46 protein-coding genes and 1 tRNA gene are annotated in these 43,531 nt (G+C 72.8%); 24 read left to right on the top strand and 23 right to left on the bottom strand.

Translation table 11 applies throughout. The features are described from left to right. Positions 1-608, bottom strand: a 608-nt coding sequence (locus VFJ21_13525; protein ID HET7408138.1) for a TetR/AcrR family transcriptional regulator, incomplete at its 3' end; no start/stop codon positions are given. A gap of 58 nt (positions 609-666) precedes the next feature. Here VFJ21_13525 and VFJ21_13520 point away from each other — a divergent pair. Genes VFJ21_13520 through VFJ21_13505 form a run of 4 tightly spaced genes read left to right on the top strand, consistent with a single transcriptional unit; the run spans position 667 to position 2,491 of the window. Next, entirely contained in the window at positions 667-1,080 is a 414-nt protein-coding gene (locus VFJ21_13520) for a nuclear transport factor 2 family protein (protein ID HET7408137.1), read from the top strand. A 40-nt stretch (positions 1,081-1,120) separates the two neighbouring features. Beyond that, positions 1,121-1,531 carry a VOC family protein gene (locus VFJ21_13515; protein HET7408136.1) on the top strand — a complete coding sequence of 137 codons (411 nt, stop codon included), beginning with the start codon at positions 1,121-1,123 and terminating at the stop codon, positions 1,529-1,531. A gap of 1 nt (position 1,532) precedes the next feature. Then, on the top strand, positions 1,533-1,973 hold the full coding sequence (locus VFJ21_13510; GenBank protein HET7408135.1) for a VOC family protein: 441 nt from the start codon (positions 1,533-1,535) through the stop codon (positions 1,971-1,973). Next, positions 1,922-2,491: a phosphotransferase gene (locus tag VFJ21_13505; GenBank protein ID HET7408134.1), complete on the top strand. Its 570-nt coding sequence runs from the start codon at positions 1,922-1,924 to the stop codon at positions 2,489-2,491. The genes VFJ21_13510 and VFJ21_13505 overlap by 52 nt, the downstream gene beginning before the upstream one ends. 82 nt (positions 2,492-2,573) lie before the next feature. Here VFJ21_13505 and VFJ21_13500 read toward each other — a convergent pair whose 3' ends face one another. After that, the gene (locus VFJ21_13500; protein HET7408133.1) at positions 2,574-2,786 is read right to left on the bottom strand and encodes a DUF732 domain-containing protein; all 213 of its coding nucleotides are present in this window, start codon (positions 2,784-2,786) and stop codon (positions 2,574-2,576) included. A 294-nt stretch (positions 2,787-3,080) separates the two neighbouring features. On the opposite strand from VFJ21_13500, the gene VFJ21_13495 reads away from it, so the two are divergent. Further along, the gene (locus VFJ21_13495; protein ID HET7408132.1) at positions 3,081-3,896 is read left to right on the top strand and encodes a dienelactone hydrolase family protein; all 816 of its coding nucleotides are present in this window, start codon (positions 3,081-3,083) and stop codon (positions 3,894-3,896) included. Here the strand turns inward: VFJ21_13495 and VFJ21_13490 are convergent. The 4 genes from VFJ21_13490 to VFJ21_13475 form a co-directional block, all read right to left on the bottom strand. After that, positions 3,887-4,060 (bottom strand): hypothetical protein, encoded by a 174-nt coding sequence (locus tag VFJ21_13490; GenBank protein ID HET7408131.1) that lies wholly within the window; start codon positions 4,058-4,060, stop codon positions 3,887-3,889. The two genes, VFJ21_13495 and VFJ21_13490, sit on opposite strands and share 10 nt — an antisense overlap. A gap of 234 nt (positions 4,061-4,294) precedes the next feature. Continuing rightward, the gene (locus VFJ21_13485; protein HET7408130.1) at positions 4,295-5,080 is read right to left on the bottom strand and encodes a class I SAM-dependent methyltransferase; all 786 of its coding nucleotides are present in this window, start codon (positions 5,078-5,080) and stop codon (positions 4,295-4,297) included. A gap of 9 nt (positions 5,081-5,089) precedes the next feature. Next, positions 5,090-7,240, bottom strand: coding sequence for an MMPL family transporter (locus VFJ21_13480; protein ID HET7408129.1), 2,151 nt, complete (start codon positions 7,238-7,240; stop codon positions 5,090-5,092). Between the two features lies 1 nt (position 7,241). Next, positions 7,242-7,889: a hypothetical protein gene (locus tag VFJ21_13475; GenBank protein HET7408128.1), complete on the bottom strand. Its 648-nt coding sequence runs from the start codon at positions 7,887-7,889 to the stop codon at positions 7,242-7,244. A gap of 167 nt (positions 7,890-8,056) precedes the next feature. Here VFJ21_13475 and VFJ21_13470 point away from each other — a divergent pair, with 167 nt between their 5' ends. Continuing rightward, entirely contained in the window at positions 8,057-10,246 is a 2,190-nt protein-coding gene (locus VFJ21_13470) for an ATP-binding protein (protein HET7408127.1), read from the top strand. On the opposite strand, the gene VFJ21_13465 is transcribed toward VFJ21_13470, so the two are convergent. Further along, complete coding sequence (locus tag VFJ21_13465) at positions 10,216-10,905, bottom strand: response regulator transcription factor (GenBank protein ID HET7408126.1); 690 nt, start codon at positions 10,903-10,905, stop codon at positions 10,216-10,218. The two genes, VFJ21_13470 and VFJ21_13465, sit on opposite strands and share 31 nt — an antisense overlap. A 162-nt stretch (positions 10,906-11,067) precedes the next feature. On the opposite strand from VFJ21_13465, the gene VFJ21_13460 reads away from it, so the two are divergent. Beyond that, a complete protein-coding gene (locus tag VFJ21_13460) occupies positions 11,068-11,877 on the top strand; it encodes an alpha/beta fold hydrolase (GenBank protein ID HET7408125.1) in 810 nt (269 codons plus the stop codon). 131 nt (positions 11,878-12,008) lie between these two features. Here VFJ21_13460 and VFJ21_13455 read toward each other — a convergent pair whose 3' ends face one another. Genes VFJ21_13455 through VFJ21_13425 form a run of 7 tightly spaced genes read right to left on the bottom strand, consistent with a single transcriptional unit; the run spans position 12,009 to position 19,140 of the window. Next, positions 12,009-12,704 carry a hypothetical protein gene (locus VFJ21_13455; protein ID HET7408124.1) on the bottom strand — a complete coding sequence of 232 codons (696 nt, stop codon included), beginning with the start codon at positions 12,702-12,704 and terminating at the stop codon, positions 12,009-12,011. Positions 12,705-12,744: 40 nt separating this feature from the next. Then, on the bottom strand, positions 12,745-14,175 hold the full coding sequence (locus tag VFJ21_13450; protein ID HET7408123.1) for an HlyD family efflux transporter periplasmic adaptor subunit: 1,431 nt from the start codon (positions 14,173-14,175) through the stop codon (positions 12,745-12,747). Positions 14,176-14,178: 3 nt separating this feature from the next. After that, the gene (locus tag VFJ21_13445; GenBank protein HET7408122.1) at positions 14,179-14,907 is read right to left on the bottom strand and encodes a hypothetical protein; all 729 of its coding nucleotides are present in this window, start codon (positions 14,905-14,907) and stop codon (positions 14,179-14,181) included. 14 nt (positions 14,908-14,921) lie between these two features. Further along, the gene (locus VFJ21_13440) at positions 14,922-16,142 is read right to left on the bottom strand and encodes an ABC transporter permease (GenBank protein HET7408121.1); all 1,221 of its coding nucleotides are present in this window, start codon (positions 16,140-16,142) and stop codon (positions 14,922-14,924) included. After that, positions 16,139-16,864, bottom strand: coding sequence for an ABC transporter ATP-binding protein (locus VFJ21_13435; protein ID HET7408120.1), 726 nt, complete (start codon positions 16,862-16,864; stop codon positions 16,139-16,141). The genes VFJ21_13440 and VFJ21_13435 overlap by 4 nt, the downstream gene beginning before the upstream one ends. 4 nt (positions 16,865-16,868) lie before the next feature. Beyond that, positions 16,869-18,095 carry an efflux RND transporter periplasmic adaptor subunit gene (locus VFJ21_13430; GenBank protein HET7408119.1) on the bottom strand — a complete coding sequence of 409 codons (1,227 nt, stop codon included), beginning with the start codon at positions 18,093-18,095 and terminating at the stop codon, positions 16,869-16,871. Between the two features lie 49 nt (positions 18,096-18,144). Beyond that, complete coding sequence (locus VFJ21_13425) at positions 18,145-19,140, bottom strand: sigma-70 family RNA polymerase sigma factor (protein HET7408118.1); 996 nt, start codon at positions 19,138-19,140, stop codon at positions 18,145-18,147. Positions 19,141-19,260: 120 nt separating this feature from the next. On the opposite strand from VFJ21_13425, the gene VFJ21_13420 reads away from it, so the two are divergent. Both VFJ21_13420 and VFJ21_13415 read left to right on the top strand, forming a co-directional pair. After that, positions 19,261-19,818: a hypothetical protein gene (locus VFJ21_13420; GenBank protein HET7408117.1), complete on the top strand. Its 558-nt coding sequence runs from the start codon at positions 19,261-19,263 to the stop codon at positions 19,816-19,818. An 11-nt stretch (positions 19,819-19,829) separates the two neighbouring features. Next, positions 19,830-20,549, top strand: a complete 720-nt coding sequence (locus tag VFJ21_13415) for a L,D-transpeptidase (GenBank protein HET7408116.1) — start codon at positions 19,830-19,832, stop codon at positions 20,547-20,549. Between the two features lie 16 nt (positions 20,550-20,565). Here the strand turns inward: VFJ21_13415 and VFJ21_13410 are convergent, their stop codons facing one another. Next, the gene (locus VFJ21_13410) at positions 20,566-21,735 is read right to left on the bottom strand and encodes an amidohydrolase family protein (protein HET7408115.1); all 1,170 of its coding nucleotides are present in this window, start codon (positions 21,733-21,735) and stop codon (positions 20,566-20,568) included. 82 nt (positions 21,736-21,817) lie between these two features. Here VFJ21_13410 and VFJ21_13405 point away from each other — a divergent pair, with 82 nt between their 5' ends. Genes VFJ21_13405 through VFJ21_13395 form a run of 3 tightly spaced genes read left to right on the top strand, consistent with a single transcriptional unit; the run spans position 21,818 to position 24,157 of the window. Beyond that, positions 21,818-22,744, top strand: a complete 927-nt coding sequence (locus tag VFJ21_13405) for an MBL fold metallo-hydrolase (GenBank protein ID HET7408114.1) — start codon at positions 21,818-21,820, stop codon at positions 22,742-22,744. A gap of 55 nt (positions 22,745-22,799) precedes the next feature. Beyond that, positions 22,800-23,999 (top strand): MFS transporter, encoded by a 1,200-nt coding sequence (locus VFJ21_13400; GenBank protein HET7408113.1) that lies wholly within the window; start codon positions 22,800-22,802, stop codon positions 23,997-23,999. Continuing rightward, the gene (locus VFJ21_13395; protein HET7408112.1) at positions 23,996-24,157 is read left to right on the top strand and encodes a hypothetical protein; all 162 of its coding nucleotides are present in this window, start codon (positions 23,996-23,998) and stop codon (positions 24,155-24,157) included. Before VFJ21_13400 ends, VFJ21_13395 begins: the two co-directional genes overlap by 4 nt. Before the next feature lie 10 nt (positions 24,158-24,167). Here VFJ21_13395 and VFJ21_13390 read toward each other — a convergent pair whose 3' ends face one another. The 3 genes from VFJ21_13390 to VFJ21_13380 form a co-directional block, all read right to left on the bottom strand. Continuing rightward, positions 24,168-25,607, bottom strand: a complete 1,440-nt coding sequence (locus tag VFJ21_13390) for an AarF/ABC1/UbiB kinase family protein (protein ID HET7408111.1) — start codon at positions 25,605-25,607, stop codon at positions 24,168-24,170. A gap of 7 nt (positions 25,608-25,614) precedes the next feature. Next, a complete protein-coding gene (locus VFJ21_13385) occupies positions 25,615-26,742 on the bottom strand; it encodes a ThiF family adenylyltransferase (protein HET7408110.1) in 1,128 nt (375 codons plus the stop codon). A 188-nt stretch (positions 26,743-26,930) separates the two neighbouring features. Next, positions 26,931-27,083 (bottom strand): DUF5679 domain-containing protein, encoded by a 153-nt coding sequence (locus tag VFJ21_13380; GenBank protein ID HET7408109.1) that lies wholly within the window; start codon positions 27,081-27,083, stop codon positions 26,931-26,933. Positions 27,084-27,596: 513 nt separating this feature from the next. Here VFJ21_13380 and VFJ21_13375 point away from each other — a divergent pair. Both VFJ21_13375 and VFJ21_13370 read left to right on the top strand, forming a co-directional pair. Beyond that, positions 27,597-28,148 (top strand): M48 family metallopeptidase, encoded by a 552-nt coding sequence (locus VFJ21_13375; protein HET7408108.1) that lies wholly within the window; start codon positions 27,597-27,599, stop codon positions 28,146-28,148. Next, a complete protein-coding gene (locus VFJ21_13370; GenBank protein HET7408107.1) occupies positions 28,145-28,771 on the top strand; it encodes a hypothetical protein in 627 nt (208 codons plus the stop codon). The genes VFJ21_13375 and VFJ21_13370 overlap by 4 nt, the downstream gene beginning before the upstream one ends. Positions 28,772-28,790: 19 nt before the next feature. Here the strand turns inward: VFJ21_13370 and VFJ21_13365 are convergent, their stop codons facing one another. After that, entirely contained in the window at positions 28,791-30,098 is a 1,308-nt protein-coding gene (locus tag VFJ21_13365; protein ID HET7408106.1) for a zinc-dependent metalloprotease, read from the bottom strand. 33 nt (positions 30,099-30,131) lie between these two features. On the opposite strand from VFJ21_13365, the gene VFJ21_13360 reads away from it, so the two are divergent. Continuing rightward, entirely contained in the window at positions 30,132-30,554 is a 423-nt protein-coding gene (locus tag VFJ21_13360) for a molybdenum cofactor biosynthesis protein MoaE (protein ID HET7408105.1), read from the top strand. Positions 30,555-30,609: 55 nt separating this feature from the next. Next, a complete protein-coding gene (locus VFJ21_13355) occupies positions 30,610-30,813 on the top strand; it encodes a hypothetical protein (protein HET7408104.1) in 204 nt (67 codons plus the stop codon). A 39-nt stretch (positions 30,814-30,852) separates the two neighbouring features. Here VFJ21_13355 and VFJ21_13350 read toward each other — a convergent pair whose 3' ends face one another. Next, on the bottom strand, positions 30,853-31,053 hold the full coding sequence (locus VFJ21_13350; GenBank protein HET7408103.1) for a hypothetical protein: 201 nt from the start codon (positions 31,051-31,053) through the stop codon (positions 30,853-30,855). Further along, entirely contained in the window at positions 31,050-32,270 is a 1,221-nt protein-coding gene (locus VFJ21_13345; GenBank protein HET7408102.1) for an RNA polymerase sigma factor, read from the bottom strand. The genes VFJ21_13350 and VFJ21_13345 overlap by 4 nt, the downstream gene beginning before the upstream one ends. Before the next feature lie 218 nt (positions 32,271-32,488). Here VFJ21_13345 and VFJ21_13340 point away from each other — a divergent pair, with 218 nt between their 5' ends. The 6 genes from VFJ21_13340 (at position 32,489) to VFJ21_13315 (ending at position 41,693) form a co-directional block, all read left to right on the top strand. Continuing rightward, on the top strand, positions 32,489-32,878 hold the full coding sequence (locus VFJ21_13340; protein HET7408101.1) for a hypothetical protein: 390 nt from the start codon (positions 32,489-32,491) through the stop codon (positions 32,876-32,878). Positions 32,879-32,940: 62 nt separating this feature from the next. Next, a complete protein-coding gene (locus tag VFJ21_13335) occupies positions 32,941-33,993 on the top strand; it encodes a PDZ domain-containing protein (GenBank protein ID HET7408100.1) in 1,053 nt (350 codons plus the stop codon). Between the two features lie 63 nt (positions 33,994-34,056). After that, entirely contained in the window at positions 34,057-36,822 is a 2,766-nt protein-coding gene (locus VFJ21_13330) for an ATP-binding protein (protein HET7408099.1), read from the top strand. Continuing rightward, positions 36,819-38,795 carry a hydantoinase/oxoprolinase family protein gene (locus tag VFJ21_13325; GenBank protein HET7408098.1) on the top strand — a complete coding sequence of 659 codons (1,977 nt, stop codon included), beginning with the start codon at positions 36,819-36,821 and terminating at the stop codon, positions 38,793-38,795. Before VFJ21_13330 ends, VFJ21_13325 begins: the two co-directional genes overlap by 4 nt. Further along, positions 38,792-40,300, top strand: coding sequence for a hydantoinase B/oxoprolinase family protein (locus VFJ21_13320; GenBank protein HET7408097.1), 1,509 nt, complete (start codon positions 38,792-38,794; stop codon positions 40,298-40,300). Before VFJ21_13325 ends, VFJ21_13320 begins: the two co-directional genes overlap by 4 nt. A gap of 130 nt (positions 40,301-40,430) precedes the next feature. Continuing rightward, complete coding sequence (locus VFJ21_13315) at positions 40,431-41,693, top strand: MFS transporter (GenBank protein ID HET7408096.1); 1,263 nt, start codon at positions 40,431-40,433, stop codon at positions 41,691-41,693. Positions 41,694-41,729: 36 nt separating this feature from the next. Here VFJ21_13315 and VFJ21_13310 read toward each other — a convergent pair whose 3' ends face one another. Beyond that, complete coding sequence (locus VFJ21_13310) at positions 41,730-41,930, bottom strand: zinc ribbon domain-containing protein (protein HET7408095.1); 201 nt, start codon at positions 41,928-41,930, stop codon at positions 41,730-41,732. A gap of 10 nt (positions 41,931-41,940) precedes the next feature. After that, positions 41,941-42,906 (bottom strand): nucleoside hydrolase, encoded by a 966-nt coding sequence (locus VFJ21_13305; protein HET7408094.1) that lies wholly within the window; start codon positions 42,904-42,906, stop codon positions 41,941-41,943. An 84-nt stretch (positions 42,907-42,990) separates the two neighbouring features. On the opposite strand from VFJ21_13305, the gene VFJ21_13300 reads away from it, so the two are divergent. Continuing rightward, a tRNA-Met gene (locus tag VFJ21_13300) sits at positions 42,991-43,064 on the top strand. 212 nt (positions 43,065-43,276) lie between these two features. Next, a partial coding sequence (locus VFJ21_13295; protein ID HET7408093.1) for a hypothetical protein occupies positions 43,277-43,531 on the top strand: 255 nt, incomplete at its 3' end.

The raw sequence follows: 43,531 nt of genomic DNA, 5'->3' as shown, positions 1-43,531 counted from the left end.
GCCGCGTCGAGCAGCGTCTGCTTGGCTTCGGGGACGTCGAGCCCGATCGCGTCGATCAGGGAGATCATGGGTTCGGCGCCGACGAGCAGCCCGAGCGCGTGGGCGAGGCGGTCCATGGCAGTGTCGGGAAGCTGGTCCGCGAGTGGCGCGATGGCCTGCCGGATCTGGTCTTTGCGCCGTCCTTGGCGGACCGGTACCCGCTCCTCGTCGGGTGCGGCCTGTTGGCGAAACCACTGGTCGAGCGCGTTCTTGGCGATTCTGCGGTAGGGCAGCTGATCGTCGAGCATCAGAAAGCCGGTGCTGCGGATGAGCGCTTCCAGCCGTGCTTGCGGGTCGGTGCCGGCGGTTTCCACCTGCCGTGCTGACTGTTCCACCGTCTGCTCGTAGGTGGAGGTCGATGCCTCCCACCACAGGTCTTCGGCGGAGGAGAAGTAGCGGTAGGCGGTGGCGACGGAGACCAGCGCTCGTTCGGCGGCTGCCGGTATCGATGGTGGAGTGCCTTCGCGGACCAGCTCCACGGCAGCTTGCAGCAGGGCCGTGCGGGTGCGCGTCTTCTGGTTCAGCCGGCCCGACTCAGTGAGACTCCGGCCTTGACGTGAGACAGCCATCTCATGATGATAGCGCTATCGCGGGCAGTGAACGCTCGCATCGGTGAAGGGACATGCGATGGAGCGGGCCGAAATGATCGCCCTGGTGGAGCGGCACCTCAAGGCCGAAGGTGCCGGTGACGTCGACGGCGCTGTCGCCGTGTACACCGAGGACATCGAGCACGACGACATCGGGATGCCGGGTGGGCCCGTGACGGGCAAGGCCGCGGCGCGAGAGTTCTACCAGCACCTCACGGCGAACTTCCGCACCGAAGGCGAGGAAGCACGGCACCGGTACTTCGACGGCGACACGATGATCCTCGAGCAGCGCATGACCGGAACGGTGATCGGCGAGATGCTCGGCATCCCCGGCAACGGCCGGCGCGTCAGCTTCGGCATCCTGCACGTCTTCGACTTCCGCGACGGGCTGATCAGCCGGGAGCAGGTCTGGCTCGACAGCGGCTCCATCGTCGCCCAGCTCACCGCGCCCTGACATGACCCAGCCAGTGAGCCCCGACCAAGGAGGCCAACCGATGAACGCACTCGACTGGACCGGATTCCATCACCTCAGCATCAACGTGCACGACGTCGCGAAATCCGAGCAGTGGTACGTCGGCGTGCTGGGATTCACCAGGCTGACCAGCTACGCCACCGATCGGTTCGAACGCGTCATCCTTCGCCACGACAGCGGGGCGATGCTCGGCCTCAGCCGGCACAGGGCTGTCGAGGCCGACGAGGAGTTCGACGAGCGCCGGCCTGGCCTCGACCACCTCGCGCTGCACGTCACCGACCGCGCCAACCTCGAGGGCTGGGCGCGGCACTTCGATCGGCTCGGTGTCGAGCACTCCGGGATCCAGCCGGGAGCGGTCCACGGCTCGGCGCTGTTGGCCTTCCGTGACCCCGACAACATTCAGCTCGAGCTGATCAGTCTGCCGGCGGCCTGACGTGACGCTGCAGGTACAGCAGCTCGGGCACGTCGTGCTCAAGGTGCGCGACCGGGAGACCGCCGAACGCTTTTACTGCGACGTTCTCGGGCTGCCGGTCGTGGCCCGCCTCGAAACCCCGCCGATGACGTTCTTCACCCTCGGTAACCACCACGACTTCGCGATCGTCGAAGTCGGCGATGGACCACCCCCCTCAGCCGACTCGCCCGGCCTGTTCCACGTCGCCTTCCGCATCGGCGACTCAACCGCAGACCTGCGCGATGCGAAGGAAAGCCTCGACCGAGCCGGGGCACCGATTCTCGGCATCGCCGACCACACTGTGGCCCATAGCATCTACACCAGCGACCCAGACGGCAACAGTATCGAGCTCTACGCCGACGTCTCCGACATCTGGCGCACCGACCCTCACGCCGTCGCGACCATGCGGCCACTCCAGCTCTGACAGATGAGACGCTGCCCCAGGTGGCGGAATGGCTGCGCGACTACCACCGTGCGGTGGCTGACTTCGTTCCTCCGTCCGATGCCACTTGGCGCATGGGAGGGCAGTGCGCGCCGGGACAGATCATCTGTCACAACGACGCGACGCCGTATAACGCAGCCTGGAACGGCGGCCGGCTGGCGGGGTTCTTCGACTGGGACTTCGCCGGCCCAGGGGCTCCGGAATGGGACCTGGCCTTTACGGCCTGCGCGTGGGTGCCACTTCACGCCCGACATGTCGCAGCAGCCGAGGGATTCAGTGCCTTCGGTGATCGCCGCCGCCGGCTAGCGCTGCTGCTTGGGAAGTACGGCTGGGAGGGCCAGGTCGCCGACCTGCTAGCTGTCCTCGATCGACGACTTGAAGCGCATTGCGAGAACGTTCTTCAACTCGCCCGCGGCGGCGATCCGATGTTTCAGAAGCTGGTCGACAACGGCGCCGTCCGTGACGTGCTCACCGCCCGTGCCGAGCTCGCAGATTTCTAGGATCGTCTAGGTCAAAACGGCGACGTGAGGGTGCCGCTCTCGATCGATTTCGCCGCCGGCCGAGACCGCGCGAGAACGGCACCTACTGGCTGGCCTGGTTGGGGCAGAACTCCTGGATCGCCAGGAAGTAGGCGGCGGTGCCCGTCACGGCGCTGCCCAGACGCGCGTCGGCGAGAACGACTTGCTGTTTGTGGGGCTCTCCGACGGACAGGGTGCGGCATATCGTCTTGCCGAGCGCGATCAACTGATGGTCTGTGAGATGAGTCGCGTGGACCTTCTTCTCGACCGTGCGCATGGACGAGAGGCACTCCGTGGACTTCGGCGAGGCGGAGCACGCCGTAGGCGTTATGGCCAGGGCCAGGAGAAGCGGTGCCCCGCGCACGATCCCATGCACGGCCAGAACCGTAGCGCCGAACTCAAGCCGCTGGCCCTGCGCGATGAGTGAGAGCGGCACATCAGTACTGGTAGCGCGCCCGAGGCTCACTACTTCGCCGCCGTCTACGAGGTAGACGAGGCGCTGTTTCCTGCAGGGCGTCGTACTCCTCCCGCGAAAGCAGCACTAGCGCCATGATGGCCCCGGGAGGTCGGTATGGAGGAGCCCAACGCACTGGACGACTTCGACCTGTTCACGTTCGTACACGACGGGCGGACGCACCCGGTGTACCGGCAGGGCTCAGGTCCGGCTGTCGTCGTCATCCACGAGATGCCGGGCCTCCATCCAGGGGTGGTGGAGTTCGCTCGGCGACTGATCGGTGCTGGTTACACGACCTATCTGCCGTCGCTGTTTGGTCAGCCGGGCGAGCCGTTCTCTGGTAGCGCGATTCGACGGTCGGTGGCGCGCGTGTGCGTCTCCCGAGAGTTCACCGTGCTCGCGGACCGGACGAGCCGGGTGGCGAGCTGGCTGCGCGGGCTTGCTGCCCGCGCGTTCATGGAGTGCGGCGGCGTGGGTGTCGGAGTCGTCGGTATGTGCTTCACCGGCGGCTTCGCTCTGGCCACCGCAGTCGACCCGTCCGTGCAGGCGGCAGTGATGAGCCAACCCGCGCTGCCCGCGCCAATCGGCCACCGCCGCCGGGCCGCGATTGGTCTGGATGAAGACGACCTACATCGCGTTCAGCAGCGGACGCGGGAAGGACTCTGCGTACTGGGACTTCGGTTCACGAACGACAAGGGGTGCCCGGCAGAGCGATTCGAGGCCCTGCGCGCGGCCTTCGGTGATGCCTTCGAGGGCATCGAGATCGACTCATCGCCGGGCAACAGATATGGCATCGCGCAGAGCGCGCACTCTGTGCTCACCGTCGACCTCGTCGATGAGCCCGAGCACCCCACCCGTGCGGCACTGGACCGCGTCCTCACATTCCTAGCTGCGCAACTGATGCCATCCGCTGACAACGGCACCTACCGGTGACTCGGTCTGCCGCCGACTTGCTGCAGGACTACAACGGCGATGCCGATGGCGATGATGGCGATCCAAAGCGCTGAAACGCCGACAACGTCGGCGATGAGCATGGCCGCTCCGAACAGCATGAGGACGACCGCGAGAGCGAGCAGTGGTGTCTTCATCGGACGCATCCCTTCCTCCTCACTCGAGCCTCACCTCTTGGCCGCCCATCGGCCAGTGCCGAACGTCACCACTTCAAGCGGGTAGCGGTTCCCTACTTGCTGTCCCGAGGGACCCTTCCGCCAGCCTTCGAGTCAGCGAACGCCTCGAAGTTGATCTGATGCGCTCCGAGCGATCGGCACAGGCGCCGTTCGAAGGATCTCGTCGCGGGCGAAGGCGACGCACTCGGCACCTTCACGCTGTCGTCAGCGCTTGGTCGCCCGCACCAGTACTCCCCGTTTGGTTAGCCAAAGAGGCAGTGCCGTATGTTCCGCGCGTTCGAGCGGGATGTAGTTGTGCCTGCAGTAGGCGCGCACCTCTTCGCGGGTTACGAGTGGGAAGAACGGCCCGTCCCACCGCTCAGCGTCCAAGTCATCGAAGACCCCGCCGATGATTGCGGCTGCTTCTTCGGCGTCGAACGGAGACGGCGGATACCCCTCCGGCACGAGCTCGGGATCGCTGTTGCGGGCTGCTGTGCAGGCGTAGTAGCGACCCCCCGGACGCAGCACTCGAGCTGCTTCGCGAACCGCCTCAACCGGGTCCTCCAGGTGGTACAGGCACCACAGGTGTGTCACCTCGGCGAACGTCTCGTCCGCAAAGGGCAGCCGGAGTAGGTCCGCTCGTACGACCGGCCGATGTGGGCATTGAGCGAGCTGCGCCGGCGACAGATCGAGACCCACCCATCGCACCGTTGGTGCCAAGCGCGCTGCCAGCCGCCCTTCCCCGCAGCCGGCATCGAGCACCGGCCCAAGCAGCTCTGGCGCCACTATGTCGTGCACGTCGCGCGGCGCGATCCAAGCCCGTCGCCGCGCGGGATCCGCGTCGTAGTCCTGAGGAACTGTCGGCACCACGCCAGGCTGGCACCGGACGGCCGCGTCGGCCACCCAGTTGCGCCGCCCCTTGACGCGGGTCCAGCCGGGAGGAGTTTCCGGTGACGGCGCGCCCGAAAACGCCGGCTGCGAGCGGCGAGTTGTCCAGCGGCGCCAGAACACAGTGGCTCGTTAACGATCAAGCACCTGCCTCGACGTACCCCTCACGCCGCGGCCGCTGGGCGCTGAATCGTCATGCAGTCGTAACCGGCGCGCGACGCGTTCGGGAAGCCACCAGTTCCAGTGGCCGAACAGCGCGACCAGCGCCGGCACGACGAGGCTGCGGACGACGAGGGCGTCCAGCAGGATGCCGGCGCCGAGGCCGGTGGCGAGGATCTTGATGTCGGTCTGCGGGCCGGTTGACATCGCGAGGAACGCGAGGGCGAGGATCGCTGCGGCGCTGGTGACGATGCGTCCGGTGCGGGCGAGCCCCTCCACCACCGCACGCTCGGTGGAGCCGGTGCGGTCGTACTCCTCACGGATGCGCGCGAGGATGAACACCTCGTAGTCCATCGACAGACCGAACAGGAACGCGAAGACGAAGACGGGGACCCAGAACGTCACCGCTCCTGTCGCGTCGACGCCCCACACCGCGCTGCTTCCCCAGCCCCACTGCCAGACCATCACCAGCACGCCGTACGCGCCGGCCACCGACAGCAGGTTGAGCAACACCGCCTTCACGGCAAGGGCGACCGACCGCAGCGCGCGGGTGAGCAGCAGGAACGTCAGCACGGCGATCGTCGCGAGCATGAGCGGGAAGTTGCCGTAGATCGCATGCACGGCGTCGACCGTCGATGGGCCGACCCCCGCGACGCCGATGACGGCCGGGTCGTCGCGTACCGCGTCGCGGACGGCGGTGACCGTGGCCTTGCCGGCGTGCTGGCCGGCCTCCGCGGCCGGCAGCACGTCGACGAGGGCCGTCCCCGCGCGGCGGGCCGTCGCGGGCGCGACCACGGCGTGTACGCCGCTCACGCTGCGCAGCCGGGTCTCGACCGGCGCGGGGTCACCGTGCACGAGCACCTCTAGGGGCGTGAGGACCCCGCTCGGGACGCCACCGTGGGTGAGCGTGTCGAGTGCGGTCCGCGCCGGGCCCTGCTTGCTCAGGGTCGCGGTGCGCGGCTCACCGAGCCGGATCGCCAGCAGCGGCGTCGCGAGTGCTGCGAGGACGGCGAGCCCGAGCAGGGCGGCGACGATCTTGTGCCGGTAGACGGCGGCTGCCCACCGGGACCAGGTGGTGCTGACCGCGTCTTCCCGCCGTTCGTGTGGCCACTCGAGCCGGTCGCCGACGCGCGCGAGGAGCACGGGGAGGAGGGTCACCGCCACCGCAACGGAGACGAGCGGGATGAGCATGCCGGCGTAACCGATGGAGCGCAGGAACGGCACGTTCAGCGCGACGAGGGAGAGCAGCCCCGCGGCCACGGTCAGTCCGGAAAACACAACGGCGCGGCCGGCGGCGACCGTCGCGGCGAGGGCGGCAGCGCGGGCGTCGAGCCCGGCCGCCCGTTCCTCGCGCCAGCGGGTGAGTACGAGCAGCGAGTAGTCGATCGCGACGCCGAGGCCGATCAGGGCGACGAGGTACTCGACGATGAAGCTGACATCGGTCAGGGCGGTGAGTCCGCCGAGCAGCAGGAACGTCGTGAGGATCGAGATCGCGGCGACGAGCAGCGGCAGCGCGACGAGGAGGCTGGCGAAGACGACCACGAGCACGACGAGCGCGCCGAGGCCACCGATCATGCTCTCGGCGGCCACGCCGGCGCTCTTCTTCGGTGGCGCGGCGTTGGTGAGCTCGCGCATGCCGGTGACGTGCACCGTCCACCCCTCGGGCGCGGCCCGGCGGACCGCGGCGGCCAGCGTGTGGTCGAGCTTGGACTGGCCGTTCTGCTTGCTGTTGCGGGGGGTGAAGACGAGCGCGAAGGTGCTGCGCCGGTCACGGGTGAGGAACGTGCGGTCGTGGGTGTTCGCGTAGTCGACGACGCGTACGTCGGCATGGCGGCTCGCGGCGGCCAGAATGCCCGCCGCGAGCGCCAGCTGCTGGGGGTCGGCGAGGGTCTTCCCCGCCGGCGCGGTCACGACCGGGACGATCGGCTCCTGCTGGCCACCGTTGCCGAAGAGCCGTAAGACGTGCTGGTCGGCCTCGTAGCTGGGCTGAGCCGGCATGGCGTAGGTGTCGGTGAACCGGCCGATCGTGTGCGAGGCGGTGGCCGCGCCGCCGAGTGCCAGCAGCAGCCAGCCGAGGACGACGAGCCTCGGGTGCCGCAGGACGGCGCTGGCGAGTCGGTGCATGTCAGGCGACGGCGACCGACTGCGGCGAGGCGTGCCAGACGTCGGACGAGCGCAGCGACCGCACGACCAGCCCGAGCAGCACGGCCATGGCGGCGAAGGCGACGGCGACGAGCGGCCGCGCGCCCGACCCGAAGCCGACGCCTTGCGCGAACGCGCACACCGTGAGGGTCGGCGCGATCCAGCGGGGCGCGCCACCGCGGACGGCAGCGAACGCGAGCAGCGCGACGCCGAGGTCGAAGAGCAGGGCGAGCGGGTCCACGGAAGCGGCGGCGCTGGAACTGATCCGGTCGAGCGCCGTCGTCGCGTGGTTCGGGTCGAGCGAGCTCACGATGGAGGGGGCGCTGTCGGCCACGCCGTCCTCGAACAGGATCACCAGCCCGCCGGCTACGCCGGCGATGCCGCCGGCCACGGCCAGCCGGGGGGAGTGCGGAACAAGGGTGATCGCCAGCCAGACCAGTCCGGCGATCATGATCGGGATCGACAGCGTTTGCAGGGTGAGGCCGGTGACCATCGCGCCGTGCTGCGCCGTCAGTGCCTTGACCAGGTCGCTGCCGCCGTCGGACAGGGTGGGCAGCACGAGCATCGAGACGAGGCCGAGGACAGGTCCGGCCACGAGAGCGACGGCCCCGGCGCGGGCGGGTTTGGACATGAGGTCTCCTTGTCGGTCAGTGCGGTTGCGGTGAGAGCCGGTGCCAGGGTCGTGGCGCGAGGCAATCCGGCCAAGCCGGGTAGCCTCCGGCTCGGTTCGGGTTAGCCTCCGCAGCAGTGGGGGCCATCCGCATTGACCAGCGAGCGGGCGCCGCTGACGATCAGCCGATGTTGCGGGTCGGGCGGCGTGCGCGCCTTGCTGCACCCGTGCTGGCCGTCGCCACGTTGCTGGCGGCGGCGCTCGCCCTGCAGCTGCTGGCCGGCGGGATCCGCGCGCGCAGCCTCGGGCCGGTCGTGCTGGCGATGTCGGTCGGTGCACTCGGCGGCCTGATCCGGCTGCACCGGCCGGCGCAGCGCATCGGCCCGCTGCTGACGGTCACCGGCCTCGGTTTCGGCCTGGGCAGTCTGGCCGCGAGCGCACTCGACTACGGCGCCGCGCACCCGATCCCGCACCTCGCGGCGCAGGCTGCGTTCGCGGTCGTGGCGTTCTCCCGCGTGCTCGTCGCGGCGTGGGTGCTGTTCATCCTGTGGTTCCCGGAGGGGCGCATCGGCAGCCGGCGGTGGCGCGCGGTCTTCGTCGCGTCGCTCGCGTTCTGCGTCGCGGTCAGCGCCGTCGTGTGGCTGGTCGGGCCGGCGGACCGGGTGTTCGACTTCTACAAGGGGACGGCGGTGCCGCCTGGGGCGGGCGGCCCGTTCGCGGGTGCGTGGCCGGGGGCTGCCAGCGCCTCCGATCTGGTGCTGCTGCTGCCACTGGTCGCGCTCGGCGACCTGGTGCAGCGCTTCCGGCGCGGGGACGCCGTGCTGCGCGAGCAGGTCCGGTGGCTGCTCTACGCGTCAGCGACCACGATCGTCATGCAGATCGTCGGCGCCACGCTGGTGACCCGGGGCAGCGCGTTCGGCAATCTCGGCCTCGCGTTCAGCATCGCTACCCAGCCGCTGCCGATGATCGGCGCGACCGTCGCGATGCTGCGCTACCGGCTGTGGGACATCGACCTCGTCGTTTCGCGCACGCTCGTGTACGCCGTGCTGTGGGCCGCCTTGTCCGCGCTGCTGCTGGTCCCGGCGCTGGCGGCGGGGCTGCTCGTGGGTGGCCGTGACGCCGCGACTGCGGTCGCGATCGCGCTGCTCGTGACGGTCGTGTTCCACCCCGCTCGCCGGCGACTGGAGGCGACCGCCGAGCGGCTGGTCTATCGGCACCGGACGCGGCCCTACGTGCTGCTGTCCGGCGTGTGGGAGACGCTGCGCGCCGCCGACCTCGACCGGCTCGGCCCTCTTGTCTGCGAGGGAATTCGCCGCGGCCTGCAGGTGGAGTGGGCCGGGTTGTGGCTGCTCGCGACCTCACCGGTGGCTACGACGTTGCGTCCTCTCGGCCTCAGCGGCGCCACACCGACGGAGGCAGTCGCCCTCTCCGACCCGACGGTTGCGACGCTGCACGACGCGCACACCGCCGTCCTCGATGGGCCGCCGATGCGTGAGCTCGACCCGCTGTGGCCGGCCCCACCGGAGGCGGTCGTTCCGCTCGTTGCGGGTGAGGATCTCGTGGGGCTGCTGGCCTGTGGCGGGCGTCGTGGTGACCGGCTGCGCGCCGGGGACTTCGAGTTGCTGGAGATGCTCGGTCGGGAGTGCGCGATGCGGCTGCGCAACCTGCGCCTGGAGGCGCAGCTGCGCGAGCGGCTCGCCCAGATCGAGGAGCAGGCGGTGGAGCTGGCGCGCTCCCGGCAGCGGCTGGTCAGCGCGCAAGACGAGGAACGCCGTCGCATCGAGCGCAACCTGCACGACGGTGTCCAGCAGCAACTGGTCGCGCTGGTGGCCCGGCTGCACCGGGCGGCCGGTGAAGGCGCGCCGCAGCTCGCGGCTCTGGCGGCGGAGGCCGAGGACGCGGTGTTCGCCCTGCAGGAGCTAGGCCGCGGCATCTACCCGAGCGTGTTGAGCGATCAGGGGCTGGCGGCGGCGCTGCGGACGCAGGCCGCGCGAATGCCGGTCACTGTCTGCATCGAGGTCGACGACGCGCTGCTCGGCCGGCGGCTGGACCGGGAGGCCGAGGCCGCGCTGTACTTTGTCGCGCTCGAGGGACTCACGAACGCCTACAAGCACGCCGACGGCGCGTCGATCGCGGTGTGGCTGCACGCCGAGGGCGAGACCGTGTCGCTGGAGGTCGTCGACGCGGGCCCGGGCTTCGCCGCACGTGGCGGCGGCGGCAGCGGCCTGCAGAACATGCGCGACCGGATGGCGGCCGTCGGCGGCACGCTCGCCGTGCACAGCACGGTGGGGCAGGGCACGCGGGTGAGCGCGGCGATCCCGCTCGGGTCGGATCCGCGGCGGCCGGCTCAGCCGGTGCCGGCCGACTCCCGCAGGTAGATCAGCACCGCGGCGACCCGCCGGTTCAGCTCCGGCTCGGGGCCGACGCCCAGCTTCCCGAACACCGTCGCGATGCGCTTCTCCACCGCGCCGACCGACAGGTAGAGCTCGTCGGCGATCGCCTGGTTGGACCGCCCCGCCGCCATCAGCTCGAGGACCTGCAGCTCGCTCGGCGTGAGCGTCGCGAGCCGGGACCCGGGTTTGCGTGCCCGTCGCTGCAGGAGCGTCTCTACGATCCTCGGGTCCAGCGCTGAACCGCCGGCCGCGACCTCGCGGAGCGCGCGGAGCAGCTGGTCGGCGTCGCCGACTCGCACCTTGTGCAGGTAGCCGTAACCGTCGACGCCGTTCTTCAGCAGTGCCCACACGTATTCCTCGTCGTCGTGCTGGGACAGCACCACAATCCCGGTCTCCGGTCGCTCACGCTTGATCACGTGAGCGGCCTCGATGCCCTCCATCGAGTACGTCGGCGGCATCTTCACGTCCATCAGCACGGCGTCTGGGTGCAGCTGCCGTGCTGCCGCGAGCACCTCCTCGTAGTTCCCGGCCACACCGACGACCTCCACCCCGGCCTGCTCCTCGAGGAGGCGCCGGGTGCCCTCGCGGGCGATGTAGGCGTCCTCGGCGATCAGGACCCGTAGTGGCGCTGCTGCGCTGTCCATGCCAGGAATCCTGGCGCAGACGGGCGGAAGGCGTGCTCGCTGCGTGGCGGGGATGGCTGTCATGCCGTCGGCGTACCCGTCAGCCTCCCGAACGCGGACCGCGCCGCTGGGCGATCCACTCGTCGCGTCCCGGACCACGGTGCTTTGCGATAGGAAGCCCTCATGCCCAGCGACATTCCCTGGTCGATCGGTAGCTGCGACAGCGACGGCGAGTCCATCTACTACGAGGTTTCCGGACCGCCTGACGCCGATGTCCTGGTGCTGGGCCACGGAGCGGGCGGCAACCGCACGGTGTGGTTCCAGCAGGTGCCGCACTTCGCCCGCACCTACCGCGTCGTGACGTGGGACCAGCGCGGGTTCGGCGCGTCCACGAACAGGAACGACGATGCGAACCCCCGGTCGGCGGCACGCGACCTCGTCCGCATCCTCGACGCGGTCGGGGCGCCACGGGCGCATGTGGTCGGCCAGTCGATGGGTGGCTGGGCCGCCATGGGGGCCACACTGGCTGCCCCGGAAAGAGTGCGCAGTCTGGTCATCGCGGACAGCCTGGCCGGCATCTCCGTGCGCGAGTGGCTCGAGCGCGTCGGGCTGCCGCGCCGGCCGCAGCCGGTCGTCGGATACCACCCGGCGCTGAGTGATCGGTTCGCCGAGCAGCATCCGGACCGCGCGTTTCTCTACCAGCAGATCGGCCGGTCCGGCCTGGCCGCGGACGAGCAGCCGCCGGCCAGCGCGACGCTGGGACTGAGCGAGGTGCTCTTCACCGACGAGCAGGTCGCGGCGATCGGCTGCCCGGTGCTGTTCGTCGTCGGCGCGGACGACGACATCTTCCCCCCGGACTGGATCGAACGGACGTCGGCAAAGGTGCCCGGCGCGCGGGTGGAGGTCATCGCCGACGCGGGCCATTCGCCGTACTTCGAGCAACCCGAGCGCTGGAATGCCGTCGTCGGCGACTTCCTCCAGCGCGCTTCCTAACCGGGTTCGCGGCAGACGGCGAGCCGGGGCGGGCGCCCACGCCGGTCCAGGCGACACCTCACGGGCTTCGGCTGGCGACGCCGGCGGACACGCCGAAGACCCCCGATCGCGTCGAGGGTGAAGCACCAGCCTCAGTGCAGGACGTTGACCGCGCGCGCGACGACCAGCGCGACGACGCAGACCGCCACGGCCGACTGGGCGAGCATCAGCAGCTTCGCGGTGCGGGTCAGCGGCATCGTGTCGGTCGGGCTGAAGGCCACGACGTTCGTGTAGCTCACGTAGAGGTAGTCGGTGAACATCGGCTTCCAGTCGGCCTCGGCGAGCTCCGCGGTGGCCATCTGCGGGAACAGGAAGTCCGGTGCGTCGTGGCCGCCGGCCGCGCGCTCGAACGGGCCGCCCTGGTCTATTTCCCAATACCACAAGGCAAAAGCGATGACGTTGGTGAGGTAGATCGCGGCGCCGCTGCCGAGCAGCCCCTTCGCGTCCCCACCCACCCGGCCGTTGAGGATCTGCTCGATCAGCAGCGCTGCCGAGATCATGTTCGCCAGCGTGACGAGCGCCGTGAGGCCGATGCTCGCGTGCCGGGCGAGGGGGTGGCGCCGGTCGAGGTAGACCGGGTTCAGCGAGGTGAGCAACGCCAGCAGGGCGAGCTCGAGCGCGGGCAGCAGGTAGTGCGGCTTCAGCGCGAGCTTGTCCGGCAGCAGGATCTGCAGGGCGACCGCGGCCAGCACTGCGAGCATGACCGGCAGCCGGTTCTCACCCCGGCTGATCCGGCGCCACGACGGCCTGCTCTCGACCGATGTCGTCGCTTCGTCCCCGCCCCGCACGCCCTTCAGTAAACCGAGGATGCGCGCGAAAACCGTGGATTCACGCGCGTACGCCGGTCACCACTTGGTCCCCCGGAGACAGCCCACCGGTCACCTCCGTCAGCGAGGAGTCCGACAGCCCGACCGTGACGGGACGGGTGACGGGACTGCCGTTGTCGAGCACGCGTACGACGTAGCCCGCGTCACCGCTCTGGATCGCGCTCGTCGGGACGGTGAGCACCTGGTCGCGGGTCGCAGCCGTCCACGTGGCCGAGACCGACATGCCCGGCAGCAGCGCCGGGGGCGGGTCGACGATCGACACCGTCACCGGGTAGCTCACTACTGAACTGGCGAGCCCGGAGCCGGTCTGCGGCTCCAGCGGAGGGGCGACGACGGTCCCGCTGCCCGACAGGCCGAGAGCGCTGAACGTCAGCTGCACGTTCTGCCCGGCTTGCACGTACGGCGCGTCCTGCTCCTGCACGAGCACCTGCACGGCGAGCCCCGTGGTGCGCAGCTCCACGGCCGGCGTGCCCGGGAGCGCGCCGACGACGAGGTCGACCGCGGTGATGACGCCCGGTTGCGGCGCGAGCAGCTTGGTGCCGGCCAGTGTCGCTTGCGCCGCTGTCAGCTGCTCCTGCGCGTCGTTGATCGAGGTCGCGCCGCCGCCACCGCCCCCCGTTCCGCCGCTCGACCCGGTGCTACGGGCGGCGGAGGTCGAGCTGCCGGACGTCTGGGTGGACCGGCCGCCGCTCGTGGTTGTGCAGGTCTTGGTCGTGGTGACGCCGTCCGTCGGGTGCCGCGATGGCGCGGACGGACTTGAACCGGTCGACGGCCCGCTCGTGGCCGTCGGCCCCGTCGGCGCGGTCGTCGGCGTAGGCGTCGTCGACTCCGTGGGGCCGGGCGTCGGTCGCGGCGAGTGGCTCGCGACCGGCTGCCCGCTGGTGCTGCCTGCCGACGTGCCGGTGCGGCCGGTCGCCGGTGCCGGCTCGACGTTCGTGGTGGTCGTCGTACAGGACGTCCTCGGCGCGGACCCGGCGGGCGGCGATCCGGACGGTGCGGAACCGCCTGCTGATCCGCCGGCGGTGGCGTCGGCCGGCGCGGTGCCCGTGCCAGCGGCCGACGTCGTCGACGCCTGAGCGGTCGCCAGGGTCAGCTCTGCCTGCGCGGTGGCGACCTGCAGCGTCGCGGCCGTGTCGTCGACGGTGGCCAGCAGCTGGCCCTTCGCGACGGTCTGACCGGGATGCACGTCGACCGCGGTCACCCGCTGGCCCGTCGTGCCGAAGGCCAGGTCGACGGTCGCCTGCGCCGCGACGCTTCCGGTCGCCGAGATCCGATCGGTCACTGCGCCGGTCGTTACGGCGACGGTCTCGTAACGCACCGGGGTGGCGGCACTGCTGCCGCGGGCGCTCGCGATCAGCGCCGCGACCAGTGCGGCGACGAGCAGCACCCCGGCCTGAGCCGCCGTGACACGCCTGCTCGCCGCCGCCGTCATTGGTCAGCCGTTCTGGCCGCCTGCTGCCGGCGGCAGCAGGAAGATCGACGTGGCGGTGCGGTTGCCGCTGCTGTCCTGGCTGGTGCTGACGATGACGTCCATGCCGGAGCCCAGGTCCTTGAGCGAGCCGGCGGTCGTCTTGGTGACCGTGGCCGATGCCGGCAGGGCCACGGTGACGCTGCCACCCCGGGTCTGCAGCGTCATGCTCGTCGACGTCAGCGACGTGATCGTGCCGTTGACCGCGCCCGGTCCGAACAGTCGGCCGAGCCCGCCGGCCCGACCGGCGAAGCCGCCGCCCCCGCCCACCGCAGTGCCGCCGGTGCCCCCTGCGGCGCCGGAGCCGGAGCCGAAGCCGCCGCCGTTCTGGCCCGCCTGGCAGAGGCGGGCGACGATGAACGACGCGCCGCCTCCGCGCAAGCCGCCGGGGCCCGCGGCCGTCGTGGCCTGGGTCGACGTCGTGCTCGGCGTCCCGCACGGCAGCTTGCCGGCCTGGGCGTCCTGCACCGCGGCGGCCAGCGTGGCCGGGCCGCCGCTCGCGGTCACGTGACCGAGCGCGAAGCCGGCGCCCAGGAGCACGAGTCCGGCGACCGCGCCTCCGGCGTACAGCTTCGAGCGCGCGGAACCGGCGGGGTCGCGCGGTGGCTTGCCGGGATTGGCGATGAGGTCGGACAGGTCGGGCAGCTGCGGACCTGCGGCTGCGGCCGGCGCGCCGGAGTCGGGTGGCATGGTCATGGCGGAACTCCTGGCTACTCGTAACGAAGGGCTTCGACGGGATCCAGCCGGGCCGCCTGCCGGGCGGGCCAGTAGCCCGCGACGACGCCGACGACCAGCGCGGAGACGAATGCCAACCCGATGCCGTCGAGCGACGGCGTGGCGGTGACGTTGACGGCGTGGCCGACCGGCCCGGTCGCGACGACGCCGACGACGACACCGACCAGGGCGCCGCCGAGGCTGACGATGACGGCCTCGGCGAGGAACTGCCGGCCGATGTCGCGGCGCCTGGCCCCGATGGCCTTGCGGGTACCGATCTCGCGGACCCGTTCGCGGACGGACACCAGCATCGTGTTGGCGATGCCGATGCCGCCGATGACCATGGCGATGACCGCTATGCCGATGAGGAAGTGCTGCAGCGTCGACGACTGCGCGTCGGCGACTGCGAGCAGCTGGTCCTGGCTGGCCAGCGTGAAGTCGTCGCTCGCGCTGGGGGCGAGCTGGTGCCGCGTGCGCAGCGCTGCCGTGATGGCGCTGGAGACGTAGCTCAGCCGGCTCGGGTCGGTGACGGAGACGCCGATCGCGCGCAACGAGGCGGCACCGGTGAACCGCGACTGCACCGCGGTCACCGGCGTGAAGATGAAGTCGTCCGGGTCGGTGAAGCCGTTGCCACCGCCCTTGGGCTGGGTCACGCCGATGACGCGGAACGGGATGCCGTCGATGTCGATCGTCGAGCCGACGATCTCGTCAGGTGTGCTGCCGAGCGTGGTGACGGTCGACGGCCCGAGGACCGCGACGCGCAGTCCCTTCGTGACGTCGATGGCGGTCAGGAACGTGCCGGCCTGCACGGCGTAGTTGCGCACCTTCGCCTCGGCCGCCGTGGTGCCGGTCATCGAGGTCGTCGTGTTGCTGCGACCGTCGACGACCAGCACGTCGCCCACCTGCATCTCGGGCGCGACCGCGGCGACCCCGGGCAGCCTGGCGAGCGCATCGGCGTCGTCCACCGTCAATGTCGATGCCGAGCCGGCGGCGCCGCGAACCCCTCCGCTGAACGACGCACCGGCCGAGACGTTCAGCAGGTTCGTGCCGAGGCTCGCGATGCGGCTCGTCAGCTGCTGCTTCGTGCCCTGCCCGACGGCGAGCAGGGCGACCAGCGCCCCGACGCCGATGATGACGCCGAGGGCGGTGAGTGCCGTGCGGAGCCGGTTGCTGCGCAGCCGGCGCAGCGCCAGCCGCAACGCCTCCAGATAGCTCACCGCAGTGCCCCGGCGAGGTCCTCGGCGACGACTCGCCCGTCCGCGATGTGCAGCACCCGCTGCGCCTGCGCGGCGATGTCGGCGTCGTGCGTGATCGTGATGACGGTCAGCCCGCGGGCGTGCAGCTCGTGCAGCACGTGGAGGATCTCGCGGCTGGCCGACGAGTCGAGGTTGCCGGTGGGCTCGTCCGCGAGCAGCAGCGGGGGATCGGTGACGAGTGCGCGCGCGATCGCCACCCGCTGGCGCTGGCCGCCCGAAAGCTGCGACGGGTCGTGCCGCATTCGGTCGCCGAGGCCGACGCGCTGCAGCGCCGCCGCCGCGCGCTCGAGTCGCTCCCGCCGCTTGACGCCGGCGTAGACCAGAGGAGCGGCGACGTTGTCGAGCGCCGACTCACCCGCCACCAGGTTGAAGCTCTGGAAGACGAACCCGATCGCCCGGTTGCGCAGCCGTGCCTGGTTGTCGTCGGACAGCGTCGACGTCGGTACGCCGAGGAATGAGTAGGAGCCCCCCGACGGTCGGTCGAGCAGGCCGAGGATGTGCAGCAGCGTCGACTTGCCGGAGCCGGAAGGGCCCATGATTGCGACGTTCTCCCCGACGCCCACGGCGAAAGTCACCCCGCGCAGTGCCCAGACCTCGTTGGCGCCCAGCCGGTAGACCCGGGTCACGTCGCGGATGTCGAGCAGCACGCGGGCCTGCTCCGGACCGGTCACCCGGTCAGCCACCGGGTCAGCCACCGGTGCCGCCGGCACCACCCGCGCCGCCGGTGCCCCCGCCGCCCCCGCCGCGGAAGCCTCCGAAGCCCCCACCGCCCGTCCCGCCCAGCCGCGCGCGGAAGCCGCCGCCCGTTCCGCCGAGACCGCCGCCGATGCCGCTGCCCGGCGTGACCGTCGTCGTGCTCGTCGGGTTGACCACGCCGGTGACGACCACGTCCCCGGCGGCCAGACCCGAGATCACCTCGGTCATCCCGTTGGTCGACAACCCGATCTCGACCGGCCGGCTGTCGGGCCGCCCGTCGGCCATGACCTGCACGGTCGGCGCGTCGGTGCTGCCCTGGATCGCCGACGTCGGCACCTCGAGCACGTTGTCGCGCTCGCTGATGACGATGCTGATCTGCGCGCTCATGCCGGGGAGCAGGTGTGCCGGCGGCTGCGGCAGGTTCACCGTGACCGGGAACGTCACCGCGCCCGACCCGGACCCGGTCGTCGACGTGGTCGCCGCGCTCGGCAGTGCGCCCACGGTCCCGGTCGTCGACGTCGCCAGCGCGGGGAACGTGACCGTCGCCTTCTGCCCGGGCTGCAGGTCGACGATGTCGTCCTCGGAGACGGCCGCGACCACGCCGAGAGCGCCCGAGCTCATCGTGATGGCCGGCGACGTCGGCGGCAGCCCGGCGGTCAGGTTGACGGCGGTGATCGTGCCGTCGACCGGGGCCTTGAGCACGGTCGCGTCGACGGCGGACCGGGCGGACTGCACCTGCTGCTCGGCCTGCGCGACCGAGGCGGCGTCGGCGTCCGCGGTCGCGCCGCTCGTGCCGGCCGGCTCGGCTGCGACACGGGCCTGCGCGGCTGCCAGCTGTGCCTGGGCGCTGGCCAGCTGCGCCTGCGCCGCGCTGTCGTCGAGCCGTGCCAGCGTCACGCCGGCGGAGACCTGCTCACCGGCGGTAGCCGTCACCGAGGTGACCGTGGTGGCGCCGCTGCTGACGTTTCGCCCCGACGCGCCGCTGCCGCTACCGCCGCTCCCCGATCCCGAGGACAGGCTCGCGCCGGAGAAGTCCAGCGACAGCGTCGTCGCCGGCTGCACGGTGCCGACCGCCGCCACGGTCTGCGCGACGGTGCCGCGAGCAACCATGGCGGTGAGGTACTTCGTCGTCGAGGCGCTGCCCCCCTGCACCGACCAGACGACACCCCCGGCGATGAGCAGGATCGCGAGCGCGCCCGTGATGAGCCACCTGCGCACGCGACGACAGTGTCGCGGCTTCCTGAAGTGTTCCTGAACGTGTCGCGCGTCAGCGGTACGCCGAACCGCCCGCGTCGCCACCCGGGCAGAGCAGCCAGCCGCGGCAGTCCGTCTGCCCGTGATGCCGTTGCGTGGGCGGGGTCGGCAGCACGTTCCTAAGGTCGCCGTTGCTCGCGGGGGGCTGGGGCTGGTGGTCTTCGCGGTCGGACGGACGCCACCACCAGTTGGACCCGTTCATGCTCGTAGCGGTCGCGTCGGTCGGGACGTCGGTCGGCGCGACGAGTGGCGCGGCGGGGCCTTTGGCCGGCGGGCTCGGGACTGCCGCGGCGGCGGTAGACCCCGGGTTCGACGCGGCAGGCATTGACGCGGTGGTAAGCGGTCGGGACTGCACCGGTGCCGCGGAAGTCGGCGCGGCCGCCTGACCGACGATGACGACGGTCATCCCGGTCGCGGCTGCCAGCGCCATCGCGGTGCTGCTGACTGCGGCGTGCGCGCCGAACGCCTTGCGCGCCAGGGCGACCGGCAGCAGCACGCCGGACAGGGTTTCCCGCCAGCGTCGGGTCAGTTTCGAGCGCGCCCGGCCGAGCGCGTTCTCCACCGTCTTTTCCGCCAGGCCGAGACGTTGGGCGGTCTGCCGGGTGGTCTCCCCGGCTGCTCGTGCGAGCAGCACGCTGCGCTCGGTCGACGGGAGGTCGTCGACCTGCCGCGCGAGCCAGCCGGCCTCCGCGCGGTCGCACACGTCGTCCTCCGGCGAGCCGGCCTGCGCGAACATCCGGGCGGCCGCTGCGAGCTCGGCCCGCAGTCGGGCCTGCTCGCGCCGGTGCAGGTCGACGGTGACGCGGGCCGTCGTCGTCATCAGCAGCCGGCCCGCACGGTCGAGGTCGAGCGTCGGGAACGTCGCGGCGCGGACCAGCGCGTCGTGCGCGCAGTCCTCGGCGTCGTCGGGCTGCCTGCAGCGCGCCGCGGCGACCCGCACGGCGGCGTCGCGCTCGGCCAGCAACGCCGCCCAGGTGCGGTCGCTGTTGCGCTCGTCGACAGCGGTCACGGTCGCCTCCCGCCCGCATTGTGGGCCTTTGCGGCGGATCAGTCTCGGGGGGTTGGGAGGTGCTCGTCCGTAGAGGAGGTGAGTCGGTGTCCGTGGGCGGCGCCGCTCCGAGGAGGCAGCATGAGCACCGGCTCCCGTGGCCTACGCCGAGCCGTGAGTGCGGCCGCAGCAGTCGTCGCGGTCACCGCGGGGCTGGGCGCCGCACCCGCGCTGTCCTGGGGCGGTCACGGCGACTCGTCGTGGCACCAGTCGTGGCACGACCGGCAGCAGCCGGCCGACGACGCGGCGGCCGCCGCACCTGCTGACGGCGCTCCTGCCGCGCAGACCCCTGCCGCGCCGGCAGGTGCGGCGGCGCCGAACGCCGTCGCGGCGAGCACCTGCACCACCGACAGCGGTCTGCCCGCACCCGTCGCCGGGACCGCCGTCGACACGGTGACCACGGTCCAGAGCACCGCGAGCAGCACCGCCGGTCAGGCGCCGCCCGCCGACGTCGCCGGCACGTTGGGCAGCCAGCTCGGCTGCACCTCGTCCACGCCGTCGGCCGACGACAGCTCCACCGGGGGCTCGTCGTCGAGCAGCGATGCGACCACGACGACGGCGGACCAGACGTCGGTCGACAGCGCACCTGCGGCAACCCCCGCGACCCCGGTGTCGGGGGACCCGAACTTCGCCGGCTAGGCGTAGGCGGCGTGCGGCTACCTCGCCGGGTGCTGGCCGTGCTGGTGGCGGCGGCGTGCGCCGCCGCCACTGGTGGGTGTGCCACGTCGACGATCACGACGGTCGCCGCCGGCCCGGTGGCCCCGGCCACGACCACGTCGTACATCGCGACGCCCCGCAGCGGCGGGATGCCGATCTACGGGGCGCCGGGAGCCGCGCGGCCCGCGATCACGTTGAGCCCGCGCACGGCCTACGGCTCCGAGCGGGTCGTGCTGGTGCTCGGCGCGCAGCACGGCTGGCTGCACGTGCTGCTGCCGATCCGGCCGCTGGGCAGCAACGGATGGGTGCCGATGTCGCAGGTGTCGCTGACCCGCACCGACTTTCGTGTCGACGTCGCCCTGTCGCAGCACCAGCTCACGGTCTACCGGGGGGCGCAGGCCGTGCTCACCGCCATCACCGCGACCGGCACGTCCGCCGACCCGACACCGACCGGCCTGCTCTACGTCACCGACGTTGTGCGTACCGCTCACCCCGACGGGCCCTACGGGCCGTTCGCGCTCGGGCTGTCCGGCTACTCACCGACGCTGACGTCGTTCGACGGCGGTGACGCCGAGATCGGCATCCACGGCACCGACCAGCCGCAGCTGCTCGGTCAGTCGGTGTCGCACGGCTGCGTGCGAGTTTCCAACCAGGTGGCGACCGAGTTGGCGTCTGCGCTGCCGCTGGGCACGCCGGTCACCGTGCACGCCTGAGTCGGCGCGCCGGGGATCAGCCGACCGGCTGTGGCACCCGGTCGAGCGCAGGCCCCATGAGGTCGGCGAAGTTGTCGCAGAAGAACGCCTGCTTCTCCTCGGCGCTGCGGCCGGCGAGGCTCGCCTCGAACCGCTTCATCGGGTTGCGCCCACCCTCGACGTGCGGGTAGTCGGAGGAGAACATCGCGACCTGCGGACCGCACTGCTCGACGATCCACCCGGCCGGCTCGTGCGGGTAAGGCGTCGCGCGCACCTGTCGTTGCACGAACTCCGATGGCTTCAGGCTGAGGTTCTGCAGGCGCTCCTCGTTGCGCCGGAACGCCTCGGCCGCCGAGTCCATGGAGTGCATCCAGCCCGGCACCCAGCTCGCCCCGAGCTCGATCAGGCCCCACTTCAGCCGCGGGAACCGGTCGAGGACGCCGTCGAAGATCAGCGTGCCGAGCGTCTGCATCGGTGCGTAGGGGATCGCCAGGTAGGACACCGACGTGAAGTTCGTGTCGCCGCCGTGGAAGTCGGGCACCGGCGGCAGGCCGTTGGCCTTGTAGACCGGGCTCATCGGCTTCTCGCCGCCGACGTGGAACAGGATCGGTACGCCGGCCTCCTCGGCCTGCGCCCACACCCGGTCGAAGCCGATGTGGCTGGGGGAGTGGTGCCGGGGCGGGTCGGAGGCGATCATCAGCGCGGCCGCGCCCATCGCGATCGCGTCGGCGGCGCAGTCGGCCGCCCGCTCGATGTCGGTGAACGGCACGAAGCAGACGGGCAGCAGCCGCGGGTCGACCGTGCAGAAGTCGACGATCCCGCGGTTGTGGCCGGTGGCCAGACCGTAGGCCAGGTCGGCATCCTCGCCGACCGCGAACGACCGCAGCGGCCCCAGGTAGGTCGTCGTGAACACCAGCTGGCTGGCGAACCCGAGGTGGTCCAGCGCCGCCGGCCGGTCCTCGCGCAGGATCGCGCCGAGCGCGACGTGGTTCTTGCGCAGCAGGATCTCCTCGGCGTCGTGCTGCCGCCACTCCGGGTCGCGCTGCTTCACCAGCGCCTTCTCGGTCAGCGGGTCGCCGCGGTCGGAGTGCAGCGCCTCGCGCAGCCGGTCGCGGATGCCCGGGTCGGCGTAGTGCTCGGCGTAGCCCTGCGGCTCGAAGATGTGCGAGTCGGCGTCGTGCACTGTCCGGTCTTCGACGTACGCCATGACGTCCTCCTCGATGCGGCTGGCCCGATCACACCATGCGCGGACGTTTCTCCATAGGGCCCTGGTGGCTAGCGTGTGGCCGGTGACGGAGGGAGACGCGTTGCCGCCGCCGGAGACCGTCGAGGTCGCCGACGGCGTCTACGCCTACCTGCAGCCCGACGGCAGCTGGTGGATCAACAACGCGGGTTTCGTCGTCGGGACCGACGCGGTGACGTCGATCGACGCGACGTCGACCGAGAGGCGCACCCGCGCCCTGCTCGGCGCCATCGCCGGGGTGACGTCGCAACCGGTCACGACGCTGGTCAACACCCACCACCACGGCGACCACACCAACGGCAACTGCCTGTTCGCCGACGCGACGATCGTCGGCCACCGCAACTGCCGCACCGGCGTGCTCGCCCAGCACATCGGCGGGCTGGAGCCGGTCTTCGGGCCGGTCGACTGGGGCGACCTGCGCATCACCGCGCCGTCGGTCGTCTTCGACGACCGGCTGACCGTGTTCGCCGGCGACCGGGAGATCCAGCTGCACTACATCGGCACGCCCGCGCACACCACCGGCGACGTGGTCGCGTGGCTGCCGGCGGAGCGGGTGCTGTTCGCCGGTGACCTGCTGTTCGACGGCGGCACGCCGTTCCTGCTCATGGGATCGGTCCGCGGGGCGCTGGTGGCTCTGCAGCGGCTGCGCGACTACGACACCGCCGCCATCGTCCCGGGCCATGGCCCCGTGTGCGGCGCCTCGACGATCGACCTGGTCGAGGCCTACGTGCAGTTCGTCCTCGACCTGGCCGGGGAGGCGCACGCCGCGGGCCTGTCGCCGCTCGACGCCGCCCGCGAGGTCGACCTCGGGCCCTACGCCGAGCTGCACGACCGCGAGCGCATCGTCGGCAACCTGCACCGCGCCTACGCCGAGCTGGAGGGCGAGCCGCTCGGCTCACCGATCGACATCGCGGCGGCGTTCGGCGACATGATCACCTACAACGGCGGCCGGCCGCTGCGCTGCCTCGCCTGAGCCGGTCATCCCACGCCGGCTCGCTCGCGGCCGCGTGACGGCTACGGTGCAACCCATGGTCGGGGCGGAGAGGTGGGAGGTGCGGCTGGAGGGCCCGCGGGCCTGGACCGCGGTCGCCACGGCGTTCGCCTCGATGTTCACGGTCTTCGGCGTGGCTTACAGCTTCGGGGCGTTCCTGACCCCGATGCAGCAGGACTTCGGCAGCGGGCACAGCGCGACGTCGGCGGTGTTCGGCATCACGGCATTCCTATACTTCGAGTTCGGCGCGCTCTCGGGTGCCGCGGTCGACCGGTTCGGACCACGGCCGGTGCTGCTCGTCGGCGCGGTCGCAATGGGCGCCGGCATGGTGGTGACGGCGGCCGTCCACCACCTGTGGCTCGTCTACATCACCTACGGCGTCGGCGTCGGCGTCGGGGTGGCCTGCGGCTACGTGCCGATGGTCGCGGTCGTCGGCAACTGGTTCGACCGCCGCCGCAGCACCGCCGTCGGCATCGCGGTCGCCGGCATCGGCGTCGGCACGCTGGTCGGCGCGCCCCTGGCCGCGGCGCTCATCGATTCCTTCGGATGGCGTACGACGGAGGTCGCGCTCGGCCTGGCCGGTGCGGCCGTCCTCGTCGTGTGCGCCCTGCTGACGAGCCGCCCGCCGCTGCACGCGACGGAGGTCGAGTCGGTGCCGCTGCGCGAGACGATCCGGTCGGCGAACTTCCGCTGGCTCTACATCTCCGGGTTCTTCGGTTCGCTGGCGCTGTTCGTGCCGTTCGTCTACCTGCCGCCGTTCGCCCGCGACCACGGCGCCGGCAAGGTGGCCGCGGCCGCGCTGGTCGGGTTCATCGGCGCGGCCAGCGTGGTGGGCCGCCTCGGACTCGGGGCGCTGGCCGACCGGTGGGGGCACGTGCGCACCTACCGGGGCTGCGTCGCGGCGATGGCGTGCAGCTACGCGATCTGGCTGGTGGTCACCAGCTACGGCCTGCTGGTCGTCTTCGCGATCGTCCTGGGTGTCGGCTACGGCGGCTTCATCGCGCTGTCGCCGTCGGTGGCCGCGACGCTCTTCGGCACCCGTGGACTCGGCGGCACCCTCGGCGCGCTCTACACCAGCGCCGGCATCGGCGCCCTGGTCGGCCCGCCGGCCGCCGGTTACCTGATCGACCACCTGGGCGGCTACCGGACCGCGCTCGTCGCGACGCTCGCCGTCGCCATCGCGGCGTACCTGCTGCTGCTGCCGCTGCGCACGCGACCGGCGGTGGTCACGTCGTGAGCGACGCCGTCTGCGCGATCTGCGGCCGCCGCGAGGACGAGCCGCCGCCGACCTGGACCGTGCAGACCGAGCGCGGCCGTCGCCAGTGGATCTGCGACACGTGCACCCGCGAGCACCTGCGCAGCATCGAGGCGCGCCTCGACAGCGAGTGGTGGTAGGCGCGCCGGGTCAGGCCTTCGGTGTGCGCCGGGTGCGCTTGGGCTTCGGTGGCGCGACGTCGGGCTCGACGACGGCGGTCTCGTCGGGGGTCGGCAGGTTCGCGGGTGGCTGGACCTTCGGCTTGCGCTTGCGGGTCGGCTTGTCGGTGAAGCCAGGCAGCCAGCGCTCCATCTCGGCGCGGAACGGTCCCTGCGCGCCCAGCTGGCAGAGGATGCCGATGCCGCCGATCGTCACGCGGTGGATGAGCATGTAGGTCGGCGGCAGGTTGAGCTTGCGGCCGAGCTGTGCCGCCGGCGAGCGCGGGTCGGCGATGCGTGCGCCCTCCTTGCGCAGCCAGGCCCGGCTGAACTGGAAGTTGGCGGCGCGGACCGGCTCGAGCATCGGCTCCAGGTAGTCGTAGACGCCCTGCGGGTCGATGTCGACGCCGGGCCGCACGAAGCCCTCCTCGACGAACCCGTCGTAGACCGCCTGCGCGTCACCGGACAGCGCCAGCCGGATCAGCCGGCCGATCGGCTCGGGGATGCCGTCGGGCAGCCGGTTGACGGCGCCGAAGTCCATGACGCCGAACCGGCCGTCGTGCAGCATCCGGAAGTTGCCGGGGTGCGGGTCGGCGTGCAGGAGCCCGCACCGCTCCGGCCCGGAGAACAGGAACCGCACGTAGAGCAGGCCGGCCCGGTCGCGCTCCTCCTGCGTGCCGTTGGCGATGATCTTGGAAAGCGGCGTGCCGTTGATCCACTCGGTGACCAGCACCTGGTCGGCGTGGTGGACGACGGCGGGCACGAAGATGTCGGGGTCGCCGTCGTAGGCCGCGGCGTAGGCCGACTGCGCGCTGGCCTCCAGGTCGTAGTCGAGCTCCTCGGCGACACGGGCCTTGACCTCGCGGATCAGCGGCTTGATGTCGAGCCCGGGGGAGATCATGGAGAACAGCCGGGCCATCCGCGCGAGCTGGTCGAGGTCGCTCATCAGCGCCTTGCCGGCGCCGGGGTACTGCACCTTGACGGCGACGTCGCGCCCGTCGTGCCAGACCGCCTGATGCACCTGACCGATCGACGCGGCCGCGGCCGGGGTGTCGTCGAACTCCATGAACAGCTCGCGCCAGTCCTCGCCGAGCTGCTGGACCAGCACGCGGTGCACGGCGGCGGGCGGCAGCGGCGGGGCGGCCTCCTGGAGCTTGGTGAGCGCGGCGCGGTAGGGCCCGGCGACCTCCTCCGGCAGCGCGGCCTCGAGCACGGACATCGCCTGCCCGAACTTCATGGCGCCGCCCTTGAGCTCGCCGAGCACCCGGAAGATCTGCTCGGCGGTGCGGGCCTGCAGCTCGCTCGCGACCACCTCCGCGGGCCGGCCGCCGATGCGCTTGCCGAGCCCGACGGTCGCGCGCCCAGCCACCCCGAGCGGCAGGCTGGCGAGCTTGGCGCTGCGGGTGATGGCCTTGCGCGGGAGTTCGCTCACGTCTTCATCATGGCCTGCCGGGGTCGCCGATATCCGCCCGGCTACGGAAAATGGCGTACGACGCGGCGCCCGCGAGCTCCTCGTCGGCCGCGCCTCCGGCGCCGCATGGGCAGTCCGGATGGGGCCGCCAGGATCGCCTGCGCAGCCGCCAGTCGGGCGGCGAGAGCTCGAGCGTGGCGTCGGTGAGCCGGCCCGCAGCGTCGGGTGCGTCGGGTGCTTGGAGCGTGGCGAGCGCCTCGAGGGCGGCGGCGGCCCCGATCGCCGCCGCGATCCCGGCCACCGCGGCCTCGCCGCCGTCGGCCGGCTGGGCCTGCAGCTGTGCGGCGAGCCGCGGCCAGGCCGGGTCGCGGTCGGCCCGGATCAGGTCGTGGCAGCGCGCACAGGACGTCACGGCCGGCAGGACGAGCGGCCCGACGACCGCCGTCGCGCCGCGGACCCCGACGAACAGGTGTGGCAGCCGGTCGCGCACCAGCAGGTCGGTGAGCTCCCGGTCGGGGACCGTGACCACGACGAGGTCGCAGGAGGCCGGCACCGTCGCGCTGTCGCCGACCCGCGTGGCGGGGCTGGACTCGCGGATCGCGTCGCCTGCGGCGATCGCGCGCGGCCGCCCGATGGCGGTCGGTGGGAGCCCCCCTGCCGCCAGGTCGGCGGGCCGAGTGGGTCGCGGGTCGACCAGCGTGAGGGCACCGACGCCCGCGGTGGCGAGGTGCGCGGCAAGCGGCGCACCCACGCGCCCGGTGCCGATGACGGCGAGGTGGCTGCGGCGGCGCCGGGTCAGGACATCGACCGCTGCGCCCGGCTGCCCCGAGCGCAGTGACAGCCCGACACGGTCGGGCTCCAGCCGGTCGCGCTCGACCGGCTGGAGGAGGGCGAGCTCGCCCAGCGGGCGCGCCGCGTCGTCGAGGGCTCCGGCCCGGGAGAGCGCGAGCAGCAGCTCGTCGACCAGCGCCGGGTCGATGCCCCGCCGGGCCGCTTCGAGCAGCAGCTGGACGCGGTCGCGAGTGCCGTCGAGCGCCTCGAGCAGTGCGGCTACCGAGCGGTCGCAGCCACCCAGGACGACCGCGCGGTCGGGATCGAGCCCGAGCTGCACGGTGGTGGCATCACGCCACAGTCGTCGCAGGGCAGGCTTGAGCACCGGTCGCATCGGACCTCCGGAGGCTGGCGGCAAGGGCGGCCGTAGGTGCCGCGCTTGCGAGACTGCCAGCCTTCCGGCGTGGGCCGCTGCCGCCGTCCACAGCCCCGGAGGTGTCTCACCGCCCGGAGACGCAGCGCGGGGCGACACCCCGAAGGTGCCGCCCCGTCGCGAACGAGTGGAGTGCTGTGTCAGGCCTTGCCGAGAATGCGGTTCATCTTGGTGCCGCAGACCGGGCAGGTGCCCTGCGCCATCCGACGACCTGAGTCGCTGACGCGGACCTCCCCCTCGAACTGCCGCTTCTCCTTGCACTTCACGCAGTAGCCCTCATAGGTGTCAGCCATCGCGTGCCCTCCTCGTGGGTTACGCCGGTGCCTGGCACCGGTACTGGCCAGGTCCGGGCGCCACCCTACCCGTGAATACGCGTGTGATGCCGCATGCCGCGCCTGAGCGGGCCGCGCATCACGAAGCCCCCGAAACCCGGTCGGCCGCTCGCCTTCCCCTTGCGAGCGGACTTCCGGACTCCGGGGGCTCCGTCGACGACGACGCTAGGAGCCCGTCCGGGGACCGTCAACGTCGGACCTCGAGCCCCTGTGGACAGGCCTGGGGACGGGGTGTGGAGGGGACGGGATGTCGCTGTGGACAGCCTCGGGAGAACGCTGTGGGCAACCCTGTGAACAACGGGTTGCCTAGGGCTCTGACCTGCGCGAACGTCGTGCACCGGCTGGGGAAGAAAACTAGTCGGCCTGCGGATTCGCTCGCTCCCGCACCGCGCGCCCGCCCGGCCGCTCGGCGGCTTTCCCCAAGCTGCGTGGCGACGCTGGACGCCCGTGCGGCGCCGACCTAGCGTGCCGATCGTGCCCCTTGCTCCCACCCCTCCGACGGCCGACCGCGCCGGTGTGCCGGAGGTCGAGATCGTCCGCAGCGCGCGACGCCGAAAGACCGTGTCGGCCTACCGCAGAGGTGAGCGTGTCGTGGTCCTGCTGCCGGCGCGGATGTCGCGCGCCGAGGAGGACCGGTGGGTCGCGCTGATGGTCGAGCGGCTCGCGCAGCGCGAGACCCGCCGGCGACCCGGCGACGCCGAGCTGCTCGCCCGAGCGGGGCGGCTGTCGCGGGCCTATCTCGGTGGGAGGGCGGAGCCGGCGAGCGTGCGCTGGGTCGGCAACCAGCAGTCGCGCTGGGGATCCTGCACCCCGGGCGACCGCACGATCCGGCTCTCGCAGCGATTGCAGGACATGCCCGCCTGGGTCGTCGACTATGTCCTGCTGCACGAGCTCGCGCACCTGCTCGAGCCGGGACACGGACCCGCCTTCTGGGCGCTGCTGCGCGGCTACCCGCAGCTGGAGCGGGCGCGCGGCTACCTGGAGGGCGTCGCGGCGGCCGCGGGGCTCGACCTGTCCGACGCATGACCGTGCGGATGGCGGCAGTGCTGGCCCGACCCGACGACCCGTCGATCACTCCGCCCGGCGTGGATCCGGCGCGCTACACCGAGGCGATGCTCGAGGACGTCTTCGAGCTGCTCGACCGGCTGGCGCAGGTCGAGGCCGCGATCGCGGCGCCGCCGTCGCTGGTGGAGTCGTCGGCCAAGGCCGGGTGGCCTTCGACCCCTGTGGTGGCCGTGCCGAGGACAGCCGCCGGTGTGCCCGTCGAGATCGGCGTCCTCGCCGACCTGGGCCGGCTGGGAGCCGACGAGGCCGCGGTGGTCGCCGCCGACGCGCCCGACCTGCCGGGCCTGCTGGTCGCCAAGCTCTTCAGTGGCCTGTCGTCGGCCGGGGTCGCGGTGTGCCCGGCCGAGGGTGGCGGGCTGGTCGCGATGGCCTGCCGGCTGCCGGTGCCCGGCTGGTTCGCCGACAGCCGGGTGGGTCTGGACGACGCCGACGCGCTCGACCGGCTGCGCTCATCGGCGCCGGCGGCCGGCGCCCTCGTCGTCGGGCCGGGCTGGCGCAGGCTGCGCGCTCCGGAGGACATCGCTCGTCTGGATCCAGGCCTCGAGGGCTGGGAGGCCACCCGTGCCCTGCTGTCCGGTCGCTGAGGTCGCCCGGCGGGCGACGTCAGCCCTCGTTCTGCTCCGTGTCCGCAGGTGGCGTGCCGTCGGTGAGGCTGGAGATGTCGATGTCGGCCCCGGCGCCGGCCCGGGCCGCGAAGCCGGTCGGGTCGTCCAGGTCATCGGCGCCGGGCAACAGGTCGGGGTGGCTCCACACCGCGTCACGGCCTTCGACCCCGCGCGCCTCGGTGACGGCCCGCCAGAGGGCGGCCGCGTCGCGCAGGCGGCGCGGCCGCAGCTCGAGCCCGACGAGGGTCGCGAACGTCTGCTCCGCCGGGCCGCCGGTGGCCCGGCGGCGGCGTACGGTCTCGCGCAGTGCCGCCGCGCTGGGCAGCTGCCCGGCCGCGTCGGCGACCACCTCGTCGACCCAGCCCTCGACCAGCGCGAGCGCGGTCTCGAGCCGGGTGAGCGCGGCCTGCTGCTCGGGGGTGTTCTCCGGCTCGAACATGCCGCCGGACAGCGCCCGCTGCAACGACTCGGGGTCCTGCGGGTCGATCTCGCGCAGCGCGCTCTCCATGGCCGAGGTGTCGACCTGGATGCCGCGGCCGTAGGCCGCGACGGAGTCGAAGAGGTGCCCGCGCAGCCAGGGCACGTGCCCGAAGAGCCGGTGGTGGGCCGCTTCGCGCAGGGCGAGGAACAGCCGCACCTGGTCGGCCGGCACCTCGAGCCCCTCGCCGAACGCCGCCACGTTGGCCGGCAGCAGGGCCGCCCGCCCGGCCGGGCCGAGCGGCAGCCCGATGTCGGTCGACGACACCACCTCGGCGGCGAGCGAGCCGATGGCCTGCCCGACCTGCGCGCCGAACATCAGCCCGCCGACCTGCTGCATCATCCCGAGCAGCGGGGCGGCCATGCCCTGCATGGCCTCCGGCATCTGCGCCGGCAGCGCGGCGCCCATCGCGCTGACGACCCGGGCGGCAACCGGGTCGCACAGCTGCGCCCATGCGTCGAGCGTCGCCTCCACCCAGCGCCGTCGGCTCCACGCCTCGGTCGCGCTCACCCCGCTGGGCAGCGAGGTGTGCGGGTCGAGCCACATGTCGGCCAGCCGGATCGCCTCGGTCACCGCCGCGGTGTCGGCCGCGGTCGTCCCGGGATCGGCCGCACCGGCCGCCTGCAACGCGGTGTCGCGGGCGACCTTCCAGTTGACCGGGCCGCTCTGCCCGGACATCAGGTCACCGAGCCGGCGCAGGGCCTCGCCGAAGTCGGGTGCCCCGCCCGGTCCGAACATCGCGGCGAACGGGTCGGCCGGCTGGGCCGGCTTGTCGTCGCCCTCGTCGTCGCCGCGACCGGGCTGGAAGCCGAACGGCAGGTTGCTCACCTCGACCACGGTAGCCGTCGTAGGGTCGCCCAGGTGGAGGCGATCACGCTGCTCGACATCCGCGACGAGCCGCTATCGCTCGACGAGGTCTGGCAGGCGGTCGCGCACCCGGCCGCCGGCGGTGCCGTCATCTTCATCGGGACGGTCCGCGACGTCGACGAGGGCAAGGGCGTCGAGCAGCTCGGCTACAGCGCGCACCCCACCGCGACGGCGGAGCTGCGGGCGATCGCGGAGAAGGTGGCGGCCGATTTCCCCGTCGTACGCCTGGCCGCCGTGCACCGCACCGGCGACCTCGTCGTCGGCGACATCGCGGTCATCGTCGGGGCGTCGTGCCCGCACCGTGGGGAGGCGTTCGAGGCCGCGCGGCGGCTGATCGACGACCTCAAGTCGGGCGTGCCGATCTGGAAGCACCAGCTGTTCGCGGACGGCACGCAGGAGTGGGTCGGCACCCCCTGAACGCCACTCCCTCGGACGTCGCGCCGGGGGGCTCAGCGGGACTAGAGTGCACAGCGTGTCGAACGTCGCCTGGCTCGGGATCCCGCTGCTCGCGGTCCTGCTGGCGACGGCGTGGGCGCACTGGTCGGCGCGACCCCGTGGCCCGCAGGACGCGAGCGAGAGCGTCGCGGCCTACGAGAAGTTCCGCCTCGCGATGGGCGCCGCCCCCCGGCCACCGGCGCAGCGACGCGCCGGCATGGAGGAGTCGGCGCACCACTAGGCGACCGTCACACCGCGGGGCCGGCTCGCCGGCCGAAGCTCAGTAGGCGACGCAGACCCGGTCGACGACCGAGTTGCCGCTGCCGAGCAGCACGACGCAGGTCTGCTGCTGACCACCGGGCAGGCCCGGCACGCCGGGCACGGTGACGGCGTTGGCGGCGGCGGCGGTTGCGGCACCGCCGGCGAGGATGGCGCCGGTCGTGAGCAGCAAGGCCGCGCGACGGCTGATGCGACGGTTCATCGGGACTCTCCGCGGGTCGAGAGCACCGGGAGGATGCCCTGCTGGCTGGCTGGGGCGCTGCCGTCCTGGGTGCACTTCGTGAGCAGTGTGGCGGGGACTAGCTGACAGTTGAGCGAGCTGTGTTCGATGGCGAGCCCTTGGACGCCGGTCGGGTTGCCGGGTAGCGAGGGGCCGACGTAGATGCGGGGCTGGTCCTGCGTCGACAGGCAGTTGACGCCGACGACGGTCGCGGAGACCGACGAGCAGGCGTGCACCGACTCCAGCTTCACGGGCAGGCCGATCATCGGACCGGCCGCCGACGGCTGCGTGGGGGTCGCTGCGGCCGGGGTCGCGGCGGGCGACGTCGCCGCAGTGGTGGCCGGCTGCGCCGCCGGCGCCTCGGCCGCGGCGAGCGGCAGGCGTACGGCGGGAACCGGCTGGGGCGCCCGCGCGTGCTGCGACAGCGCCGGGACCAGCCCCGCGGCGGCGATCACCGCGACCGATGCGGCCGGCCCGGCCAACCGGCGAGCCGAGTTGCGCAGTCTGGTCAGCGCGCGCAGCGGGTGCAGCCACGGCGCCAGGACGACCAGACCACCGGCGGGCAGGGTGCCGCCGCGGGCGGCGTACTCCCGGCGCAACGTCTTGCGGGCCCGGTGCAGCAGCGAGCGGACCGAGGCCTCGGACAGCGCGTAGCGGGTGCCGATGGCGGCGTAGTCGAGGCCCTCCACTTCGCGGGCCCACAGCACCGCCGCCTGGCGGGTCGGCATGGCCTCGAGCGCGTCGAGCGCGACCCGCGCCTCCTGCCGGGCGACGACGACGTCGGCAGTGTCGCGGGCCACGCGGCTGCCGCTCGGCAGCTCGGCGACCGGGGTCGCCTTGCCCCGCAGGCGGATCCGGTCGATGACCAGGTGCCCGGTGACGACGGTCAGCCAGGCGTGCAGGTCGTCGGCGGACGCGAACCGCGAGCGGTGCTGCAGCGCGCGGAGCATCGCCTCCTGGACGATCTCGTCGGCGTCGGCGTCGTGGTAGAGGCGGCGTACGGCGTAGCGGCGCATGCGCACCGATGCGTCCTGCAGGGCCAGCTCGAAGTCGAACCCGGCCGGCTCGTCCTCGGTGTCGGGGACCAGGACCAGCCGCGGCGGTGCATCGACGGTGACGTCATCGACGAGAGCGCGCTCGTCGACGGCCGGCTCGTCGAGGAGGACCGCAGCCTCGGTCGCCGTGGCGGCAGGTGTCATCGGGGTGGGCTCTCCGATTGCGCGGGGTGGAGTTCAGCGCCTCATCAAACGACCCGCCGCTCCAGAGGTCACGGGAGGTTGCGCGTTTTGCCCTCGGGTGTCCGAAGTTCATTCGGGCGCATCACGGTCGTAGCGCCCCTCGCTCAATCGGGGATTTCGCGATGCCGACTACCAGGGGAGCACGCACAGGCACCGCACGCGCACTGGAGGGTCTCGTCATGGACAACCGCAGCGAGCACGTCGTGTTCTTCCCGGGTGCGGACGGCGGGCCGGCCTTCCGGCGGCTGCCGTCACTCGACGAGGCGGTCCGCTTCGTCGAGCACCTGCGCAACGTCGAGGGCGTCAGCGAGGTCTCGGCCTACGCGCTGGCGGAGGTCCCGCTGGCGTTCCGGCCCTACTACCGCGTCGAGGTCGGCGCGGCCCCCGCGGAGGCCGCCGTGCCGGTCGCCGTGCCGGTGGCCGACGAGCCGGCCGGGCCGGTCGCGGATGCGGCGGAGGAGCCCGTCGCCGAGGTCGCTGCCGACGAGCCGGTCGAGGAGATGGTGCCGGCCGCTCGCGAGGAGCACTCGAGCAACGGCCGGCGCGGCCTGGCGTTCTTCGCGTCCTGACCTCTGCCGCCTCGGCGCGGCGAGGTCGTCGAGGTCCGCACTCCGGGCATTAGCCTCGTGGCGTGTCCCGGCGCGCGCTGACCTTGATCGTGGCGGCGACGGCGCTGGTGATCCTCGGCGTCGTCGGCAGCGTGCTGCCGGTGCCCTATGTCGCCCTGCAACCCGGACCGATCACCAACACTCTCGGCAACGAGCCCGGCACCGACCAGCCGCTGATCGTGGTCAAGGGCCATCCGACCTACCCCACCGAGGGGACGCTCGCGCTGACCACGGTGTCGGTCGTCGGCGACCCCAGGCACCAGCCGACGCTGTTCTCCGCCCTGGCCGACTGGTTCGACCGCGACACCGCCGTCGTGCCCGAGCAGCTGATCTTCCCGCCGGGGGAGAACGTCGACCAGGTGCAGCAGGAGAACGCCCAGGAGATGCAGCAGTCGCAGGAGAACGCCGTGACCGCGGCGCTCACCTACCTGCACATCCCGGTCAAGACCGTCGTCGCGGTCGGTGAGATCACGAAGAGCGCCCCGGCCGCCGAGGTGCTCAAGACCGGCGACGTCATCGAGAGCATCGACGGGCAGCCGATCACCTCGGAGAAGCAGCTGCGGACGATCATCACGGGTCACCAGCCCGGTGACGTCCTGAAGCTCACGATCAAGCGTGACGGCAAGACGCTGCAGCAGGCGGTGACGACGACGGTCGCGGGGACCGGGGCGCAGCGGCGTACGGTCGTCGGCTTCGCGCCGGTCGTGAAGCACGACTTCCCCTTCAGCGTCGACATCCGCCTGCAGGACGTCGGCGGGCCGAGCGCGGGCACGATGTTCGCCCTCGGGCTGATCGACAAGCTGACACCGGGGTCGCTCACCGGAGGCCGGTTCGTGGCCGGCACCGGCACGATCGACACCGACGGCAACGTCGGGCCGATCGGCGGCGTGCAGCAGAAGGTCGTCGCGGCGGCGCGCGCCGGGGCCAAGGTGTTCCTGGTCCCGGCCGGCGACTGCGCCGGGGCGCGCAGCACGGCACCCGACGGGGTGCGGCTGGTGAGGATCACGACGCTGGCCGGCGCGGTGCAGGCCTTGGAGGACCTCGGGACGCATCCGGACCGCGTGCCGCACTGCTGACGGCGATGTCGGCTCGCGCGCGGTCTGCCCTGATCCGCGGCCTTCACCCTTACGCTCCACAACGTGGAGCCGGCCGTCCCGTTCGCGCTGCTGGGCGTGGTCCAGCTGCTCTCGGTCGCCGGCTGGCTGGGGGTCGCGGGGGCGAGCACCTTCCCGCGGCTGCGCCGGCCCGGGACGCCCGCGTTCGTCGCCGGCTGCCTGGCCCTGGCGGCCGCCGACGCGGCGACCGCGCTGCTGTTCGGTGAGGCGTCGTCGGCGATCCTGGCGCTGCTGCGCGCCGGCGGCCTGATCCTCGTCGCGGGCGGGCTGTTCGGGGGCGCCATGCAGGCCCCGCGGATGCCCGCGCATGCGGTCGCGCTGTCGGCAGGTTCCGTCGCGGGCGTCGTCGTGCCGCTCGGGGCGCCGGTCGCGCCCTCGGTGGCCGCGGGCGTGGCCGGGCTCGCCGCCGCGGCCGCGGCCGCCTTCGCCGCGCGCCGGCGCGACGGGTTGTTGGGCCTGCTGGTCGCGATCGCCGCCGCGACGGCGGGCATCGCGGCCGTGCCGGCGATCTGGGCGTCGCACGACGACCCGGCCGCACTGGCGGTGCTGGCCATCCGCGCGCTGTCCGGGCTCGCGGCCTGTGCCGCCGTGCTGGCCCTGGCCCGCATGTCGATGCTGGCCCGGGTCGTCGGGGCGATCCTCGCCGGCGTCGTGGTCATGGCGGTCGCGTCGGTCGGCGTCGTCGGCAACGGCGTAGCCAACAAGGCCAGTGCCCAGCAGGACGACCAGCTGCGCAACGTCGCCGCGGGCGAGGCCGACCAGATCCAGCAGGCGATCGCGCGCCAGGTGTCGCTGGTCGCCCGGGTCGCCGCCGCCTGCGTGAGCCAGTCGGCGGTGCAGTCGGCGCAGTGCGACAACCTGCTGCGCACCTATGCCTTCTATCCCCGGTACTTCGCCGCGGTGGTCGATCGGACGGTCGGGCCGTCGCGGCTGGCGGGGGACCTGTCCGACGCGGCGCTGCAGCAGCTCGCCGCCGAACCGCTCGTGCAGGCGGCGGCCAAGGGCCAGACGCCGGAGGGTGGCGCGCTCACGATCCTGCCCGGCCAGCGTCCTGTCGCCGCGGTCGTCGGCGTGGCCGGCGGCTTCCGCTCGGCCGGCGCGGTCGCCTCGGGGCCGCCCGACTTCGTCGCCGTCTACGGCACGGTGCTCGACGACACGTTCCTGCGCACGCAGGCACAGCTCGCCGCCGCCGGCGTCACACTGATCGCCGACGGCGACGTGCTGGCCTCCAGCCTCTCGAGCGGCGAGCGCGGCCGGGTGCTGAAGGCCGCCGAGTCCGCCGGCGTGCTGCACGGGCAGCTGCCCGACGCGGGTGTCGGCATCGGTGCGGAGGGGCACGCGCCGGCCGTGCGGTTCGTGCCGCTGACCGCCGCCGACAACGACGACCTGCAGGTCGCGACGCTCGCCATCTCCGAACCGGCGACGAAGGCGCTCGCCCCTCAGCGCAGCGCGTTGAGCCAGCTCTTCCTTACTGCGCTGGGTGTCCTGGTGGTCACGGGCCTGTTGGGGCTCGTGCTGGCGCGGCGTACGGTCGACCCGGTCCTGCGCCTCACCGACGCGGCCCGACGGGTGCGCCGGGGCGACCTGTCTGCGCAGAGCGGGGTGAGCGGGCGCGACGAGGTCGGGTCGCTGGCCCGGGCGTTCGACAACATGACGGTCTCGCTGCGGGTCATGACCGACGAGCTGCGCGACGTGGCCGACCAGGAGGCCGCGCTGCGCGCCCGGCTGGAGACCGTGGTCGGCTCGATGAACGACGGGCTCGTCACGACGGCCGACGACGGCACGGTGACGAGCGTCAACCCGGCGGCGGCCCAGCTGCTCGGCGCCGACGCGGCGGGTGCCGTCGGGAAGTCGCTCGCCGAGGTCGCGTGCGTTGTCGGGCCCGACGGGGCGCGACCGCTCGCGGTCGGCGGGGAGCCCGGCGAGCGCGACGTGCTGCTGCGCCGATCCGACGCGTCGACCGTCCCGGTGCGGGCGGCCACCGCGCCGCTGGTCGACGCGCGCGGCGAGCGGCACGGGGCGGTCGTGCTGCTGCGCGACATGACCCGCGAGCGCGAGGTCGAGCGGATGAAGACGGAGTTCCTGTCCAACGTCAGCCACGAGCTGCGCACGCCCCTGACGCCGATCCGCGGCTACGCGGAGATCCTGCGCAAGCGGCCGCAGCTGCCCGACGCGAAGGTCGAGGAGTACGCCGCCACGATCGTCGACTCGAGCACCCGGATGGGTCGCGTGGTCGACCTGCTCGTCGACGTCGCCGCGCTGGAGGCCGGTCGGGTCCAGCCGTCGCGGCACCCGGTCGCCGTCGGCGGCTACGTCGACTCGCTGCTCGACGACTGGCGGGCGCGCTGGCCGGAGCGGGAGTTCCGCCGCCGGGTGGCCGCCCGGCTGCCGCAGGTCGACATCGACGAGGTGTGGGTGGGCAAGGCGCTGGCCGAGCTCGCCGACAACGCGGTGAAGTACACGACCGGGCCGGTCACGCTGGCCGCCGGGCTGACTCCGTCGGGCCGGGTGCGGCTGTCGGTGCGCGACGCCGGACCCGGTGTCGACCCGTCGCTGCTGCCGACGCTCGTCGGAGACTTCTCGCAGGCCGACGGCTCGGCCACCCGCCGGGTCGGCGGTCTGGGCCTCGGCCTGTCGTTCGTCCGCCGGCTGGCCGAGGACTTCCGGCTTCCGTTCGTCGCCTCCTCCTCGCCCGGCCGGGGTGCGGAGTTCGGTCTCGACCTGCCCGCGGTGGCGGACGTGCCGCGCCGGCGTACGGCGGGCCGGCCGGTCGTCCGCCGCGGCCGGTGATCTCGACGCCAGGACGGTCGGGACTGCGGCTCGGTGTCGACGTCGGCGGCACGTTCACCGACGTGGTCGTCGTCCGCCCCGACGGCGCGGTGCTCACCGCGAAGGTCCCGTCGACGCCGCGCGACCAGTCGGCCGGCGTGGTCGCCGGCTGGCAGGCGACCGGCCTCGCCGCTCACGACGTCGCCGTGTTCGCGCACGGGACGACCGTCGCGACCAACGCGCTGCTCGAGCGGCGCGGCGGGCGCACCGCGCTGGTCACGACCGAGGGCTTCCGTGACGTCATCGAGATCGGCCGGCAGAACCGCGCGTCGCTCTACGACCTGACGCGGCACCGGCCGCCGCCGCTGGTGCCGCGTGACCTGCGCTTCACCGTGCGCGAGCGGATGGGGGCGGCCGGCGTGATCGAGCCGCTGGATCCGGCCGGTCTCGCGTCGGCGGTGGAGGCGGTCGCGGCCGCCGGGGTCGAGGCGGTGGCGGTCTGCCTGCTGTTCGGCTTCCTGCACCCGGCGCACGAGCGGTCGGTCGCGGCCGCGTTGCGCCAGCGGCTGCCCGACGTGCCGGTGTCGCTGTCGTGCGAGGTGCTGCCGGAGTTCCGCGAGTACGAGCGGACGTCGACGACGACGGCCGACGCCTACCTGCGGCCGCGGCTCGGCGCCTACCTGCAACGGCTCGTCGCGCGGGCGGCCGAGGCCGGCCTGCCGGCGCCGTTGGTGATGCAGTCCTCCGGCGGCGTCGTGGATGCGGGGACGGCAGCGGCCGGCCCGGCGCGGTTCGTGCTGTCGGGACCTGCCGGCGGGGTCGTCGGTGCGGCGCACGTCGCGTCCCGCTCGGGCTTCCGCGACGTGCTGACCTTCGACATGGGCGGCACCAGCACCGACGTCGCCGCCGTCGTCGACGGACAGGTGCAGACCACCACCGACGCGGTGGTGGCCGGCGTGCCGCTGCGGCTGCCGATGGTCGACGTGCACACGGTCAGCGCCGGCGGCGGGTCGATCGCCTGGGTCGACGACGGCGGCGCCCTGCGGGTCGGGCCGCGCTCCGCCGGTGCGGAACCCGGGCCTGCGGCGTACGGCCTCGGCGGCACTGATCCCACCGTGACCGACGCCGACCTGGTGCTCGGCGCGCTGCCCGACGGCGCGCGGCTCGGTGGTGGGCTGACCCTGCGCCGTGACCTGGCCGAGGCAGCGATGGCGGGACTCGGGCGGCGGCTCGGCCTCGACGCGCGGCAGGCCGCTCTCGGGGTCGTGCAGGTCGCGGACGAGGAGATGGTCCGGGCGCTGCGGGTTATCAGCGTCGAGCGCGGGCTCGACCCGCGGGAGTTCGCGCTGGCCGCGTTCGGCGGCGCCGGCGGGCTGCACGCCTGCGCGCTCGCCGACGCGCTCGGCTGCCGCACGGTGCTGCTGCCGCGCGCGGCCGGGGTGCTCTCGGCACTGGGGCTGGCGATCTCCGACGTACGCCGCGACTACGTGCAGCCGGTCGTCGGCGACGCCGGCCTGCCGGCCGCCTTCGCGGCGCTGGAGGAGCGGGCGCTCGCCGACCTCGAAGCGCCGGCGCTGCAACGCTTCGCGGACCTGCGCTACGCCGGGCAGTCGTTCGAGCTGACCGTGCCGGGTGACGAGCCGGCCGGTCTGGTCGAGGCGTTTCACGCGCTGCACGAGCAGCGCTACGGCCACCGCATCGACGACGAGCCGGTGCAGGTCGTCAACGTCCGGCTGGTCGCCACCCGAGCCGGCGCGGTGCCGACGCTCGCCGAGCGCGCGCCGGTCGACGATGCGGTCACCGGCCGGCGCACGGTCCTGCTCGCCGGCGGGGAGGTCGACGCGGTGGTGCTCGACCGCGGGCGGATGGGTCGCGGGTCCGTCGTACGCGGTCCGGCGATCGTCGAGCTGGCCGAGGCGACCTGCCTGGTGCTGCCGGGCTGGGCCGGCCGGGTCGACGAGGTCGGCACGCTGGTCCTGGAGCGGCAGCCGTGAGCCTCGACCCGATCACCTTGTCGGTGCTGCGCAGCGCGCTGGCCGGCATCGCCGACGAGATGGGCACGGTGCTCGTGCGCAGCGCCTACTCCTCCAACATCAAGGAGCGGCGCGACTGCTCGGCGGCGCTGTTCGACGTGGCCGGGCGGCTGGTGGCACAGGCCGAGCACATCCCGGTGCACCTCGGCGCGATGCCGGAGTCGGTGGCCGCGGTGATGGCGCGTGGCCCGCGGCCCGACGACGTGTGGGTGCTCAACGACCCGTACGCCGGGGGCACCCACCTGCCCGACATCACGATGGTCTCGCCGGTCGCGGTCGACGGCGAGATCGTCGGATACGCCGTGACGCGGGCGCACCACTCCGACGTCGGCGGGATGGCGCCGGGGTCGATGCCGGCCGACTCGCAGGACCTCTGGCAGGAGGGGCTGGTCATCCCGGCCGTGCGGCTGACCGACGACGTGCTCGACCTGGTCTGCGCCAACTCGCGCACGCCGCGGCTGCGGCGCGGTGACTTCCGCGCGCAGGCGGCGGCGAACCTGCTGGGTGCCCGGCGGGTTGCGGAGCTGGCGGCGCGACGCGGGCTTTCCGTCGTGTTGCAAGGGTTTTCCGACGTGCTGGCCTACGCGGAGCGGCGCAGCCGTGAGGCGCTGCGGGCGCTGCCCGACGGCCGCTACGAGGCGCGCACCGAGCTCGAGGGCGACGGTGTCGTCGACGTCGACATCCCGATCGTCGTCGCGGTCACCGTCGATGGCGACGAGATGCACGTCGACTTCACCGGCACCGCGGCCGCGGTGGCCGGCAACGTCAACTGCCCGCTGGCGGTGACCCGCTCGGCCTGCTACTTCGCGTTGCGGGTGCTGCTGCCCGAGGACGTGCCGGCCAACGCCGGGACCTATGTGCCGTTGCGCGTCACCGCGCCGGAAGGTTCTCTCGTCAACGCCCGGCCGCCGCACGCGGTGGTCGCGGGCAACGTCGAGACCAGCCAGCGGATCGCCGACGCGGTGCTGGCCGCACTGTCCTCGGTGGCCGACGTGCCCGCAGCCGGGCAGGGGACGATGAACAACCTCGTCATCGGCGGCGCGGGCTGGACCTACTACGAGACGATCGCCGGTGGCCAGGGAGCGTCGGCACGCGGCGACGGCCCGTCGGGCGTGCACGTCGGGATGACCAACACGCTGAACACGCCGGTGGAGGCGCTGGAGCTGGAGTACCCGGTGCGGGTCGAGCGCTACGAGCTGGTCGACGGCTCCGGCGGCGCCGGGGCGCATCGCGGCGGCGACGGCGTGGTGCGGGCGGTGCGCGTGCTCGAGGAGGCCTCGGTCAGCCTGCTGACCGACCGGCGTCGGCACCCGCCGACGGGAGCCGCCGGCGGTGCGCCGGGTGCGTTGGGCCGCAACCTGCTCAACGAGGAGGAGCTGGCGCCGAAGGTGCGCCGGCAGCTGGCGGCCGGCGACATCGTGACCGTTGTCACGCCGGGCGGTGGCGGCTGGGGCTCGCCGGGCTGATCCCTTCCTCTCTATTAGGTGCGGCCGCCCTACTAGGTGCGGGCGCCGGCTGCGGCGCTGATCCATTCGCCGCGCGGCTGAGGCCGTGCGAGACTTGACGCGGGTGTCAAGTTCGACGGCAGGGGATGCGGTGACGGGCTCGGCGGCGCGCGCCGCGAGGTTGTCGCCGGTTGCCGTCGTCGCGTTCGTCATGTTCACGACGACGCTGGCCAGCAACGCGCCGTCCCCGCTCTACGTCATCTGGCAGCAGCGGTTCGGCTACTCCGCCGCGACGTTGACCTGGATCTTCGCGGCGTACGCCCTCGGGGTGATCGTCGCGCTGGTCGCGTTCGGCCGGCTGTCCGACGAGCTGGGCCGACGCCGGATCATGCTGCCGTCGCTGGTGATGCTCGCGGTGAGCGCCGTGCTCTTCGCGTCGGCCGCGGACACCGGCTGGCTGCTGGTGGCACGCGCGGTGCAGGGGCTGGCGACCGGGACGCTGACGGCGGCGGCGACCGCCGCTCTCGTCGAGCTGGAGCCGAACGGCGACCGGCGGCGGGCGTCGTTCCTCAACACGCTGTCGTTCATCGCTGGGGCTGCCGGCGGGCCGCTGATCGTCGGGATCCTGGCGGAGTACGCGCCGCTGCCGCGGGTGCTGCCGTTCCTGTTCGAGCTCGCGCTGATCGCAGCCGGCTGGCTGCTGCTGCGCCGGGTGGTGCCGGAGACGGTCGTCGCGGTGGAGTCGTTCGCCTGGCGGTTGCAGCGGCCGTCGGTGCCGCGGTCGATCCGGCACCCGTTTGCGGCGGCGGCGCTGATGCTGGCGGTGGCGTGGGCGGTGGGTGCGCTCTACGGCTCGCTCAGCCCGTCGATCGACCGCGACCTGCTGCACGTGAGCAACCACGCGGTCGCCGGGCTCGTGCTGTTCGTCAACGCGGGCATCGGCGGGCTGGCGCAGATCTGGCTGCGGTTGTGGCCGAGCCGGCGGACGATGGTGCTCGGCGCGCTCGGCCTGTGCGTCGGCATGGTGCTCGTGGGGTGGAGCCTGTCGGCGTCGAGCATCGGGCTGTTCGTGGGCGGGACGGTGCTCGCCGGATCGGGAAGCGGTATCGCGTTCATGGGAAGCCTGCAGCTGCTCAACGATGTGGCGCCGCCGCGGCGGCGGGCCGAGGTGGTCAGCGCCTACAACATCGTGGGCTACATCGCGCTGTCGCTGCCGGTGATCGGCGTGGGCACGTTGGCCGGGCACATCGGGCTGCAACGTGCCAGCGACATCTTCATCGTCGTGGTGGTGGCGGTGTCGCTGGTCGCGGTGGCGATGACGTTGCTGCTGCCGCGGCAGGTCGGGGCGGCGCCGAAGGACGCGCTGCTGTCCGTGGGCCTGGACCCGGCCACACGCGCGAGCGGCGTCGACTGACGGCCTCGGTTGCTGCCCGCCTCGCGCTGGATCCGGTCAGCCGCAGCAGCCGCCGCCGCAGCAGCCACCGGCCGGAGCCGGGGCGCTCGCCCGACCACCGACCGAGACGGCGGACCAGACGCGGGCGACGTCGTCGTGGCCCTGCGGGCAGCGCTCCGCCGTCGCGACGGCACTCATGGAGCGCTCGACGGTGAAGACCGTGGCGCACTCGCGGCAGCGGTAGTCGTACGCAGGCACGCCGTCCAGTCTAGGGCTGCGGGTGCGCTGCTGCTCGCTCGATGCAACGAAACCAGTGCTCCCGGAACGCGTCGCCGTCGACCTCGTCGACGACCTTGACCGGTCGCCCGGCCGGGTCCTCCGCGAACCGCAGGACGCCGCGTTCTTCGACCGGGACCAGACGGCGTACGCCGGCGTCGGCGCCGTCCCAGCCGGCGGCGACCGCGCACGCGAGCGGGTCGTGGTGGAAGTTGAGCAGGTCGTCGGGCAGCCGCGAGTAGCGCCGGCCCACGCCCGCGTAGTGCGCCTCACCCTGGGCTCGCGCCTGGCGGGCGAGCAGCTCGCCCAGCGCGCCGGCCGCTTCGAGTCGCGGCAGGTCGCTTGCGCAAACCGGCACCCGGATCGTGGCGGCGATGGTGACCAGGGTCAGGTCGGTGGCTGCGTCGAAGACCACCCGCGCCGCGTAGGGATCGCACTGGACGTTCCAGTCGCGGTCGGCCTCCCACGCGGGGAAGCCCTCGGGCAACCGGCCGCCGACCCAGCCGCCCATCAGGACGATCGGGCCTTGGCTCAGCGACCCCGGGCGCAGGGTCTCGAGCAGCGCCAGGTTGGTGTAGGGGCCGATGGCGACGACCGTGGCTCCCGACTCGAGGGATGCGGCGAGCAGGTCGAGAGCCGCGCCGGGCGGGCTCGGTCGCGGCGTGATGGGGCGCGGCCACCAGCGGTCGCCGGTCGGGATGTCGCCGGGCGTCGTACGGCTGGTCAGGGTCACCTCGGCGCCGGCTGCGATCGGCACGTCGCGGTCCCTCGCGACGGCTCGCGCCTCGTGGCCCTTCGCGACGGCTAGCACCTCGCGCACCATGCCGGCGCGGATGCCGCCCGGGTCGATCGTGGTCGTGATGCCGACCAGCTCGACGTCGGGCGTGCCCAGCAGCATCGCGAGGGCGCACGCGTCGTCCGGGTCGGATCCGAGGTCGGTGTCGAGATGAAGCCTCATGCTCGCCGATCTATCATCCCGACGGTCGGGTTCCTACCGGCTTTTGGCGCGGGCGGCGGGGCTGACCTATAGTGGTGACACCGACGCGGGGTGGAGCAGCTCGGTAGCTCGCTGGGCTCATAACCCAGAGGTCGCAGGTTCAAATCCTGCCCCCGCTACTAGTGAAACCGCAGGTCAGGGCCATGATCACCGATCATGGCCTTCCTGCTTTCAAGATCATTCCAGACTGGTTCCAGAAACTGCTGCCGCATGAGCGCGGGCCGTGGAGCGCGTGTGGAGCTGGCGGGCATCGAGCGGCAACGAGATCGATTCGGGAGAGCCAGGGCGCGCCGCACCGGCACTTGGCAGTCTGGCTCGGTGGCTTTGGATAGTGACCACCCGACAGCCCGCGGTCGTCGAGTGGGCCGCGGCGGCCCTGAACGGTGGCGCCGTGGTTCCGCGTCTGCTGCGACTGACCGGCGTCGAGGGGAGGCCCAGGCTGAATGCCTTGACTCACCCACGCCTCGGCGGGCTGTATCGGATCGACTCCGCCGTTGTGAGCGGGAACGACCCGAAGGAGAAGCGGCCCGCAGTCGTCATCAGGCTGCCGGTCCCAGGCCTGGACAGCGTCATCGTGTTGACCCGA

The organism is Mycobacteriales bacterium (genome assembly GCA_035690485.1).
In the GTDB taxonomy this organism is placed as follows: domain Bacteria; phylum Actinomycetota; class Actinomycetes; order JAFAQI01; family DASSKL01; genus DASSKL01.
This window is presented reverse-complemented; position numbering and strand designations above follow the sequence as displayed.

What these genes read in the sequence shown, in the direction of transcription:
- VFJ21_13520 (HET7408137.1), top strand. Translation starts at nt 667, where the DNA reads ATGGAGCGGGCCGAAATGATCGCCCTGGTGGAGCGGCACCTCAAGGCC.
- VFJ21_13515 (HET7408136.1), top strand. Translation starts at nt 1,121, where the DNA reads ATGAACGCACTCGACTGGACCGGATTCCATCACCTCAGCATCAACGTG.
- VFJ21_13500 (HET7408133.1), bottom strand. Translation starts at nt 2,786, where the DNA reads ATGCGCACGGTCGAGAAGAAGGTCCACGCGACTCATCTCACAGACCAT.
- VFJ21_13495 (HET7408132.1), top strand. Translation starts at nt 3,081, where the DNA reads ATGGAGGAGCCCAACGCACTGGACGACTTCGACCTGTTCACGTTCGTA.
- VFJ21_13490 (HET7408131.1), bottom strand. Translation starts at nt 4,060, where the DNA reads ATGCGTCCGATGAAGACACCACTGCTCGCTCTCGCGGTCGTCCTCATG.
- VFJ21_13480 (HET7408129.1), bottom strand. Translation starts at nt 7,240, where the DNA reads ATGCACCGACTCGCCAGCGCCGTCCTGCGGCACCCGAGGCTCGTCGTC.
- VFJ21_13475 (HET7408128.1), bottom strand. Translation starts at nt 7,889, where the DNA reads ATGTCCAAACCCGCCCGCGCCGGGGCCGTCGCTCTCGTGGCCGGACCT.
- VFJ21_13470 (HET7408127.1), top strand. Translation starts at nt 8,057, where the DNA reads ATGTTGCGGGTCGGGCGGCGTGCGCGCCTTGCTGCACCCGTGCTGGCC.
- VFJ21_13465 (HET7408126.1), bottom strand. Translation starts at nt 10,905, where the DNA reads ATGGACAGCGCAGCAGCGCCACTACGGGTCCTGATCGCCGAGGACGCC.
- VFJ21_13460 (HET7408125.1), top strand. Translation starts at nt 11,068, where the DNA reads ATGCCCAGCGACATTCCCTGGTCGATCGGTAGCTGCGACAGCGACGGC.
- VFJ21_13450 (HET7408123.1), bottom strand. Translation starts at nt 14,175, where the DNA reads ATGACGGCGGCGGCGAGCAGGCGTGTCACGGCGGCTCAGGCCGGGGTG.
- VFJ21_13445 (HET7408122.1), bottom strand. Translation starts at nt 14,907, where the DNA reads ATGACCATGCCACCCGACTCCGGCGCGCCGGCCGCAGCCGCAGGTCCG.
- VFJ21_13420 (HET7408117.1), top strand. Translation starts at nt 19,261, where the DNA reads ATGAGCACCGGCTCCCGTGGCCTACGCCGAGCCGTGAGTGCGGCCGCA.
- VFJ21_13410 (HET7408115.1), bottom strand. Translation starts at nt 21,735, where the DNA reads ATGGCGTACGTCGAAGACCGGACAGTGCACGACGCCGACTCGCACATC.
- VFJ21_13400 (HET7408113.1), top strand. Translation starts at nt 22,800, where the DNA reads ATGGTCGGGGCGGAGAGGTGGGAGGTGCGGCTGGAGGGCCCGCGGGCC.
- VFJ21_13380 (HET7408109.1), bottom strand. Translation starts at nt 27,083, where the DNA reads ATGGCTGACACCTATGAGGGCTACTGCGTGAAGTGCAAGGAGAAGCGG.
- VFJ21_13370 (HET7408107.1), top strand. Translation starts at nt 28,145, where the DNA reads ATGACCGTGCGGATGGCGGCAGTGCTGGCCCGACCCGACGACCCGTCG.
- VFJ21_13350 (HET7408103.1), bottom strand. Translation starts at nt 31,053, where the DNA reads ATGAACCGTCGCATCAGCCGTCGCGCGGCCTTGCTGCTCACGACCGGC.
- VFJ21_13345 (HET7408102.1), bottom strand. Translation starts at nt 32,270, where the DNA reads ATGACACCTGCCGCCACGGCGACCGAGGCTGCGGTCCTCCTCGACGAG.
- VFJ21_13340 (HET7408101.1), top strand. Translation starts at nt 32,489, where the DNA reads ATGGACAACCGCAGCGAGCACGTCGTGTTCTTCCCGGGTGCGGACGGC.
- VFJ21_13305 (HET7408094.1), bottom strand. Translation starts at nt 42,906, where the DNA reads ATGAGGCTTCATCTCGACACCGACCTCGGATCCGACCCGGACGACGCG.